This window comes from Rhodopirellula halodulae (genome assembly GCF_020966775.1).
GTDB classification, from domain to species: Bacteria; Planctomycetota; Planctomycetia; order Pirellulales; family Pirellulaceae; genus Rhodopirellula; species Rhodopirellula halodulae.
Window position 1 is genome coordinate 1,208,427 of the sequence record NZ_JAJKFV010000029.1, and the last position, 57,671, is coordinate 1,266,097.

Annotated in this window: 49 protein-coding genes (2 of these 49 cut by a window edge); 29 read left to right on the forward strand and 20 right to left on the reverse strand. The window is 56.4% G+C overall.

The features are described 5' to 3' along the window. Window positions 1-508: the 3' portion of a hypothetical protein gene (locus tag LOC70_RS17310; RefSeq protein WP_230255245.1), read on the forward strand. Its footprint begins 410 nt before the window's first position; 508 of the gene's 918 nt are visible here — the last part of the coding sequence; the start codon falls outside the window, past its left edge; it ends in the stop codon at window positions 506-508. A gap of 65 nt (window positions 509-573) precedes the next feature. Here LOC70_RS17310 and LOC70_RS17315 read toward each other — a convergent pair whose 3' ends face one another. Together LOC70_RS17315 and LOC70_RS17320 are read right to left on the reverse strand one after the other, a co-directional pair. Beyond that, entirely contained in the window at window positions 574-1,704 is a 1,131-nt protein-coding gene (locus tag LOC70_RS17315; protein ID WP_230255246.1) for a Gfo/Idh/MocA family protein, read from the reverse strand. A gap of 74 nt (window positions 1,705-1,778) precedes the next feature. Next, on the reverse strand, window positions 1,779-3,626 hold the full coding sequence (locus LOC70_RS17320) for a SpoIIE family protein phosphatase (protein WP_230255247.1): 1,848 nt from the start codon (window positions 3,624-3,626) through the stop codon (window positions 1,779-1,781). 344 nt (window positions 3,627-3,970) lie between these two features. Here LOC70_RS17320 and LOC70_RS17325 point away from each other — a divergent pair, with 344 nt between their 5' ends. Continuing rightward, on the forward strand, window positions 3,971-4,984 hold the full coding sequence (locus LOC70_RS17325) for a 6-bladed beta-propeller (protein ID WP_230255248.1): 1,014 nt from the start codon (window positions 3,971-3,973) through the stop codon (window positions 4,982-4,984). Window positions 4,985-5,139: 155 nt separating this feature from the next. On the opposite strand, the gene LOC70_RS17330 is transcribed toward LOC70_RS17325, so the two are convergent. Continuing rightward, window positions 5,140-5,712, reverse strand: coding sequence for a helix-turn-helix domain-containing protein (locus LOC70_RS17330; protein ID WP_007329551.1), 573 nt, complete (start codon window positions 5,710-5,712; stop codon window positions 5,140-5,142). Between the two features lie 1,004 nt (window positions 5,713-6,716). Here LOC70_RS17330 and moaC point away from each other — a divergent pair. Then, a complete protein-coding gene (gene moaC / locus LOC70_RS17335) occupies window positions 6,717-7,250 on the forward strand; it encodes a cyclic pyranopterin monophosphate synthase MoaC (RefSeq protein WP_230255249.1) in 534 nt (177 codons plus the stop codon). Between the two features lie 133 nt (window positions 7,251-7,383). Further along, window positions 7,384-8,520, forward strand: coding sequence for a polyprenyl synthetase family protein (locus tag LOC70_RS17340; protein WP_230255250.1), 1,137 nt, complete (start codon window positions 7,384-7,386; stop codon window positions 8,518-8,520). Between the two features lie 140 nt (window positions 8,521-8,660). On the opposite strand, the gene LOC70_RS17345 is transcribed toward LOC70_RS17340, so the two are convergent. From LOC70_RS17345 to LOC70_RS17375, 7 genes are all read right to left on the reverse strand, one after another. Next, window positions 8,661-9,950: a beta-ketoacyl-[acyl-carrier-protein] synthase family protein gene (locus LOC70_RS17345; protein WP_230255251.1), complete on the reverse strand. Its 1,290-nt coding sequence runs from the start codon at window positions 9,948-9,950 to the stop codon at window positions 8,661-8,663. Between the two features lie 6 nt (window positions 9,951-9,956). After that, entirely contained in the window at window positions 9,957-10,463 is a 507-nt protein-coding gene (locus LOC70_RS17350; protein ID WP_230255252.1) for a 3-hydroxyacyl-ACP dehydratase FabZ family protein, read from the reverse strand. 30 nt (window positions 10,464-10,493) lie between these two features. Beyond that, window positions 10,494-10,883: an acyl carrier protein gene (locus tag LOC70_RS17355; RefSeq protein ID WP_230255253.1), complete on the reverse strand. Its 390-nt coding sequence runs from the start codon at window positions 10,881-10,883 to the stop codon at window positions 10,494-10,496. 37 nt (window positions 10,884-10,920) lie between these two features. Further along, complete coding sequence (locus LOC70_RS17360; RefSeq protein ID WP_230255254.1) at window positions 10,921-11,445, reverse strand: 3-hydroxyacyl-ACP dehydratase FabZ family protein; 525 nt, start codon at window positions 11,443-11,445, stop codon at window positions 10,921-10,923. Window positions 11,446-11,558: 113 nt separating this feature from the next. Continuing rightward, on the reverse strand, window positions 11,559-12,497 hold the full coding sequence (locus tag LOC70_RS17365) for an ABC transporter ATP-binding protein (RefSeq protein ID WP_230255255.1): 939 nt from the start codon (window positions 12,495-12,497) through the stop codon (window positions 11,559-11,561). 46 nt (window positions 12,498-12,543) lie between these two features. Beyond that, window positions 12,544-14,874, reverse strand: a complete 2,331-nt coding sequence (locus LOC70_RS17370) for a hypothetical protein (RefSeq protein WP_230255256.1) — start codon at window positions 14,872-14,874, stop codon at window positions 12,544-12,546. A gap of 20 nt (window positions 14,875-14,894) precedes the next feature. Further along, window positions 14,895-15,215, reverse strand: coding sequence for a MazG nucleotide pyrophosphohydrolase domain-containing protein (locus tag LOC70_RS17375; RefSeq protein ID WP_230255257.1), 321 nt, complete (start codon window positions 15,213-15,215; stop codon window positions 14,895-14,897). 337 nt (window positions 15,216-15,552) lie between these two features. On the opposite strand from LOC70_RS17375, the gene LOC70_RS17380 reads away from it, so the two are divergent. The 3 genes from LOC70_RS17380 to LOC70_RS17390 all read left to right on the forward strand — a co-directional run bounded on the left by LOC70_RS17380 (window position 15,553) and on the right by LOC70_RS17390 (window position 19,495). Continuing rightward, window positions 15,553-16,725: a sulfotransferase family protein gene (locus LOC70_RS17380; RefSeq protein ID WP_230255258.1), complete on the forward strand. Its 1,173-nt coding sequence runs from the start codon at window positions 15,553-15,555 to the stop codon at window positions 16,723-16,725. Window positions 16,726-16,808: 83 nt separating this feature from the next. Continuing rightward, complete coding sequence (locus tag LOC70_RS17385) at window positions 16,809-18,152, forward strand: 3-keto-disaccharide hydrolase (RefSeq protein WP_230255259.1); 1,344 nt, start codon at window positions 16,809-16,811, stop codon at window positions 18,150-18,152. Window positions 18,153-18,157: 5 nt separating this feature from the next. After that, entirely contained in the window at window positions 18,158-19,495 is a 1,338-nt protein-coding gene (locus tag LOC70_RS17390; RefSeq protein WP_230255260.1) for a MauE/DoxX family redox-associated membrane protein, read from the forward strand. A gap of 15 nt (window positions 19,496-19,510) precedes the next feature. Here the strand turns inward: LOC70_RS17390 and LOC70_RS17395 are convergent, their stop codons facing one another. The 4 genes from LOC70_RS17395 to LOC70_RS17410 are packed head-to-tail and all read right to left on the reverse strand — an operon-like array spanning window position 19,511 to window position 23,025. Continuing rightward, a complete protein-coding gene (locus LOC70_RS17395) occupies window positions 19,511-20,371 on the reverse strand; it encodes a hypothetical protein (RefSeq protein ID WP_230255261.1) in 861 nt (286 codons plus the stop codon). Between the two features lie 2 nt (window positions 20,372-20,373). Then, the gene (locus tag LOC70_RS17400; protein WP_230255262.1) at window positions 20,374-20,979 is read right to left on the reverse strand and encodes a lysophospholipid acyltransferase family protein; all 606 of its coding nucleotides are present in this window, start codon (window positions 20,977-20,979) and stop codon (window positions 20,374-20,376) included. A gap of 13 nt (window positions 20,980-20,992) precedes the next feature. Further along, the gene (locus LOC70_RS17405) at window positions 20,993-22,195 is read right to left on the reverse strand and encodes a glycosyltransferase family 4 protein (RefSeq protein WP_230256184.1); all 1,203 of its coding nucleotides are present in this window, start codon (window positions 22,193-22,195) and stop codon (window positions 20,993-20,995) included. Between the two features lie 38 nt (window positions 22,196-22,233). Beyond that, window positions 22,234-23,025: a polysaccharide deacetylase family protein gene (locus LOC70_RS17410; protein ID WP_230255263.1), complete on the reverse strand. Its 792-nt coding sequence runs from the start codon at window positions 23,023-23,025 to the stop codon at window positions 22,234-22,236. Window positions 23,026-23,520: 495 nt separating this feature from the next. On the opposite strand from LOC70_RS17410, the gene LOC70_RS17415 reads away from it, so the two are divergent. The 4 genes from LOC70_RS17415 to LOC70_RS17430 all read left to right on the forward strand — a co-directional run bounded on the left by LOC70_RS17415 (window position 23,521) and on the right by LOC70_RS17430 (window position 28,833). Next, complete coding sequence (locus LOC70_RS17415) at window positions 23,521-25,296, forward strand: hypothetical protein (protein ID WP_230255264.1); 1,776 nt, start codon at window positions 23,521-23,523, stop codon at window positions 25,294-25,296. A 178-nt stretch (window positions 25,297-25,474) separates the two neighbouring features. Further along, on the forward strand, window positions 25,475-26,365 hold the full coding sequence (locus LOC70_RS17420) for an MlaE family ABC transporter permease (protein ID WP_306796780.1): 891 nt from the start codon (window positions 25,475-25,477) through the stop codon (window positions 26,363-26,365). Continuing rightward, on the forward strand, window positions 26,365-27,327 hold the full coding sequence (locus tag LOC70_RS17425) for an ABC transporter ATP-binding protein (RefSeq protein WP_390889052.1): 963 nt from the start codon (window positions 26,365-26,367) through the stop codon (window positions 27,325-27,327). Before LOC70_RS17420 ends, LOC70_RS17425 begins: the two co-directional genes overlap by 1 nt. Before the next feature lie 3 nt (window positions 27,328-27,330). After that, window positions 27,331-28,833: an MlaD family protein gene (locus LOC70_RS17430; RefSeq protein ID WP_230255266.1), complete on the forward strand. Its 1,503-nt coding sequence runs from the start codon at window positions 27,331-27,333 to the stop codon at window positions 28,831-28,833. Here the strand turns inward: LOC70_RS17430 and feoB are convergent. Together feoB and LOC70_RS17440 are read right to left on the reverse strand one after the other, a co-directional pair. Beyond that, on the reverse strand, window positions 28,826-30,841 hold the full coding sequence (gene feoB / locus LOC70_RS17435; RefSeq protein WP_230255267.1) for a ferrous iron transporter B: 2,016 nt from the start codon (window positions 30,839-30,841) through the stop codon (window positions 28,826-28,828). The two genes, LOC70_RS17430 and feoB, sit on opposite strands and share 8 nt — an antisense overlap. After that, a complete protein-coding gene (locus LOC70_RS17440; RefSeq protein WP_315857275.1) occupies window positions 30,838-31,320 on the reverse strand; it encodes a FeoA family protein in 483 nt (160 codons plus the stop codon). The genes feoB and LOC70_RS17440 overlap by 4 nt, the downstream gene beginning before the upstream one ends. A gap of 179 nt (window positions 31,321-31,499) precedes the next feature. On the opposite strand from LOC70_RS17440, the gene LOC70_RS17445 reads away from it, so the two are divergent. After that, a complete protein-coding gene (locus LOC70_RS17445) occupies window positions 31,500-31,943 on the forward strand; it encodes a response regulator (protein ID WP_230255268.1) in 444 nt (147 codons plus the stop codon). Window positions 31,944-31,970: 27 nt separating this feature from the next. On the opposite strand, the gene LOC70_RS17450 is transcribed toward LOC70_RS17445, so the two are convergent. Continuing rightward, window positions 31,971-33,008 (reverse strand): outer membrane protein assembly factor BamB family protein, encoded by a 1,038-nt coding sequence (locus LOC70_RS17450; protein WP_230255269.1) that lies wholly within the window; start codon window positions 33,006-33,008, stop codon window positions 31,971-31,973. A 481-nt stretch (window positions 33,009-33,489) separates the two neighbouring features. Here LOC70_RS17450 and rpmI point away from each other — a divergent pair, with 481 nt between their 5' ends. The 7 genes from rpmI (at window position 33,490) to LOC70_RS17485 (ending at window position 40,466) form a co-directional block, all read left to right on the forward strand. Next, on the forward strand, window positions 33,490-33,696 hold the full coding sequence (gene rpmI / locus LOC70_RS17455; protein WP_230255270.1) for a 50S ribosomal protein L35: 207 nt from the start codon (window positions 33,490-33,492) through the stop codon (window positions 33,694-33,696). A 158-nt stretch (window positions 33,697-33,854) separates the two neighbouring features. Beyond that, the gene (gene rplT, locus LOC70_RS17460; protein WP_007332030.1) at window positions 33,855-34,211 is read left to right on the forward strand and encodes a 50S ribosomal protein L20; all 357 of its coding nucleotides are present in this window, start codon (window positions 33,855-33,857) and stop codon (window positions 34,209-34,211) included. A 9-nt stretch (window positions 34,212-34,220) separates the two neighbouring features. After that, on the forward strand, window positions 34,221-35,264 hold the full coding sequence (pheS, locus tag LOC70_RS17465) for a phenylalanine--tRNA ligase subunit alpha (RefSeq protein ID WP_230255271.1): 1,044 nt from the start codon (window positions 34,221-34,223) through the stop codon (window positions 35,262-35,264). Between the two features lie 122 nt (window positions 35,265-35,386). Next, window positions 35,387-37,432 carry a phenylalanine--tRNA ligase subunit beta gene (gene pheT, locus LOC70_RS17470; RefSeq protein WP_230255272.1) on the forward strand — a complete coding sequence of 682 codons (2,046 nt, stop codon included), beginning with the start codon at window positions 35,387-35,389 and terminating at the stop codon, window positions 37,430-37,432. A gap of 284 nt (window positions 37,433-37,716) precedes the next feature. Beyond that, complete coding sequence (locus LOC70_RS17475; RefSeq protein WP_230255273.1) at window positions 37,717-38,760, forward strand: SPFH domain-containing protein; 1,044 nt, start codon at window positions 37,717-37,719, stop codon at window positions 38,758-38,760. Between the two features lies 1 nt (window position 38,761). Then, on the forward strand, window positions 38,762-39,634 hold the full coding sequence (locus LOC70_RS17480) for an SPFH domain-containing protein (protein ID WP_230255274.1): 873 nt from the start codon (window positions 38,762-38,764) through the stop codon (window positions 39,632-39,634). A 28-nt stretch (window positions 39,635-39,662) separates the two neighbouring features. Next, a complete protein-coding gene (locus LOC70_RS17485; protein WP_230255275.1) occupies window positions 39,663-40,466 on the forward strand; it encodes a DUF4184 family protein in 804 nt (267 codons plus the stop codon). A gap of 156 nt (window positions 40,467-40,622) precedes the next feature. Here the strand turns inward: LOC70_RS17485 and LOC70_RS17490 are convergent, their stop codons facing one another. Both LOC70_RS17490 and LOC70_RS17495 read right to left on the reverse strand, forming a co-directional pair. After that, window positions 40,623-43,250 (reverse strand): VWA domain-containing protein, encoded by a 2,628-nt coding sequence (locus LOC70_RS17490; protein WP_230255276.1) that lies wholly within the window; start codon window positions 43,248-43,250, stop codon window positions 40,623-40,625. 48 nt (window positions 43,251-43,298) lie between these two features. Then, a complete protein-coding gene (locus LOC70_RS17495; protein ID WP_230255277.1) occupies window positions 43,299-43,865 on the reverse strand; it encodes an RNA polymerase sigma factor in 567 nt (188 codons plus the stop codon). 405 nt (window positions 43,866-44,270) lie between these two features. Here LOC70_RS17495 and aroF point away from each other — a divergent pair, with 405 nt between their 5' ends. The 9 genes from aroF to LOC70_RS17540 all read left to right on the forward strand — a co-directional run bounded on the left by aroF (window position 44,271) and on the right by LOC70_RS17540 (window position 52,037). Then, complete coding sequence (aroF, locus tag LOC70_RS17500; protein WP_230255278.1) at window positions 44,271-45,335, forward strand: 3-deoxy-7-phosphoheptulonate synthase; 1,065 nt, start codon at window positions 44,271-44,273, stop codon at window positions 45,333-45,335. Beyond that, a complete protein-coding gene (tpiA, locus tag LOC70_RS17505; RefSeq protein ID WP_230255279.1) occupies window positions 45,332-46,096 on the forward strand; it encodes a triose-phosphate isomerase in 765 nt (254 codons plus the stop codon). Before aroF ends, tpiA begins: the two co-directional genes overlap by 4 nt. 48 nt (window positions 46,097-46,144) lie before the next feature. Next, window positions 46,145-46,741: a preprotein translocase subunit SecG gene (gene secG, locus LOC70_RS17510; protein ID WP_230255280.1), complete on the forward strand. Its 597-nt coding sequence runs from the start codon at window positions 46,145-46,147 to the stop codon at window positions 46,739-46,741. Further along, a complete protein-coding gene (locus LOC70_RS17515; protein ID WP_230255281.1) occupies window positions 46,738-47,763 on the forward strand; it encodes a YicC/YloC family endoribonuclease in 1,026 nt (341 codons plus the stop codon). Before secG ends, LOC70_RS17515 begins: the two co-directional genes overlap by 4 nt. Before the next feature lie 8 nt (window positions 47,764-47,771). After that, window positions 47,772-48,401: a guanylate kinase gene (gene gmk, locus LOC70_RS17520; RefSeq protein ID WP_230255282.1), complete on the forward strand. Its 630-nt coding sequence runs from the start codon at window positions 47,772-47,774 to the stop codon at window positions 48,399-48,401. After that, window positions 48,386-48,658 carry a DNA-directed RNA polymerase subunit omega gene (locus LOC70_RS17525; protein WP_230255283.1) on the forward strand — a complete coding sequence of 91 codons (273 nt, stop codon included), beginning with the start codon at window positions 48,386-48,388 and terminating at the stop codon, window positions 48,656-48,658. The genes gmk and LOC70_RS17525 overlap by 16 nt, the downstream gene beginning before the upstream one ends. Next, window positions 48,658-49,221 carry a flavoprotein gene (locus LOC70_RS17530; RefSeq protein ID WP_230255284.1) on the forward strand — a complete coding sequence of 188 codons (564 nt, stop codon included), beginning with the start codon at window positions 48,658-48,660 and terminating at the stop codon, window positions 49,219-49,221. Before LOC70_RS17525 ends, LOC70_RS17530 begins: the two co-directional genes overlap by 1 nt. A 296-nt stretch (window positions 49,222-49,517) precedes the next feature. Further along, the gene (locus tag LOC70_RS17535) at window positions 49,518-51,176 is read left to right on the forward strand and encodes a putative manganese-dependent inorganic diphosphatase (RefSeq protein WP_230255285.1); all 1,659 of its coding nucleotides are present in this window, start codon (window positions 49,518-49,520) and stop codon (window positions 51,174-51,176) included. A gap of 75 nt (window positions 51,177-51,251) precedes the next feature. Beyond that, entirely contained in the window at window positions 51,252-52,037 is a 786-nt protein-coding gene (locus LOC70_RS17540; RefSeq protein WP_230255286.1) for an SDR family NAD(P)-dependent oxidoreductase, read from the forward strand. 14 nt (window positions 52,038-52,051) lie between these two features. On the opposite strand, the gene LOC70_RS17545 is transcribed toward LOC70_RS17540, so the two are convergent. Beyond that, the gene (locus tag LOC70_RS17545) at window positions 52,052-54,115 is read right to left on the reverse strand and encodes a TolC family protein (RefSeq protein ID WP_230255287.1); all 2,064 of its coding nucleotides are present in this window, start codon (window positions 54,113-54,115) and stop codon (window positions 52,052-52,054) included. A gap of 11 nt (window positions 54,116-54,126) precedes the next feature. Between LOC70_RS17545 and LOC70_RS17550 the strand changes: the two genes are divergently transcribed. Beyond that, a protein-coding gene (locus LOC70_RS17550; RefSeq protein WP_230255288.1) for an FtsX-like permease family protein crosses the window boundary here: on the forward strand, window positions 54,127-57,671 show its 5' portion. 103 nt of this gene lie beyond the right edge of the window; 3,545 of the gene's 3,648 nt are visible here — the first part of the coding sequence; its start codon is at window positions 54,127-54,129; its stop codon lies off the right edge, out of view.

Consider the following 57,671-nt stretch of genomic DNA (forward strand, 5'->3'; position numbering starts at 1 on the left):
GAGTATGATCCAACACAGTCGTTGCGGCTTCTTCTTCTTTCAGTTCGAAACGCTCTCACGGAACCGCCTGGGATACGACGGCGGGTTGGCTGTGATGAGCCAGGATCCGGTCTTCGATGCGGAGTGGTCCAAATGGTTGTTGCGTTTGAGGGCACAAGTGGGATTGGTCGACTTGGCGGATTTGCTATTCCTGGCCAGCGAAGAATATGAGCGTCGTTTGAAAGAGGCGGATCAACCGCTGGACGGGAAAGGGCCGTTTCTATTCGGCGAAAAAGAAGGCCGCATCGCGATGGCGAACCGCAAAAAGGACCCAATCTATCTGTTTGGTGCGATGCAGCGACATCTGGGGTATCCGCCAGTTCCGCGACCCGTTCGCGTTGAAGAAGACCGTGACACCATTCCACAACTGCTGCGACGCATCGAGCGTTTGGAATCGCGTTTGAAGTTGATGGAGCAAGAGCAGAAACAAGAACTGGATATCACCAAGTTCTACGAGAAGCCCAACTGATTCGGTTGGGATTCTCGGCTGAGCAAATTCGATGGCCGGTTCCTTCGCGGGTTGAAAAAACTCGCTCAGACGGTTTCCAGCTCGACCCAGCGGCTTTCGTCCGCATCACTGCGGCGGAGTGCATCCAGAACGAGTTGTGTTTTCAGGGCGATGTCGCTGGCTCGCGAATCCGTTTGGTGATGAAGAACCTGATTCGCGAAATGCCGGATCATGCGCACTTCCTGTGAATCGGCTTCGCCACTGGCGTGTTCGGTGACACCATGTTGACGTGAATGTTTACCAAAGTTCCAGCGGCAATTGTCGACAAAGAGTTCATGCTGGTGAGATTGCCAGCTCGACTCCGAGCCATTGAATGGCAGCACGAAGTCGTCCAGCGTCACGTAGCCGCGGTTGCCTGATAGCGTCGCAGTTTGTTGGTTGACCGAGAAGAACGAACAATAAAATCCGGCGGTCAATCCGTCATCGAAACGCATCTCGCCTTGGAATTCGCCGGGAACACGTCCGTCGTCCAATCGAACGGTGGATTGCCCACTGACCATCTTGGGCAAACGGTCGCCGGCGGCCCAAAGGGTGAACCGAATGCAGTACCAGCCCAAGTCGCCAAGGGCACCGTGAGGTTCCAAGTCTGCTGCGGCGCGGATGTTGGCTTCTTCGAACGAGTCGTCACCGCAAAACGAAAAGTGAGTTTGGATTCGCTTTAAGTCGCCAAACACATTGGGGTCGGTCAGTGTGTGCTTCAGCTCAGGCAATCGCGCGGAGTGGTCGAACATGACACCGTCCATCAGGTTCACGCCCGCATCGCGGCAGGCGTCCACCATTTCCTTCGCGTCGTCTGCATGCACCGCGAATGGTTTTTCCGCCAGCACATGTTTGCCAGCGGCGGCGGCGGCGAGCACCCATTTTTTGCGATGGGATGTGGGGACCGCGATGTAGACCGCGTCGATGTCGTCGCGTTGCAGCAACGCTTCGTAGTCGCCAACTGCTTCTGGTCGAGTCAGTTCTGCGTTTCCATTTTCGTCGGTGATGACCGGCGGGCATTCGAGCGAGCAATCGTGGATGAAGGCTTCGGCACGTTCCACATCACGACTGGCGACGGCCGCGACCACACCGTTGCCGCTCATCCGAACGGCTTTCCAATTTTTTCGTGCAATGTTGGCGGCGCCCAAGAATCCCCAGCGGCAAATCGACTTCGTCATGTGGTCGTTTATTCAGAGTGAAAGGTAGGATGAATTGGTGGATACAGCGAAATGCGAGACGACTGAAACGCAGGTCAGGTCACATCCGCTGGCAGAGTGTCGTTGATGTCCAGTTCGTTGATCGTCTCGGATTGCTCACGTTCTCCTTGGGAAGAAGACTGCAACGATTCGCAAATGGAACCGGAGACATCGCCGTCCGCGTTTTCCGTGCGTTCGATGATGACCAAGCACATGTCGTCGAACTGCACCGCAGTGCCCATGTGTTCGAAGGCCTGCCGCACGATTTCGTCTTTGACCAATTTGGCCAGCGAAGCATCGGAATCCTGTTCGTTCGGTTTGAGTTGCGTTTTCAAGACAATGTTGCGAATGGGATCCGTGCCCCATTCCTCTTCTTTCAAGTTCAGTGCTTCGCTGAACCCATCGGTGTACATGACGGCCAAGTCGCCGGCATGCATGGGAACGGTTGTGACCGCGTATTCCATGCCTTCATCGATTGCGATCGGCAACCCGGAGTCTTCTTCGCCTGGTTCGCAGATTTCCTGCGTCGCGTGGTCTCGCAAAATCGGCGGCATGTGTCCCGCGTTGACGATCTTCAGCTCGTTGCTGTTCGGATCAATGACGACCAGCAGGTAGGTCACAAATCTTTGGACTTCCAGGGCACTCATGCGATCGTTCAGGCGTTCGACAGCACGGGCCAAATCAGGTTCGCTGGCCAAACAGAATCGTGTTTCGGCGGAAAGTTTCGCCATGTACATCGCTGCCGCCACGCCGTGCCCCACCACGTCTGCGACCACCACCGCGACTCGTCCGTCGGGCAAATCAACGTAGTCAAAGTAATCTCCGCCGATGTGATTGGCGGCTTGGTAGAAACTTTCAAGGTGATAGGTCGGGACCGTGGGGGCGTGAGCGGGCAGAAAAGCATGTTGCACCTCCGTTGCCAACTTAAGGTCTTGTTCGACTTCTTGCTGGCGAAGCGCTTGCTCGTGCATGCGGGCGTTGTTGATCACAACGCTGGCTTGCGCCGCGATGCCGGTCAGCAGGTCGATGTCTTCATCGCGAAATTGTCCGCGGCCTTGGGTGGAGTCGATTTGCAGTGCGCCGATCGCTTTGCCGTCTTCGTCGTGAAGCGGTGCGCACATCATGGAACGAATGGAAAAGTCCGCGATCGATTCGCTGCTGTCGAAACGACTGTCATCCATCGCGTCCAACGAAAGGATCGTGTGACCGGTTTCCATCGTTTGACGGATGATTGTCCGGCTGATGCGAACCGTCTCGGTATCGTCGGATTTGTTGCGCATCTGCACCCAGCGAGGAACCAGCGCCCCTTCGGCTGTTTCCATCACCACGAATCCGCGATCGGCTGATGGAAAAATTTGGAACAAGCTGGACAGCACTTTTGGCAATACTTCGTCGACTGAGATGGCGCCGGTGAGGTTGCTGTTGATCGCGATCAAAGCCGCCAGCTTCGCTTCGGCCGTCGCGGTCATCTTTAGACCGTCGTCCCCGGAGCGGAACTCCACTTTGGGACCGGTGATTTGCTTGGTGCTGGTCTCGTCCACCATCAGGATCCCAAAACTGGATCCATCAAAGCTCATTTCGCCGCTGCCACTTGCACTGGCGAACCCAGGAGTTTCGTCCCCATGAAAGACCAGAACAACATCGCTGATTCGAATGCGGTCTCCTTCGGTGAGGACATGCGGTCGGGCCAACAACTTGCCGTTGACGAATGTGCCGTTGCGACTGCCCGCGTCCTCCACAGCGAATTCGGTTCCTTGACGACGGATCTTCGCATGGAAGCGACTGACCGCACCGGCGTCGACAACGATGTCGCAATCCGGGTGCCGTCCGATCTGCATGTCATCGCGATTCAACTGGAATGTGCCCGAAGGATTGCCGTCAATTGAAGAGGTCAGATGGGCCATGGGATCACGAGAAAATGGCGTTCACGGCGAGGCAATCTGCGACGTCCGTCATCGCAGCTGAACCTGGAAAATGCTGTGGGAACTCGGGACCGAAGGACAGCGGTTTCGGTGGCTGAATTAGCCGCTGATATCCCAAGCGGGCTCTAGTGTAGCTGGTTCAGAAGAAACCCAAAACGAGGCAGGATCTTACTCCGTTCGAAGATGTTTGTTCCCACGCCATGCTGCCGCACCGGATACATTGGACGGCGTTCATTTTACCTTTGTGTCCACGCACTGCAGCACGGAGTTACCCTAAGATGTTTTCAAACGACCATCATCGGCGGTTTCGCAACTCATCGAGCCCGATGTCAAAATCATCCGTGAGGCTGTTATGGCAGGGACTCGCTGCCGTTCTGTTGTTCGCTGGTGCCGCCCCGGACATCTCCGCGACCGAACCGGTCCGAATGGGCAATGGTTCCATGGCGTTTGAGACCGTTCCCGGATGGGGATTGCGGCCCGATGGAAACTCGTCGACTGGTCCCACCCATGGCGGTGTTGCGGTGGATGAGCAAGGAAACATTTATACCAGTGCGGACCAAGGTGTTTTTGTGTTCACACCCGAAGGCGAGGTGGTGCACTCGTTCTTAGGAGACGACTACACCAATCTGCATGACATCGAGATTCGCAAAGAAGGCGATCAAGAATTTATTTATGGGGCTCGCAACAAAAACGCCGAAGGCATCAAGTTCAATGCCAAGAGCGGTGAAGTCGTGTTGCGACTGCCGTTCCCGAAAGAATCGGGGTTGGACCTAAAGCGGTTCAGCCCCACCGCGATCACGGTCGCTCCGAACGGTGACATTTACCTCTCGGATGGATATGCCAGCAACCATATCTTTCGGTTTGATTCCGATGGAAAGTACCTCAGTCACTTCGGCGAAAAAGGCAACGGTCTGAAGCAGTTCAACACCGCACACGGAATGACGTTGGACACCCGGTACGAGCCAAATCGTTTATTGATCTGCGACCGCAATCACAAACCCAAGGGACGTTTGTTGCACTATTCGCTGGAGGGCGAGTTCATCGGCGAAGTGGTGACGGGGCTGGGCGAACCCACCTCGGTTGCGATCCAAGGCGACTACGTTTCGGTTCCCGACTTGAAGGGGCGTTGTGTGGTGTTGGATCGATCCAACACCGTCATCGCGGTGCTGGGATTCAATCCCGATCCAAAACGGGGACGCAGCTACAACATCCCGCAAGCGGAATGGATCGAGGGTGTGTTCAGCGGCACGCATGGATCCAACTGGGATGCCGACGGCAATCTGTACGTCCAGGATTGGAATGTTTCCGGTCGGCTGATGAAGCTGCGGCGATTGCAGTGAGTTTCTCAATGCGTTTCGGATACAAACGCGAACCGTGAGAGGTTCGAGTCGTCTCTGTGCGGTACTTGCGCATGAAAACACCCTTCACGTGGGCGGGTCCACGTGAAGGGTGCGAGGCGAGGTGGCTGAAGGGCCATTGGCAAAAGCCTTTGGGCTCAGACCAATTCCTTCTTGGCTCCGACGAGAGTTCGCAAACGTTCAGCCAACAAGTGGGCGTCGAACGGTTTTTTGAACGTTTCGTTGATGCTGCTGCGATCGAAGCTCATTGGCTGGCCATCGTCTGGCAACAACGCGATCAACACGATGTCGGTGAAGTCGATGTTCTTACGCAGGTTTTGGCAAATCTGAACTGCTTCGATCTTGCCGATCGAGAAGTCCACGATGATGCAGTCTGGGTTGAAGCTTTCGGCTTGAATGCCTGCTTCAAATCCGCTGGCTGCAACAGCGACTTTGAAGGATTTCTCTGGTGGCAATTCACGCTTCAGGTTCTCGATCAGAACTTGGTCCTGGGCGACGATCAGGCACTTGGCCATGGCTTCGTCTTCCAGGTCGCCCAAGGGCATACCATGCTCTTTCAAGAATTTGATCAAATACTCCCGCGGGATCCGGCGATCTTGCGATCCGGGAATGCGGTAGCCTTTCAAACGCCCCGAATCGAACCATTTACTAACAGTTCGTGGGGCAACTTTACAGATCTTGGCGACCTGTCCAGTTGTGAAGACCTTCATACTAGGTGCTCCAAAACGCCTCGTTGATTCTTCCCTTGGAACAATGGTGCGTCGGTAACCATTGCCCCTGTGGCCCTTCGTTCGTCATCTTTCCCCAAAACCTATCCACGACGAAAAAGTTGTCGTTTTGGACCAATCGATTGCACGGTGGGTCGTGCGACCATTGATGGTTTCAGTGATCTCAAACGCTGGGTCTGGGCCTGCCGGCTCGCGTCCTGCTGAACGCTTTCCGATTCGGGATTCTCGCGATGAAAATGTAATGAGTCGGTTCAAAACGACTGCATGGGCATGCAATCGACGGGAAGAACATAGAAAGCCCCCAAGTGACACTCGGCCCAGCGTTCCGCCACATCACACTCGTTTCATTTACCACGCGTCATCCTGACGTTTGGTTCATGCAATACGATCTGCTGAAGCGGAACGATCGGCTGAGATCGCCCGTTGGCAGTGTTCAGGTGATTCTCGCCATCCACGTTCGAGAACGTCATCCTGACGTTCCTTTCCGCATTGGTGAGATACCGAACACCTTTCCCAGAATTCCCCCCTGGGTGTCAGAAAGCGTTCGAGCCGAAACTAAAATGCTCCCTTCCGAGACATAGTGTCGAGCAAATCCGGGTCAACTCTTTAATGTGATTCATCGGGAACAATCAGTATCAGCGAATCGACTGCCCGATTCGTGTGTTTTGCGTGTCAACATCAATCAACATCGCGAAAAAAACTTTTCCAAATCTTCTGAGTTGAGTGCCGGAGATACGGTTTCGAACGCATGACGCAGTCAAAACGTGTGGGCCAGAGAAGTGCGATGGTGAGGGGCCCTGCGACGCGAGCCAGCAGTCGAACCAGCGCAGTCGCTCGCTGGCTGTCTTTGCATCGCTGACTGGCCGGACATCGCTTGAGATCGGTGGAAGGCCAGGTAAAGTGCCCGCTGATTCGAGGTGCGTTCTGGTTGGGGCTTGCCGTCGTTTGCTGCCAATCCGATTTCCTTTCCCTTTCGTTTGTCTGCCATGAAATCCAAGCCGAGTTCCACGCACTTCAATGACGCGGGGGAAGTGCACATGGTCGATGTGACTGAGAAAGCCGTTACGGTCCGCTCGGCGACGGCTTCTGCGGTCATCTGCATGTCCCGTGAGGCCGCTGACGCGATCGAGGCCGGGGATGCGAAAAAGGGCGATGTGCTGGCCGTGGCTCGTTTGGCAGGGATCTCGGCATCGAAATGGACCCAGCATCTGATCCCGCTGTGTCACGCCATTCCGATCGAAGCGGTCTCCATCGACTTTGAGTGGGTTCAGCGCGAGGCAGACGAGATGGACCCGTCCAATCGTTTCCTGCGATGTCTGGCGACGGCTCGGACCACCTCAAAAACTGGAATCGAGATGGAAGCGATGACAGCCGCCAGCATCACCGCATTGACCGTCTATGACATGTTGAAATCGGTGGATCGAGCAATGGTGGTCCGACAAGTTCAGCTGGAATCGAAGTCTGGCGGCAAGAGCGGCGATTTTCGACGCCCGCAGGATGGCGGTAAATTCGGCGATTGAGGCAATCAAGGGCCGATTCGAGGTTGTCTCGGCCGGACGCATTCGGTTTAAACCAGACAGGGGTATCCACGAAGGCCCTGTCGCCGGATGATTGGCGTTTCTCGTTCAGTAATTTGAAAACCTGGTTCGCGTCATGGATCGGTCTGTGGTTCCCCCGTCATCGAGTCCCGCCCATTCCCAGGAATCGGTGCGTCCCGAGGAATCCCGTTCGGCGTCGGAAGTGACCGCCGCAACGGAAAAGGCGAATTCCGCGAATCCTTTGAAGACCATTTACGGACCCATCGCGAAATCGCTGGCCGCGGTCGACGCACGATTGCACCGTGAATTGCAGTCTCGCTACGAAGCTTTGATGCCCGTTCTGCGTCATGGCACGCAATTGGGCGGAAAACGGCTGCGTCCGGCGTTGCTGTTGCTCTCGGGCAAGGCCATGCAGGCTGACCAGGCAGCTCGCTCCAATGTCCAGGCAAACGGCGACGATGGGGAAAGCTCTGATGACCATGTGGTGATGGCAACGGTCGTCGAAATGGTCCACACCGCAACGCTGGTCCACGACGACGTTCTGGACAAAGCTAGTACTCGGCGACACGTACCCACCATCAATGCCCGATGGAACGATGACACCAGCATTCTTCTGGGGGACTATCTGTTCGCACAGAGCTTCTATCTGGCGGCCACGTTGCCATCGACCCTGGCCTGCCGATTGGTCGGTGAAGCGGCCCAGAAAGTCTGCGAAGGTGAACTGCGTCAGGTTCTCGGCCGAGATTGGTTGGACATCGACGAAGAAACGTACCTGGACATCATTCGCGGGAAGACTGCCGAGCTCACCCGAGTTGCTTGCCAACTGGGGGCGGAGCTCAGCGGTGGTTCTGAGGAAGACGTGGCGGCGTTTGCAACGTTCGGAAACGATTTGGGCATCGCGTTTCAGATTGCGGATGACTTCTTGGATCTCTGGGGCGACGATGACAACGTTGGAAAGACGCTTGGCACGGATTTGCAGCAGGGAAAAATCACGCTGCCGTTGATCCGTTTGCTAAGGCACGAAGACACTTCCGTCGCGACGGCGGCATTGGATGCGTTGCGTTTGCCACCCGAGGATCGATTGGGACGGGTGATGCCGTTGCTGCGAAAGAGTGATGCGGCGGACTACACCCGCCAAGTCGCCGAGAAGTATCGCCGCAGTGCCATCGAAGCCATCGGCCGCTTCAAGCCATCGTTGGCTCTCGAGTCGCTCAAAACCATCGCCGACTTCGCAGTCGATCGCCGTTTCTAAGAGCGTTCAAACCCAAACGCTACCATCAACAAATAGGTCCGGTTCCACCGGACAAGACGCCTAGCCAAGTAGGTCCGGTTCCACCGGACGAGATGCTAGCAGTCCTAGCCGAGTAGGTCCGGTTCCACCGGACAAGACGCCTAGCCGTCGAAGCGGCTGAGGCACAGTGTCACGTTCTGTCCACCGAAGCCAAAGCTGTTGTTCAGAGCGTGCGTGATCTCGGCGGGGCGAGCTTCGTTGGGCACGTAGTCCAGATCGCAATCTGGATCGGGAGTCTCGTAATTGATCGTCGGTGGCAACACGGAATCTCGGATTGCCATCAAGCAAACGATCATCTCGGTGACACCCGCAGCCGCAATCAGGTGTCCCATCATGCTCTTGGTGCTGCTGACAGGAGTGCTTTCAGCGTCATCCCCGAACACGTCGCGGCAGGCTTTGGTTTCCACGCGGTCATTGACTTTGGTGCTGGTGCCGTGAGCGTTCACGTAACCAATATCGGAAGGATTCAGACCCGCGTCCGCGATTGCCATCCGCATCGAGGCAATCCCGCCGTGCCCGTCAGGTGGGATGTCGGTGATTCGGTAGGCGTCGGCGGTGGTTCCGTAGCCGGCGACTTCGCCGTAGATCGTCGCACCACGTTTCTTGGCCGATTCGAGTTCTTCCAAAACCACCATGGCCGAGCCTTCACCCAGGACAAACCCGTTTCGACCGGCGTCGAATGGGCGGCTGGCTTTGGTCGGTTCGTCATTGCTCTCGCTGAGTGCAGTAAGCAGGTTGAATCCCGTGACGCCGAACGGGTGAATCATGCTGTGCGTGCCGCCGGCCAACATCGCATCGGCTTCACCACGACGGATGATTTCCGTTGCTTCACCCACCGCTTGGCTGCTGGCAGCACAGGCCGTCAGGCAGTTGAAGTTGGGGCCTTGAGCGTTGAAACGAGCCGCCAAGTGGGCGGCTGGCATGTTGGGTTCTTGTTCAAGTTCTTTCGCTGGGTCCAGCAATCCCAATCCAGCCGCGATGAACTTGGTTGGGTCGTAGCTGCCATCGGCGAGAGCCGCGACCATCATTTTGCTGAACGTGTTGAAGTCTTGGTTGCCTTCGCCACTGCCCAGGTAAACACCCAATCGGGTCGGGTCTTTGATGACCGACAGGATGCCGCTGTCCTTCATTGCTTGTGTGGCGGCGGCAATTGCAAATTGGGTGTGCCTGCCGCGTTGGACATGCTTTTCGCCGTCATCAACCGCCTGGGTGATGTCCCAGTTCTTGATCTCAGCGGCAATTCGCGTGGGAAAGCCGCTGGCGTCAAACAGCGTCGTGGGCGCAACACCGCTGCCGCCTTCTTTTAGGCCAGACCAAACGGTGGCGACATCCCAACCCATGGGGTTGATCATACCGATTCCGGTGACGACGACTCGGCGGCGCGACGACATGAATGCTTACAGGTTTTCGTGAGGGAGAATCGGTTGTCCGTCGGCGGTGACGGCGACATGGAAGAAATTCATCATGCGCATCATCGCCAGCAGATCGCCGGGATTGAAAAGCGGTCCGTCGACCAAGTGGCCTTCTTCGAGGAAGGCAAACATCAGGTCCACTTCGGCTTGGATTTCGCCATTGCAGTGGCTGGTTCCAGTCACCGTCGCACCGCTTTCTTGGGTGCGTTCCAGTTTGACATGGTACTTCAAAGAGTCACCGGGCCGGGCGGGGGCGTGGTATTTCGCACTGCCGACCTTTGCCAAGACCACTCGTTTGGTGAAGCCAAATTTCTCATGCACGAGAATCCCGCCCAGTTGAGCGAGACCCTCGATGATCAGAGTTGGCGGAAGCATCGTGTAACCGAGGCAGTAACCATCCACAACCTCTTCGTCCAGAGCGACGTTCTTCACTCCGGACGCGTGAGAACCGCTCACAAATTCTGTGAAGCGGTCCACCCAAAACCAACGCATGGCTAACTGCTTTCGGTGATACTCGGATGCTTACTGGTTGACTTTGCTGTCGACGTAGTTGCACAAATCGCCAACGGTCAGCAAGTTGCCAAAGTCTTGAACGCGTGGGTTCTCTTGGAACTTGGTCAAGTCAGCCCAAGGCATTCGCTTTTTCAATTCAGCCATGCCATCGGCGGTGACCACGCCATCTTGGACGTACTGGCTGTTGGTGAGGATGTCTTCAGGCGAAAGTTCTTCCCGTGGGATTTGGATGTCGAAAGCTTTCTCGAGCTTGAAGACGATATCGAGAAAATCGATGGACTCGGCGCCCAAGTCGCCAACCAAAGTTGCTTCGCGAGTGGTTTCGTCTTCATCAACGCCGAGAGCGTCAACGAGGGCTTCTTGAACCTTGGTGAAAATTTCGTCTTCTGAGAGCGCCATCGTGCGTTCCTAATTGAATTAAGTGTGTCAAACAGAGTTAGGGGGTCATGGTCGGCGAAACGTTCTCGCCAGGACGACGCAAAGCCATCGCGGCGGGTGAGTCGCTAAACAAAGAGAAAAATTGCTCGCGAGAGAGTCGTTGAACGTCCGCGTCCGTACCAAGATGTTCCGGGTCGCCACTAGAGCAGCTCTCAAGAACCAATCGGGCCGAAACAGTGGTCCGATCGCCTTTCAGAGCTTTGGCTTTGACGGTCGTCAACGCGCCGTCGCGTTTGAAAATCTCCGCTTCCACCGTCAGGGTTTCACCGGGTGATAGGAAGTCGCCGAATTTGACGCTTTTGGCTTCGCGTAGCAAAACCAAAGCGGAATCAAACTCGGGAGACATTCGAATCAACCACACCGCGGCTTGATGCAGGGCTTCCAGCATCATCACGCCAGGCATGACCGGAAATCGCGGGAAATGGTCGGCTAGATACTCTTCATCGGCCGCCAAAGTTCGTTCGCCGACCAAGCGTTGGCCGGGCGTTAGTTCGGTAATTCGGTCGATTTGGCGGTATTTCATGCCGCGTAACTTAGTACCCCGCCCAAAACGCCTCAACCACAGAATCGACACAGAATCTCAACGTTTGAGACGATTCGGCAAAATTTGTTCGCCGATCGACGGTCCTCGCAACCCTACATCCGGGTGCTGGTGCCCTTGGTCAACGCCATGAAGGCAGATTCGAGGTCCAGTTCCTCTTCGGCAAACCGCTTGAGCCCGATGTCATTTTCGATCAGCAGTTTGGGCAATTCGCTGTAGTCGTCCGTGTCGCTATTCAGGATCACTCGCACAGCATCGTCGCCGGGCTGAGTCGATTGCACCAAGGGATGTCCTTCGAACAACTCGCCGATCCGAGCCATCTGGTCACGTTGGCTGGGCTGAATGATCAGCACCGTGTGTTCGCGAACCATCCGGATGACTTCGGTCACGCGGGCGTTCTGTTTCAATTCGCCGCGGTCGATGATGCCGACCTTGTTACAGACGTCTGCCAACTCGGGCAAAATGTGACTGCTGACGATCACGGTTTTGCCCATCTCGCCCAAGCGTCGCAGCAAATTCCGCATCTCAATTCGTGCACGCGGATCCAAGCCGGACAGCGGTTCGTCCAGCAGCAAGACTTGAGGATCGTGCAGCAGTGTCCGGGCCAGTCCGAGACGCTGGGTCTGGCCACGCGAAAGCGTGTTGGCGTAAGCGTCTCGTTTGAAATCGAGGTCGACGACCTCCAGCATTTCGTTGACTCGTTTGCGACGGTCCGTTCCGCCGATTCGATACGCCGCAGCGAAAAACTCGAGGTATTCCACCACGGTCATGTCGTCATAGACACCGAAGAAGTCGGGCATGTAGCCGACCAAGCGGCGGATTTCTTTGGGTTGCGTGTGGACACTATGCCCGCAAACGTAGGCTTCGCCCCAACTGGGTTCCAACAACGTCGCGATGATTCGCATCGTCGTCGTTTTGCCAGCTCCGTTGGGACCGATGAAACCGAACAGATCGCCGGCTTCCAAATCCAAATCGATGGCACGGATCGCGAATGCGTCGCCGTATTTCTTCGTCAGGTCAACAGTTTTGATCACGAGCCGGCACGATTACAAAGCAAGGAAAACAAATAGAAAAAAGGAATCACCGACGAACTTCGACCACGGGCAAGATCAATCGGACGAACGAGTTGGATTGCTCCAAACTCGCTTGCGGAGCGGTCGATTTGGATGTGCTTTGGTCGCCGTCCTTCGCGGAAGTGATGGTCAGCTCGGACCATGGTTGAGCACAGCGTCCAACCAGAATGCAGCGGTCCTCGGTCAGCAGTGAACTGAAATCCAAATCACGCAGCACTTCGTTGCGAAGCACCGTGTAGCGAGGACCGCCGACCGCATCGTGGAACATCAGCATCTCCGCCAATCGTCGTGGTTGATCGACGACGGTCACGTCCCATGATTCGCCTTCGGAAGCGCTTTCGAGTGCTCGTTGACGCGACAATTGCCAGCGGAAGTTTTTCTGTCGAAGTGAATCCACTTCATCGATTTGGGCACCCGCGGGCAATCGTGTCGGCAGCAGGTAAACCCAGTTTTGATAGATCAGCATGCCGTCGAGCAAGTCGACCGGAAGCGTGTTGATCAGTTGACCATTGAGCAGTTCGCTTCCGCGGCGGCGCTTCAAACTTTGAGTTGGAAGGTCAGCCGTGAATTGGGTCTCCAAAGCGACTGATTTGCTGCTTCGTGGTGCCAAACGCATGTTCTGAATCTGGCTGGACAAGGTTTCCGAATCACCGCTGAGCGAGACGCCACAGGAACGCCCAGAGGATTCAATTTGGATTCCGCCCATTGCCAAACTTGGGGTGCCGAACGGAGCAACAACTTGATGATGCACGTCCTGAGCGACGGAGCTGGTTTCGGTTGATGCCGCGGACGCGATGTCGAGATGATTGGACGGATGCGAGTATATAAATGACCACTGGAAGCAGCGACCAAAACCTGACTCGCCATCGATATCAACGAACTCGATTGAGTTGGCACGCAGTAAGTTGTCGGCGGTGGATTCCTCTTCCGTCGAATCGCTCGAATTCGCGGTCACGTTGGGCTGGGCTGCCATCCAAAGTCCGATGGAAAGGGCGATCGAAACGGCTGGAAAAGTCAGCCATCCGATCCAAGCCTTCTGGTTGAATCTTCGCATCAGCAAGTAGTCCAGCGGCCCGACCAAGGCGATTAGGATCCCAATGATCACGGCCAAAACGGCGAAGCTGAACGTTCGTTTCAGCTCGAACCGATCCAGGGTGGCTCGCGTTTGGCCGGCCAGATCGGCGAATCCGCTCAGCCGGATGCTTTCACTGACGTCGTCCTCGTCCGCGTGTTTCAGCAGATCGCCTACCAGCAGCGTGACCAAGTCCATCCGCTGCGGCCAGTCCGTGAATTCCGGGGCATCCAAGTCGGCGGCGAGCACGGTGATTTTGCCAAACCCAGAAACATACCGAACGGCAAAAGGCTGGCTGACACGACGGCTGGTTCGGCCAGTGATTAAAAGTTGACCGGAACCGTTTCGCCCAAAGGTCTTTGGCAACTGGATGCCTTCGAAGGCGGGCAACCGAGTTTGACTGCTCGTGAAGGTTTCCAGGCCTGACGGATCCAGTTTGGTTGTCTTCGCCTCTGCGACGGCTTGGGGAAGCAGGCCAGCCAGCCAGTCCGCCGACTCCAATAGCAACCGCGCATTTTCGCCCAGCGTCAGCAACACCTGACCACCACTCTGCACCCATCGCGCCAACGCCGTGCGTTGGGATTCGTTGAGGTCGTTCAGTACCGGAATTCCCGACGCGTTGATCACCATCAATTCCACGCCATCCAGTGCCAACGAATGATTCGGAACGGCGGCGGCTTCGGTGATCCGAGTGACCGCGACGGAAGCTTCCCGTTGTAGCAACTCGTTCACGCCGATCGTGTCGATGTCGAGCGCGTCGCCGAAGACCATCACCCAGGGCATTCCCAATGGGATCAAGGACGCTCCGTTGCCGGGGACACCGGCTTCTGGCAAACGGGTTCTCGCCAAGACTTCGTCGCCGGATCGGATGACGATGGGGGCGGCTTCGCTGCCGGGGATGGCCAGTGCAAAGGGCGATTCCGCGGACAATCCCGGTTGAGCGTAGGTCACGATGGCTCCGTCGCCGTCGACCGTTTCGATCGTCACGTCTTCCCAACGATCGATCGTGATCGCGTCGGTGTAAGTGGCGGAATTGGCGTTCGATTCGCCGTGATTCAGTCGAATCGCGGTCCATTGTCCCGGGCGATAGTGACCTTGGATTCCCGCCCAATTGCCGGTCGATTCCAGTTCGCTGTTTGCCGCTTCAGTGGTTTTCGTGTCCGCTTCCGATCCGGCTGCGAAGACTGCAGAGGAAGATGAGACGACAAACCATCCCGCCAGACACATCGCCAGACAGACGAGGTTCGTTCCGAGTTGCCGAGGCATGAATGTCACTGACCCGCGATTCATGGCTTCTCGCTCAAGCTGCAATCACATTCAAAACGACCACAGCCGGGGCATCCGTTGCCGTACTTGTTCGACAACGCCTGAGCCAAGTCGATGTCGGCCACATTGGCGATTGTGAACAACCAAGCGATCACGTCAGCGAATTCCTCCGCCAAATTTTCGCGGTCGTCCCCCCGAAGTGCGGAGGCCAATTCCCCGACCTCCTCCATCAGCCACATGAATGTGCCATCGACACCCCGAGCGACATCCTTCTCGTAATACATGCGGTGGATGTGCTTTTGCAGATCCGCGATCGAAAGATCTTTGCTGGGCGACGACATGTAGAAAGCGGGTCAGAAGGCGGATGCGGAGGAGCCCATCGCGACGTTGAGTTGACGGAGGCGATGAAGGACTGACGAGATGAATTCGAGGCGGTGAGATTGCCGGTCAGGCTAATTGAAACCGTTTCGCGGACGAAATTTTTCAGTTCGATCGATTCGGATGATAGGCCAATTCACGCTGGAGGCGTATTCTAACGGCCCGATTCGGAACCGCGAGACGCCCTCTCCGTTCCGCAGAAGCCGCCACAGGCCAATGCTTTCGTCCGTTGCATCTTCGGCGAGCGAAAATTCCACCCCGCCCGACTCCGATCCAACGGCAACCTTCACAGCCATTCGCATGGATTCCACTTCGAAACCCGAAGGAACATCAACGTCTTCCGCCAAGTCAGCTGACTCCAAGCCAGCCACGCTGAATTCGTACCCGTTCTACAGCCCGCGTTTTTGGCACGGGATGCGGCCAACCGCATGGTGGCGGTTGCTGCGAAGCGGGAATTTCGAGATCAGCCCCTCGCGAATTCCGATGGTGATCAGTGTTTCGCTGACGACCCTCATCAATACGCTGTTGACGTGGCTTCAAAACGTTTTGTTCGCGCGGCGACTGCGAGAAGCCGAACTTCACGGCCCACCGGTCTTCATCGTCGGTCATTGGCGCAGTGGAACGACGCTGTTGCACGAATTGATGGTCCGGGATGAACGCTTCAGCAGTCCCTCCACGTTTCAGTGTTTCGCACCCTCGCACTTCTTGCTCACCCAGTGGTTCTTTCGCAAATTCGCCGGATGGTTGCTGCCGGGGAAACGTCCCATGGACAACATGGACGCCGGGTGGGACCGGCCTCAGGAAGATGAATTTGCGTTGATGAATTTGGGTCTGCCCTCGCCCTACCGACGCATCGCGTTTCCTCGTCAAAACCAAGTTGACATGGAGTACTTGGAATTGAACGAGATCAGTGCCACGGAACGCGAAACGTGGTTGTCGACGCTGAAATCATTCCTGCTTCGTGTCAGTGTTTCCACCAATCGTCCGCTGGTGATCAAAAGTCCGACTCACACCGGGCGAGTCGGGCATCTGGCCAAAGCGTTCCCGCAGGCCAAGTTTGTCCACATCACCCGTGATCCGCGTTCGCTCTTTCCCAGCACGTGTCGACTGTGGCGCAGTTTGGATGATGTCCAAGCGTTGCAGACCAGCGACGAATCGGGGTTGGATGAATACGTGCTGACATGCCTGACGCGAATGTACGATTCCTTCCATGCGGACCGCAGTCAGATCGATGATCACCACATCATCGACATCCGCTACGAAGACTTGATCGCGGATCCGGTGGGGACGCTCCGCACCATCTACGAGTCGTTGCGTTTGAGCGATTTCGAAACGGTCAGTGAAGACATCCAAGCCTGGACCGAAAAAGAACATCGCGAGTACCGGACCAATCGACACCAACTGGATCCGGAACAAGAAAAATTGCTGCTCGACCGGTGGAGCGATTATTTTGACCGCTACGGATATCGCTAGCTTTGGCGGCGCCGTTGGGGACGTCTGGAACGAGTCGGCCCAAGTCTTTTGTTGCTTTCATTCATAACCGCAAAACAATTCTCATGAACTGGCATCCATTGAAATCTTTCGCGTTTGGTTCCCTGGTTGGCGTGACGGCGTTGGCCTTGGCAGCAGGATGTTCTTCGTCGACGACGACGGAAACGAAGGATGAGGCCAGTCCAGCCGTCGAGACCGACACCGTGGTCGTGGAAGCTGACAAGCCAGTCGATGCGCCGGAATCTTCGTTTGAGCCGCCCGTTTTTGAGGCCAGCGCTGAAAAGTTGTTGGCCAGTCGATTGCCGATCGAACGTACCACCGAAGGTTGGGTGCGTTTGTTTGATGGCCACACATTGTTCGGGTGGGTGATTGGCGGCAAAGCGAACTGGCACGTGGAAGACCAAGCGATCGTGGCCGACGACGGAGAGAATTGTTTGTTGGCGACGTCAACGGTCTGGAGTGACTACGAGTTGGAGCTTCAGTTTCAGTGCGAAGACGAGACGAACTCCGGTGTCTTTGTACGAACCACGCTGGACCCGCAAAGCGTCCAAACGGATTGTTATGAGGTCAACATCGCTCCCGCGTCCAATCCGTTTCCCACGGGAGGAATTGTCCAACGCGACAAGGGGAAGCTGTTTGAGACGGATGCGGGTACCTGGCACACGATGAACATTCTGTGCGATGGCCCGATGCTAACGGTCACCATCGACGGTGAAGTGACGTGCGAACTCGACGATGCGGACACACCGCTGAGCGGATTCATCGGGTTGCAACACAGAAAAGGTCGAGTGGCATTCAAAGACATTCAGATTCGTCCGCTCGGGCTGCAGAATCTGCTTGCAGATGGACTGGATCGATGGACGATTCGCGAAGGAATGGATGGCGAATACCGCATCGACGACGAAGGCCAATTGGTGGTGGATGGTGGAAAGCAACAATTGGAGTCCAAGGATCAATTTGGCAATTTTGTGATGCTGGCTGATTACAAAATGGATGATCCAAAATCGAATTCGGGGTTGTTCTTTCGAGCCATCCCCGGCGACGAAATGATGGGGTACGAGTGTCAGGTCAGCAACGAAACGATCGACGGCAACCCGCTGCAGCCGGCGGATTGTGGTGCGGGCGGAATCTTTCGTCGTCAGGATGCTCGCGTCGTCGCGGGCGAGCCCAAGCGTTGGAATTCCATTCTGTTGGTTGCCGAGGGCAATCACTTTGCGACCTGGGTCAACGGTGTGCAGGTGACCGATGTGGTGGACACTCGCGACGCAGACGAAAATCCTCGTCGTGGTCTGCGTCTGGAGCCTGGAACGATCATCGTCCAAGGGCACGACAAGACCACTCAAGCGACCTATCGTCAGATCTCGATTGCGAGTTTTGACGACGGTGTGAATGCATCGGACGACCAGTAGTCGTGATGGCAACCGTCGTGAAGGACGAACGCGAATTGTCCGATTCAGCGTCGTCGCCCGATTCGGTGGCTCGATCGGAGGCTCCCACGCGAGGGGCGACGCGAAAAGCGTTTGAGTCGTTCTGGGCGCTGGCGTTGCTGGCTTTGATGGCGGCCACTTTTCGATTGTGGATGCCGTCGTCTTGGGTGGCGGGTGAAGATTTGCCCGCTGTGCCGCTGTTCGATCCAGCCTTGTTGGGACTGACAACAACCCTCATGGGTTGGCTCTCGTCGGTATTGGTTGCTGTCAGCGTTGTCGTTTGTGCGCTCACAATCGCCGGTCGAAATTCGCGGACGGGATGGGCAGTTTTGGCGATCTCGCTGTGTTTGTTAATTGCGATGGATCAGCATCGTTTGCAACCGTGGGTCTATCAAACGATTTTGTACGCGGCGTTGTTCAGTTTCGCGTCCGCCGGTTCGACAGCTCCGGTGCGTGATGCGACGCTCGGGTGCATTCGATGGTTGACGATCACCGTCTATGTCTTCAGCGCGATCGGCAAGTTTGATTTTCAGTTCCTGCACACCGTCGGCCAAGACTTTTTGAGGGTGCCAACGAATTGGTTGGGGCTGGACGTTTCGGATTGGTCCAATCGAACTCGTCTGGTCGTCGCAGCGTGCTTTCCAGCGTTTGAGTTGCTGGTTGCCGCCTCTTTGGCGGTGCCGCCCGTGCGACGAGTGGGCGTTTGGATGGCGATCATCATGCATCTGGGATTGATCGCTGTTTTGTCACCCATGGGATTGGGGCACAGTGCCGGAGTGATCGTTTGGAACTTGGTGATGGCGATTCAGGCTTGGATGCTGTTCCGTCCCCGTCCCGCAGTCCGACCCGAGCATGACTCTGAAATAGTGTCTCGGGCGAGTGCAGGTGGATTGAGCTGGGGCGTTGTGATTCTTGCGAGTGTGATGCCGTTGACGGAACGTCGCGGGTATTGGGATCACTGGATGTCATGGGCGTTGTATTCGCCTCACAACAGTCGCATGAGTTTGCAGATTCACGAATCGGCAATCGAATCATTGCCGGAACCTTGGCGTGCCGCCGCGGTGGCGAACGATGCCGATGACCATTGGCACGACCTGGAGTTGGGACGGCTATCGCTGATGGTTCGCGGAGTTCCGGCGTTGCCTCAATCGCGTTATCAGTGGGCGCTGACCGATGCGATTCGTCAGAAATATCCCATCGCGAACGCGATGCGTGGGAAGGTGCAATCCGCGTCGGATCGCTGGACGGGACAGCGAGAGGAGCAGTGGTGGACGCGGCCGGACGAGTTTCAACGATCCGGCGAAACGTTCTGGCTCGTGCCTTGAAATTGAGCCGAGAGCTTACGGTGCTTCCTCAACCGAGGTCGCTTCTGTCTCGGTCGGCTGAGGTTCCGTCGGTTCCGTGCCGCTTTCTTCAACCGGGTTCCTGAGACGGAGCACAATCGCGTCGTCGACGACTTCGATGGAGTCAAATTTGCGTAGCATCTCTGCGGTCTCGGGATCGTCGTAAACGTCTTTCGCGAGGTTCTGCTGCGAGAAACCTTCCATGAAGGCTTCGGGCAGTGGCTCGCCTTTGACATTGGCATCCGTGATACGAACCTCCAGAACACCATCGCTCATGGACACATCGAATTCGGCATCGGCGTTGAGGTAGCGGCCTTTTCCGCCGGGGATTTGGTCCATCGGCAACGTGACTTTTCCGCGAAGTTTGCCGTTTTCGATCTCGACGTAAACTTTCCCTTGCAAGTCTCCTTGAGCGGAGATCAGGGCATTGATTTCCTCGCTGGTCAAACGCAACTCGCGTGGTGCGACCGTTTCACCGGCATCGGGACTCGTTTCCTCGGTGGCATTCTCGTCGGTCGTTGCGGCGACACCCTCCGCGTTCTCGTCTTCAGGGCGGACTTGTTCGCTGAACGCGTCGATTCGGCTTTGAAGCTCTTCCAACCGTTCTTCATCCCACTGCACGACTGGGATCTCGGCGGGTTGGGTGTCGGTGTATTTTTCGACCTGTCCGGTCAGGAAGTAGTAAACAGCAAACATGCTGCCGACCATGACCACCACAGCGAGCAGCAGCGTGCCCAGGCATCCCCAAACAAAGCATCCGATCCCTGATTTCTTGGGAGCCGGATTGGGTGCGTTGGGGTCCAGATTGGGGTCAGTTGGCGAACCCGATTGAAACGGATCGTTGACGACGGTCGACATGATCAGACTTCCTTGAGTTGCAGCACCGCTTGGCGAGCGCGGCGCAAAAAGTCAGCTTTGGGTTCACCGGTCTCGAGAAAGATCGGGGCACCAATCGTGATGCAGGATAGCAATGGCACCGGCAATACCTCGCCTCGCGGCAGGATACGGTTGACGTTTTCGATATAGACGGGAACAAGTTCCAAATCGGGGCGCTTTTTTCCCAAGTAATACAGCCCGCTTTTGAAATCGCTCATTTCTTCGCCCGCAGATCGGCTGCCTTCGGGAAAGACGATCAGCGAGTAAAGGTCGCCCATTTGCCGGATCATGATGTCGATCGGGCTCTTGTGGACTTTGATTTCTTTGCGGTCAATCAGCAGTGCATTGAAACTGCGGGCAATGTGTTCTTTGAACCAGCTTCCCGTCCAGTAATCCTTGGCGGCCACGGGACGAGTCAGCATCCTGATTTCATGGGGAAGTGCTGACCACAGAACCACCGCGTCGAGGTGGCTGGTGTGATTGGCGAAATAGATCCGTTGGCAAGTGTCCGGTTGGCAATCCACCCATCGCACGGTGAAGCCACTGAACATTTTCGCGAGCAAAACGATGATATGGCTGGTCAATGTCATGTGACCAGTCTACTCAGGTCGCGGTTGCCCTCGAAGCACCCTTCAGCCCGGATGCTGGTTTTCGATCAGCGAACGAACGGTCGGTGGTTCGAGCGAAATGTCGTGACTGACGTTGTGATTTCTGGGTGAATATTCCTTGGACCAGTTCTTGGTAACCCGTGACCATCGAACCCAACGAGCCTGTGGACTGTACCAATTCGCGACCTTGGGATCCCATCGAGGAACGTTTCTGAGGATCCCGCAACAACGCATCAATGGCGGCCACGAATGAATCGAGGTCTTGGCTGGGAACCAGTTCGCCGGTTCGCCCAGGGATCACGGTTTCCGAGATCGAGCCGACGTCGGTCGAAACCACCGGTGTCTCGCAGGCGAGGGCTTCTAGAATCGAAACCGGAGAAGCCTCGTTTAACGAGCAAAGCGTGAAGACGTCCATGGCTGCCAGCAGGCGAGGTGTGTCGCTGCGATTGCCGAGCAAGTGGACTCGGTCCGAAAGTCCCAATTCCGCGATGAGTGGTTCGATGGTTTCTCGCTCCGGGCCCTCACCGACGATCAGCGTGTGAAGATCCGGATGTTGATCGCGAAGACGCCGGGCGGCTTGAACGAGCATCGTGTGATTTTTCTCGCTACGCAACGCCGCCACCAAACCGATCAGCGGGACGTCGTTTGGCAACCCGAGTTCTTCTCTTACCGAAGGCGAGATTCGACATTCTGCAGCGGGGTGAAACCGATCGCAGTCCACGCCATTGCGAATCACGTAAACTTTCTCGGCTGGGAATTTCTCGAACGTTCGCAGAAATTCACCGTGTGATTCCGCGACGCCGATGAACGCGTCGGTGATCCGGGTCAGCAAACGATTCAACCGTCCAACACCATCTGGCCAACCGGTCGAGTGCAGTGCGGATGCGATGACCGGAACGCCAGCTATCTTCGCGGCCAATCTGCCCCAAAACATTTTGTCGCCGGCGCCCACCGTGATGACCGCGTCGGCTTCTCGTTGGCGGAACAGCCAGGCCAGTCGCGGTAGAACTGCGATGTCGTATTTGCCGCCAATCAGGTGACTGTGCACCGGGAACTCTTCTGAGATCTCTTCGCCGAGCGGTCCGGGTTCTTTCAAGCAAACGACCTCCGGAACCACTTGCTCCGGATCGAATCGACGCATCAAGTTGACGAGCAGAGTTTCCGCGCCGCCAACAGGCATGCTGGTGATCACGAACAAACACTTGAGCGGACGACGGTGTTTCGATTGAGCGGCGTTCATGTGGACAGGCATTCTTCGTAAGTGACTTCAGGTGTTTCATCGTCCGAATCGTCCAGAATGTCACTGGTAGGCAAATCGGGCCGACGGATGTTTTTGCGGTTGTCGAACGTCAACCAATTGCGGAAACGATTGAATTCGGGGTCGCCGTGAAAACGCCGGATATGAAAGCTGTCATCGCCGATCAAGTTGTAGGCTCCGTAGGCACTGCAGATTCCAATCAGTCCGCAGTCGCGAGCGGTCTGCAGCACGGCAGGACGCATTTGTTCGGGCATGCCAAACGGAACCGCCAAGTAGCGAACGGGACGATCCAGCATGGACTCGAGATCGGCTTTGGCGTCCACGATTTCGCGTTGCAGATGATCGATCGATCGAACTTGGTTGAAGTCGACGTGATTGGCGGTGTGCAAACCCATTTCGATCCCCGCGTCCGCAGCAGCGCGCAGTTGCTCGACCGTATTGATGGGCAGTGGCGCGTTGCGTCGTACGTCGTGTTCAAATGGTTCGCCGGTTCGGACGTTCGCCGTGGTGACGAAGTACGTGCAAGGGATTCGGTGGCGAATCAACAGTGGCAACGCGAATGCGCAGTTCTCGGCGTAGCCGTCGTCGAACGTGAAAGTCGCCGTTGGTCGAGGTGAGTGGCCTGACTCCAAACGATGTTGAACTTCTTCCAGTGAGATCAACTCAAAGTGTTCGCGGCAGTAGTCGACTTGGCGCTCGAATTCTCGGTTGCTGATCGTCCATGGGTTTGGAATGGAGTCCGCCACGCGATGATAGAACAGCACCGACATGGGCGCTTTGCCGTCCCGACACATTTGCTTCACTTGTCTCCGACGCCACGGCATCTGGAACGCCAAGCGGGTTGAAATCGCAGCGGAGCGGATCAGTGTCATGGTGGTCAAGGATGGGTGAAGGGGGTGTGGGCGATGGCAAACGCTACGCCGTGGAGGGGGATGGCGTGAAACCGGTGGGAAACTTAAACGCGGTTCCGGTTTGTGGCGGATCCGTTTTTGACGGTTGTGCCGAATGCCGAGTGACCCAGGGGGACTCCCCTGTTCGGGTGTGCACGCTTTTCGGCGACATCCGAAACATGGATGGTCCAAACGACCGGGAAACGGAAGCGTGAAACGAGGCGAAACGTTTCTGGTCGCCCAATGCACGACGAAGCGGCGTTTCCTGCTGGGCCGACTGACTGGATGTCTGCCAGTGTTTCGCGATAGCCCGCAACAGTCCCAGCGTGAGAACGTGGGTTGTTCTGCGAAGCTGGGATTTGATACGCCCCAGTCATGAATCATTCTCGACGTCCAATTGAACGTCGGCGGCGTGTCATCCTGACCACCGTTGGCGGCGACTCAGGGAACGTGACAGCCAAGCAGCGGGCGGTTCAACAGCAATGGCGAGAAGCTCGTCGGCCCGCGGTCGCCTATGGTTCGCGCGTTCGAAGATGCTTGCGCGGACGATGGTTCTCACTGGTGCCGGTGCAACGCTCGGCGCTCACGGCGCTTTTCGCGATCGTCTTTGGCGTGTCCGCGATCCTGATTGGTTTGCAATACGCGTCAATCGCTTGGCCAGCCTTGGCGGAACGCACGGCGATCACGGCTGTGACTCGGATTGACGCCAGTGGCAGTTTGGGACGCTACTGCACCAGCGTTTTGATGATGGGTGTCGCGGGAGCGTCTTGGTTGGTCTATCAGCTTCGGCGTTATCGCAACGATGATTTTCAGGGGCACTATCGATTGTGGCGTTTGGTGACCGCGATGGCGATGCTCGGTAGCGTCGCCACCATGGTGCCTTTGATTGAGTTATTGGGCGGGATCACCGAATGGCTGTTGGGCAAGCGAGTGGCATTGTCCGGCAGTGATTGGGTCAAGCTTCTGTTGACTGTCGGTGGTGCGGTGATGTTTCTGCGAACGACCGCTGAACTTTGGAAGCAACGCATCGCAGCCGGTTGGATGATGGCCGGTTGGGCGGCGGCTCTATTGCCGGTCGCAGAGAATTGGAATTTGATTGCCATCGATTCACCCTGGAAGTGGACCGCGTTCACGTCCGCGATGCTGGTCGCATCAGCGTGTTGGTTTTGCGCCACGGTGATGTACCTGCGAACGTTGTTCATGGATGTACGCGGGATCCAGCGACCGCCTTCGATGGCGACCCGAATTCGGATGGCTTCCAATGAACAGTGGGAAGGCATGGTCGAATGGACGAAGCGGGCGAAACCGGTCAAACGGACCAAGCCGGAGAAGGCCAATCCTTCGGAAACGGAAGACAAATCAGAAGAGTCAGCTCCGGCCCGCAGGGTCGCCACGAAGAATGTTGCCGCGGAAAAGGTAGCTCGGGAGGAAGTGGAAGAAGCACCTGCCGAGAATGAGACCGACGATGTTCAACCACCGGCTCGCAAACGACGTTTCTGGCAACGCTCCGCGAAGTCCGCCGAAAAAACAGAAGCCACGGACGAATCTTCGCAGGAGGTCGATTCGCGAGAAGACCAAGTTGGGGCTGTCGCTGAAGATGGCAACGCAGATCCGGGCGATTCGAAGCCGTCGAAATGGAAGTTCTGGGCTCGTCGGGGTAAATCAATGACGGACTCTTCTGAGAACGAAGCGGAAGAGCAGGTCGAAACAAACGAAGAACTCGCGTCGGCTGATCTTGACGAACCGAAGGCAGAAGCAAAACCAAAACGCCGCTGGTTGCCAACTTGGAAGAAACGCAAGGAGTCGGCTGATGCTAGCGAGTCCGCGTCAGATGATGTGTCAGTCGCCGAGGAGTCCTCTGACAGCGAAGCTGAGGAAACGAAGCCGAAGAAACGACGTTTCGGGCTAAAGTTCCCGTCGCTCCGTCGTCAAGCAAAGTCGGATGACGGCACCGATGATGATGAAGACGAGTCGCAGGCGGAAGCCTCGCATGAACCGCGAAATTCTGATCGCAGTGCGCAGCCCTCGGCCAACGACGATTCCTTTGAGGAAGAGGAATTGAATGAAGACGACATCGATTGGTCCAGCATGAGCAAAGCGGAACGCCGTCGCGTGCGGAAACAGCTCAAGCGAAGTGGCCGCGCCGCCTGAGCGGGACTGGCCGTCGAACTTTCGCTCATCCGCAAAGTTTGACTGATCCCTCCGGTTTGGCTGACCGATAAACAAGACTGTTCGGGGAACCGGTGCGCCGACATGGCACGTCGCATGACTTCGGTTGGCTTCCCGAGATGTTTTGTTTTGTCCTTGCCCCGAGTTTGAATTCGTCGAGATGTCGGAGCAGCAGTCCACGACCGAGTCCGTGTTGCGTGTGAGGACGTCCAAGCCGGACGTGCCAATCGACACGCCTATGCGGCGTTGGATTATGCAGTGGGGAACGGCCGTTGTCGGCGGAGTGACCTCCGTCGGTGATTTGGCGGTGTTCACCTGGCAGATGCTGGTGTGGATGTTCACTCGCATGCCTCGTCGTGACACCGTGCTCATTAACTTTTACCAAGTCGGTGTGTTGAGTTTGCCGGTGGTTGCGTTGACCGGATCCTTCATCGGAATGGTGTTGGCCGTGCAGAGCTACTACCAATTTCATGCGATTGGTTTGGAAACGCATCTCGGGGTGGTCATCAACACGTCGTTGGTCCGTGAACTCGGACCGGTGCTGGCGGCAACCATGTTGGCGGGACGAGTCGGCGGAGCGATGGCGGCCGTCTTGGGCACCATGCGCGTCACGGAACAAATCGACGCACTGACCACGATGGGAGCGGACCCGATCCATTATTTGGTCGTGCCGCGATTCATGGCGTGTTTGTTCTTGATCCCCGCTTTGACGATCGTGGCGGACTTCATGGGCATCGTCGGCGGCTACTTTTACAGCGTGATCATTCTAGGAATCGACCGAGCCGCTTACTTGCACCATTCGCGAGAAGGTGTGGTGGCATTCGATTTGTTCAATGGGATTTTTAAAAGTGTTTTCTTCGGTGGTGTGATTGCCATCATCAGTTGCTACCGCGGATTCAATTGTCAGCCCGGAGCGGAGGGCGTTGGAAAAGCTGCGACGGAAGCGTTCGTGTATTCGTTCGTGATGATCCTTGCGATCGACCTGTTCCTGAACATCGTTTTGGACTGGGTGTATTTCAGTTTCTACCCTGAAGGCACGAGTCTGTTTTAGTGAACGAGTCACAACAACCAACCGATCCGTTCGAACAGGATTCGTTCGAGCCCGATCGTTTCGAAAGTGATCACCTCGAAGATGATGCCACGCAGTCGGTTTCGTCCGAGGCTGCATCGCAGGTTGACGAGCATGACGATGCGTCGACCGTCGCGACGGAACAGCAGCCTTTGGTCGAGGTCCGAAACTTAACGGTGTCGTTTGAAGGGCAGACCATCCTGAAGGACATTGACTGCGAGATTCAACGCGGGCAAACCGTCGCAGTGATCGGCGAGAGCGGTTGCGGCAAGACGGTTTTCATGAAGTCCATTGTGGCGCTTGTGCAGCCGACCGTGGGCCGAGTGCTTTTCGACGGTGTGGATCTGGCATCGCTGACTCCGGCCGAGCTGGCCGTGACTCGAAGACGATTCGGGTTTGTGTTTCAGCATGCGGCTCTCTTTGACAGCATGAACATCTTTGACAACGTCGCGTTTCCCATTCGGCAAAACGAAGAGGACACGGACGAAGAGGAAGTCAACGACCGAGTGCGACAACACTTGGCCGAAGTCGGTTTGCCTGAAGAAGTGATCTACAAGCGTCCGGCGGAATTATCCGGCGGGATGCAGAAACGTGTGGGATTGGCACGAGCATTGGTTTTACGGCCGGAGTTGATCGTTTACGACGAACCAACAACCGGGTTGGATCCCATCATGAGTGATGTGATCAACGAGTTGATTTTGCACACGCGTCGGCTGTATCCCGTGACCAGCATTGTGGTCACTCACGACATGCATACCGCGCGGAAGGTGGCGGACCGAGTGATGATGTTCTATCCGCGACGCCGACTGAATTCGGATCAGTCACAAATTCTTTTTGATGCACCTCCGAGCCAACTGGAGCACGCGGAGGATCGACGCGTCCGTCAATTTGTCCGCGGCGAAGCTGGTGATCGCATTCGCGAAATGAATCAGGGGATGGCTTGAACCATGGATGACAGCAGACTTCGTTTTGGTGTGGGCGTGTTGGTCATTGCGGCCATTGGGATCGCCGTGATTCTGACATTTTTGTTCGGCGCCTTTCCCGCGATTTTGAACAGCGAGTACACGCTACTGGTCTATTTTCAATCGGCGGACGGGATCAACGTCAACGCACCCGTCTTTCGCGACGGCGTGAAAGTTGGGCGGGTCGATGCAATTCAGCTGAAGGAAGAAGGTGGCGTCATCTTGGCGTTGTCGATGGACGAGAGCATCAAGATGACCCACGAATACATCCCTCAAATTGGGATCGGTTCATTGATCACCGGAGATTCAAAATTAGAGTTTCGAAAAGCTGATCAGCGTGAACTGGCAAAGCTGTACGACAACAACAAAGATCTGATTGATCAGCCTTACACCGACGAAGAGTTGTTCCAGCACGGAAAGAAGCTCGAAGATCCGTTCACGCTGATCTTTGGGATGGAAGATGAATTGGTTTCCACCTTCCAAAGCGTTCGCGGAGCGGGCGATGCCATCCAAGACATCGGCAGCGACATCAAGGGCTTGGTCCGAGACGTTCGGGGCGTGATTGGGATTGCCCCGAGCAGCGGCCGTGGAACTCCAAGTGTTCCCATGGGTGGCTTTCCACAATCGATGGCACCCGCACCGAAGTGGGCTCGCCCCGTCGCATTTGCTCAGCACGTGTCCTCGCAACATGGCAGCCCCGAAGGTGTGATTCAAACGGTCGCGATGCAGCAAGCCGTTCCACAACAGGGATTCACACAGCCGCCTGGTTTTACACCTCAACTTGGGACGCCGGTGCCAGGGCAACCTGGCTTCCAAACACCACCCACTATCACTCAGTTGGCAGCCGATGCGTCGCAAGCGGTCAAGGAATTTGGTTTCCTGGTGCGTGACGTGCGATCCATCATTGGTGACCCACAGATTCAAAGAAACGTTGGCGAGACGGTCGATCGGTTGCCGGGCGTTTTGGATGAGGTGAAAGTCACGTTGGAGGATGCTCGCCAGACGTTTGAGACTTTTCGAGACGTTGGTGGGCAGTTCGAGCAAGTCGGCGTCGTTGCGGAAGACGCGTTGGCTCAAACCGCAAGCGAACTTCAGTCAACTCTCAAGAGTGTGCGTAGTACGGCCAAGAGCTTCGAAGGGACCGCACAGAACATCGAGGCGTTCACCGAGCCATTGGGTGAACGGGGAGATGAGTTGATCGAAGCTGTGTTGGTGAGCTTGGCCAATGTGGACAACGCGTTGATCCAGCTCGACACGTTTGGAAGGACGCTCAACGGCAGCGAGGGAACCGTGCGACGGTTGCTGGAAGACGAAGAGTTGTACTACCAGGTTCAACGCACGGTTCAAAACATCGAGGCCGCGTCGGCGCGATTGCGACCGATCCTGGACGACGTTCGTGTGTTCTCGGACAAGATTGCTCGGGACCCACGTCAGCTCGGCGTTCGCGGTGCGATCACCAGCCGACCCAACGGAATGGGATTCAAGTGATCCGCGAAACGGCTTGGTAGGCAATCAACGCGGCGACGTAGGCGAGCACCGTCATGTAGCCGAACTGGAAAATCGCCCAGCCCCACGATCCGGTTTCTTTCTTGGTCACCGCTTGAGTGGGCAAGCACTGCATCGCCAGAACAAAGAACACCAGCAAGCTCACACACGTTGCTGTCGTGAACACCGGGTTGCCGCTGGCGTCCGTGGCCGACAACAAACGATCGTGCAGCGACGATTCGTCCTCTGGTTCGGGGCCGAGTCCGTACAGAATGCTCAATGTCGAAACAACGACTTCACGAGCCGCGAAGCTGGTCATTACGCCCACGCTGATCTTCCAATCGAACCCGAGAGGCTCGAAAACGGGCTGGACGAATTTTCCCATTCGTCCGATCACGGCGTACTCTTGTGCCGCCAGCGAACGCCGGTTTTCTAATTCCGCTTCATCAAGAGTTTCAGCGGACAGGCCAGCGGTTTGGATCTGTTCGGTAAAGGTCTCGTCGGAAAGTTTTGGGTAAGTCGACAAGACCCAAATCACAATGCTGATCACCAAAATGACCGTGCCAGCGTCTCTCAAAAACATCCAGCCGCGTTCGTAAGCGTGCCGAATCGCATTGCTCAAGGACGGCGTGCGGTAAGGAGGCAAGTCCAAGATCAATGGGGCCGCTTCACCGGGCAGAATCGATCGTTTCAACATCCAAGCGACGACAAAAGCCGCGAGCATGCCGAGCGCATAGGCGGAAGCAAACAGCAACGCGGCCAGCCAGGGGCTGGAGGGGAACAGCAATGCCGCGACCATGGTGTAGACCGGCAGACGAGCTGAACAGGTCATCAACGGAATGACCATGATTGCCGCCAATCGGTCCCGTCGGTTCGAGATCACTTTGGTCGACATGATCGCGGGGATGGCACAAGCGTGAGCCGCGAGCAAAGGCACGAAAGCCTGGCCGGGCAATCCCACTCGGCGCATCCATTGGTCAATCACCACCACGGCGCGTGAGAGATAGCCCGAATCTTCCAGGATGGCCAGCATGAAGAACAGAATGCAGATTTGTGGCAAGAAGATCACCACGCCGCCAATGCCCGCGAGGATCCCATCCGTGACCAAACTGTTGAAGTCGCCTGCTGGTAACAGCCCGCCAACGGTTTCGATCAGCCACCCAAAGCTCGCGTCCAGCCAATCCATGGGATAGGCCGCCAAGTAAAAGACCGACGCAAATGCGGCGATCATGACGGCGGCAAAAACGATTGGTCCGAGGAAGCGATGCGTGGTGAGTTTGTCCACGCGGTCGGTCCATTCCTCGGACGCCACAAACCGAGAACCGGTGCTCTCGCTGGCCAAGGTCGAGGCCCAGCGGTGCCCGTCGGCAAACGGACAGGTTCCACAAGCATCGCAGTCGACGGATCCAGCGGCGGCTTCAGCACCGAGCACCACCAGCTTCCGAGGTTGCAACAGGTCGCGCAGTTGAGCTTTCAGTTCGGTGACGCCTTCGCCGGTGCGTGCGGACACACCCACCACGGGGCAACCCAATTTGTTTTGCAGCACTTCCAAGTCGACCGTCGTGCCGCTTTTGCGCGCCAGTTCCACCATGTTGACCGCGACCAAGGTTGGCCGCCCGCACTGAATGGCTTCGCGAGCAACCGCCAAGCTTCGTTGGAGATTCGTGGCATCGACCACCACCAACACAGCTTCGGGTGGGGATTCCGATTCGCCGGTGATGAACGATCGTGCGACCTGTTCCTCAGGCGACGACGCGGTCAGCGAGTACATCCCCGGTAAATCCACCAGGGTACAGGTTTGACCTTCATCCAGATCGGCGGACCCTGTGCGGCGGTCCACCGTCGTTCCTGCGAAGTTGGATGTCTTTGCGAGAAGGTTGGTCAGGCGATTGAAGAGAGACGTTTTGCCAACGTTTGGGTTGCCAACCATCGCGACGACGCGAGCTTGGCAGGCGGGAAGGTCTTTGGCGTCGTTTGTTTCGTCAGTATCCGCAGTGGACGAGATGCTCATCCGTCGGTCGCCCGGACAATGATTTGCTGTGCAATCTCACCAGCCACAGCAATTCGACTTCCGGCCGCTTTTAGGATCAACGGATTGCCACGACGCGATAGCTGCACGCATTGCCCTTCGAACAAGCCGAGAGCTTTCAGTCGTGCAGCGCAGTTCTCCGGCAAATCCAAGCGGATGATTTCCGCACATGCAGATTCACAACGATCCAGAGCGAGTTCGGCTATCAACTTGTCACCTGTAGATGAGAACGATTCTCGTTTGCGTTTACTGTAGTTTTTCGGTTTCGAGTTGTGTAGTAGGACAACTTGCCAATTTGCAACAATTTGCGGCGTTAAACGGATCGGTTGCCCACATGCTTGGTCAGCAGACGCATCAGTCCGGTGGCAGTGCGCTAGCGTGTTGAAATCGGACTGGCAGCGTGTTTGGACTTGGTCGGGCTGGCCCATTTTTGGGGGTAAAACGGGCCCGTTTGAAATCATGAGAACGATCGGTTTGAGCGTTTCGGTGCAATCCGCGAATCCGATAAGCTACCCATCGAATTGCGGGGTTCTGCGTTCTCTTTTCTACCATTCGTTATTTAGATCGTTTGTCTTCCTGTCGTGAAGCTTGGCACGCTGAGTGTCGCGAAAGGTTGGCGATCGGTTGAGGTTCAATGCTCATGTCAAATGCCACGGTTTCGAGCCTGGATGAGGTCCACATCCTGTTGGTGGAGGACAACGAAATCGATGTGATGGCATTTGAACGCGGATTGAAGAAAAACAGCATCGCCAACCCGATGACCGTGGCGGAAAACGGAATGGAAGCTCTTCAGGTCCTGCGTGGCGAGCATCCCACCAAGTCGGTGGGCAGCCATCGAATGGTTTTCTTGGACCTCAACATGCCCATCATGAACGGGGTGGAGTTCCTGGAAGAGGTGCGCCGGGATCCGGAGTTGAGCTCCACCTTGGTATTCGTGCTCACCACTTCGGACCACGAAATGGATCTCGTCGCGGCGTACAAAAAGAACGTCGCTGGATACATTCTTAAGTCTCGCGTCGGCGAGGCGTGCAAGAACCTGCACGACCTGATGCGAACTTATTGGCAGATCGTCGTGATTCCGTGAGCGACGAATCTACTGCGAAGGCTTGATTCATTGCAGCCAATCGAACTTCGCCTCGTCGATGACCAGTGAGTTGGAGACGTTGTTTCCAAAGTCGTCGAAACGATCGAGTTGCCAAACCACTTTTTTGCTGGCGGGCTCGATCTCAATCAAGATTGGTTGTCCCGGGCCGGCGTGGCAATTTCCAATGACGTAGTTCCCGTTGCTTAGCACTTGTAGTGTGGTCACCCAAGCAAGCTGGATGCCCGGCAAGTCATGTTGGTGAATTTGCCAAACGATTTGCTTCTCTGGGGTGACTTCCAAAACACTGTGACCGTTGCCCGACGCGATCAGGGTGTTTCCGTTCTTCAATCGAATGGCTGCGAACAGGCGATTTCCAAAGGCTTCCGGGCCGTGACCACCAGCGGCTTCTTTGCCGAACATCGGTACCGTGTACTCCCACACGACTTTTCCCGAGCGATCGTATTCCCTTGCCTTGCCGTCTCTTTCGTGTGCGACCAAGTAGTTGCCAGATTCTAAGCGACGCACCAATCGAGTGTCCGAGTGCGGATCTGGGTGATCGATCCTGAGTTGGATCTCATGTTGAATGGTTCCTGATCGGTCGACCTCGATGATTCGGCCGGCACCGGATTCCGCAATCATCACGTTACCGTTGGGCAGCAAATCAAACGCGTGGATCTCAACTCGCTTCCCTGTGTTGCCGCCTTGTTTTGCGCTGTTGTAGCTCCAGACCACCTGTTTGGTATCTGGATCGATTTCCACCACCGCGGTTCGTCCTTTCCGCGTGAGAATGTTGCCGTTGGGCAACAGGTGCAGATCATGGATTCCACCCCAGTCCATTTGCCAACTGATGGAACCGTCCGGCTGGACCACGACCAATCCCGTTTTGCCGTGCAGCAGGACTTTGTGTCCGTCATTCTGGGGTGAAGAAGCCGGTGGCGCTTGGTCCGCGAAGACAGGTGAACCGCTGATCAGGATGACGGCGGCGAGCCCAGCGACCTTCTTGAAGAACGAGTTCGCGAAGTTCACGCCGGTGGGGGTGGTTGGGCAGGTGTGTGGCTGTTTCATGGACAAATTCTCTGGATCAGAAAAATTGGGGGATGATCAAAGGCGAGCTGGGCCGATGCATAGGGAAGCGTGGGCAATCGATCCGCTCGTTCGGGCTCGCAACGCTGATGCGGTCCGAGGCCGGTGACACGGAAAAGCAAGACGCAGATGTCTCGCGGCTCCTTGTTAGGCGTTTGCCAAAGACGAGATGCTTTGCAGAAAATGGACCCATTGTGAACGCCAGGAACTGTGCTTTCGAACGGTTTTAGCTTCTCGGCCGTTCGTGCGTGAGAATCTTAGTCGGTTTCGTCGCCGAGTGTTGCCCGGGTGTTGCTTCGGGACCGAGGTTTCATGCTGAGGACTCGGATTGGCTCGTTTGGTACACGTGTCGGTAGGAAGCTGGGCAGAAACCCCGCGGTCGCCCTAGCAGATTGCCGGTCGATTGGATAAGCTTCCTCGCTTCGTTTTTGAAAACCACCATCCAACCAGTGTTGATGCCCTCATGGGAACCAAAATCAAAACGCACAAGGGAACCAAGAAACGGTTCCGCCTGACCGCCACCGGCAAGGCTATGCACCGTCAAAGCGGTACCAGCCACCTGGCCAAAGGTTTGTCCAAGAAGCGTCGTCGTAATCTGCGTGGAACCACCGCAGTGGCTGAGTGCATGGAACCTACCATTCACGCAGCTCTCAACGGCAACAGCTACTGATCCGCAGACACCTTCTTTTTTCTTCCACCACGGAATCCCACGGCCACCTGGTTGGGCGGAACTTCGGAGTTGGTCTCGATCGCGTTGATCGAGCTTTCTGCCGGGGCCTGAATCAGGACGACCCGAAAGATCACCACAGCATTTAGGAATTTCATTCGATGCGTACGACCAAAGGTGCCGCACGTCGGCAATCCAAAAAACGTCTTTTCAAACGAGCCAAAGGTTTTCGCGGTGGCCGCGGGAATCTGACGCGTACCGTCAAAGAAACCCTGCTCCGTTCGGGCGCGTTCGCATTTCGTGACCGTCGCGTCCGCAAACGTGAATTCCGCAAGCTGTGGATTATTCGGATCAACGCCGCCGTGAAGCAACATGGTTTGCGTTACAGCGAGTTCATCCACGGATTGAACAAAGCTGGAATCCAGCTCGATCGCAAATCGTTGTCGGAAATGGCGATCCATGACGCCGCCGGCTTCAAGCAAGTTTGCGACAAGGTCAAAGAGACTCTGGCAGCCTAGGTCGCCATCATGTCACTCGATCAATTCCTCTCCCGACTGGACCAGCTCCAGTCGGACGCTGAATCCGCGTTCACATCCGCCTCTGATGCGGGCACGCTCGAGGATGCTCGGGTGACGTTTTTGGGTGCCAAGAAAGGGCAGCTCAAAGACATCCAAAAAATGCTGGGCGGAATCGACAAGGCGGACAAGCCAACCGCCGGTCAAAAACTGAACGCGGTCAAGAACTCGATCAACGCCGCGTTTGAGGCTGCTCAGGAAAAGCTTTCCGGTGGGGATGAGGCGGGCGTTGACCCGACGTTTGATCCAACGCTGCCCGGTGTTCGACCAGCGATCGGGCACATCCACCCGATCACGCAAACGATTTCGCACCTGACGGAAATCATGGGGCGAATGGGTTTCGAAGTCGCCGAGGGCCCTGAGGTCGAAGACCCCTGGCACAACTTCGTGGCACTGAACATTCCCGAAGATCACCCCGCGCGAGATCCGCTGGACAATTTCTATTTGGCCACTGCCAAAGATCCTTCGGGAAAGGCTTCCGCCGACGCGGGTGACGAAGGATCGCAGTTGCTCCGCAGCCAAACCAGCACGGTGCAAATTCGCGTGATGAAACGCACGGCACCACCGATTCGCATCATCTCGTTGGGACGTGTTTATCGTCCGGATGCTCCGGATGCGACACACTTCCCGATGTTCCATCAAATGGAAGGCCTGCTCGTCGACAAGAACGTCACCATGGCCAACCTGAAAACGGTGCTTCGCGTTTTCGCTAACAATTACCTTGGCGAAGATGTCGAGATTCGTTTCCGCCCATCGTTCTTCCCGTTCACGGAACCCAGCGTCGAAGTTGACTTCCTCTGGAATGGCACTTGGATCGAATTTGGCGGTGCCGGAATGGTTGATCCGAACGTTTTCGCGGCGGTCGGTTACGATCCCGAGGAAGTCAGCGGATTCGCGTTTGGTTTGGGCGTCGAGCGGTTGTGCATGCGGCGTCACGGCATCACCGACATTCGCGATTTGTACAGCGGCGATCTGCGGTTCCTGCAGCAGTTCTGAGAACCGGATCACAAAGTGGTGAATTCGGCGGCTTGCTGCATGTCGGCGATTCACTGCTCAGGTGCCTGCGAATCAGACGTTCGGTCTTTCTATTCAATCCAACCTTTGCCTCCTTCACTCCCATGCTTGTTTCTTGGAAATGGTTGTCGCGTTACGTCGATCTGACGCTTTCGCATGATGAATTGGTGGATCGTTTGAGCCTTTCTGGTTTGAACCACGAAGGAAGCGAAACCATCGACGGTGACGTCGTCATCGATTTGGAAGTGACCAGCAATCGTGGTGACTGTTTAGGACACATCGGAGTCGCTCGCGAGATCGCGGCATTGACGGATCAGAAGCTCAAGATTCCGACCGTTGAATTTCAAGAGGCGGGTGATTCGGTCGACAAGGCACTGTCCGTCGACAATCAAATGACGGACGCTTGCCCCCGTTACACCGCGCGAGTCATTCGCGGGGTGAAGGTGGGTGAGAGCCCGCAGTGGTTGCAAGAATCGCTGAAAGCCGTCGGCATTGGTGTCGTCAACAACGTGGTCGACATCACCAACTATGTGATGATGGAATGCGGCCAGCCACTGCACGCGTTTGATTTCGCCAAGGTCGGCGGCAAGCAGATTGTCGTTCGTTCGGGCAAGGACAAAGAGCAGCTCGAAGCGATTGATCACCGGAACTACGACGTCAATGAATCGACGTGCGTCATCGCGGATCAGTCCGAGGCATTGGCTATCGGCGGCGTGATGGGTGGAGCCTCGTCAGAGGTGACCGAAGGCACCACCGACATCGTTCTCGAGGCAGCCGATTTTGTTCCGTTGTCAGTGCGACGCACGGCCCGGCGTTTGAAATTACACAGCCCATCTTCGTTCCGATTCGAACGTCGCGTTGATCCCAAAGGTATCGATTGGGCGAGCCGTCGTGCGTGCCAGTTGATCACCGAAATCGCGGGAGGCACGGTTGCGTCTGGTGTGATCGATACGGCCAGTGACATTCCCGAACGAGAGTCGATCTTGCTTCGTCCCAAACGTGTCACGGCACTGCTCGGGATGGAAATCGAAACCGCTGAGCTCGACCGAATTCTGAAGTTGTTGGGTTGCGAAGTGTCTGCCTTCGCCGATGGTTTGCAGTGTGTCCCGCCGACGTGGCGTCATGACTTGACGCGCGAGGTTGATCTCATCGAAGAGGTCGCACGGATCCATGGCTACGACAAGATTCCCGAAGACGCACCCATTCCGGTGGCCCCCAGTAGTAAGCGGCGATTCGACACCGCCATGGAACGCATTCGCGGCGTGTTGACCGCGGCGGGAATCAGCGAGGCCATGACTCCCAGCGTCGTGACCGAGAAGCTGGATCAGATGTTATCGCCTTGGACGGATCGTCCGGCGTTGCAGACTCGAACGTCCATGTTGGAAGGTGCTCGTACGCTACGTCGTTCATTGATTCCGAGTTTGCTGCAAAGTCGTGCGGCCAACTGGGCTTCGGCCAGCTTGCTTGCTGACTTGTTCGAGATCGCTCACGTTTACTTGCCGGCACCATCGGACAGTGACGATGCGTTGCTTCCCGACGAAACCTATCACGTCGGATTGATCGGTGGCGAAGACTTTTTTGCCATGAAAGGCATCATCGAAACGCTGTGCGATCGATTGGGAATTGTGCTGGAGCTGGGGGTGAACCCCGTTTCGCGTGACGGTTTTGCCAAGGGCGGTGCGGTGGAGTTATTGCTCCGCGATCCCGCTGGCAAAGAATCAATTGTCCTTGGTTTCCTGGGGTTCGTCGACGACAAGCTGGTCAAGCAATTCAAGCTGACCGGTCGCGTCGTGGCGGCTGAGCTTTCGGCGGGTGTTTTGGCGGATCAGTCGCGGTTGGTTCCGCAGCAGCAAGCCGTCAGTGCTTTCCCGTCGATCCAGCGAGACTTGAATCTGGTCTTGCCTGAGTCGGTTCGCTGGAATGATTTGGCGGCTTTGGTGCAGAAGGCGGCCCAAGAACGTTTGGCTGATTTGACGTACCGCGAAACGTATCGCAACGAGAAGGTCGACGGTCCCGACAAGAAACGGGTGCTATTCTCGATGGAGCTGCAAAGCCAAACGGAGACGCTCAGCGGTAGCGACGCCGACGCGATCATCAACGAGTTGGTTGCGTCGTGTGAAAAGCAGCTCGACGCAGTTTTGTTGCGGTAGGACGCGGGTTTCTGAGTCGCTGAGTTCCCGATGTGGCAGCGTCGGCGGCGAAAACTCGCGCGCCCGATCCGCGATGGATTCCCGCCCTTCAACCAGCGTCACCCTCTTTCAGACGCTAAATTTGGCGCAATCCGCATCGGAATTGGACGAAATGTCGAAGAACAGCTCCTTCGCTTCCTTCGCGGGCTAGGTTTCTGAACAGCAGGATCCGTCCGTGGTTCGCTGTCGAGTTCGGGTGACCGGTTGGTCAGGTTGAACAGAACATTTCCCTGGGAGGTAGCAGCGTGTTTTTCTTGGTTGGATTGCTCATGGGAGTCGGCTTCTACGCCGCTCTCAAAATATTGATGGGGTGCCTCTACACCGTGCGCCCCGATCAGCGAGCGGTGGTCACGACGTTTGGTGCGGTGAACCGGCTCGGTGCTGGTTCAGACGCCGCCACAATGTCGGATGATGAGCGCGAACGCTACGAATATCCTCAGGTGCAGGTGATCGGACCCGGCGGTCCCTATTTCAAGTTGCCGTGGCAACGCGTTCACAAGGTCAGTGTCGCAACCCAAACGGTCGATCTGACTTGGGATCCGTCCAAGGCTCAGGACACCATCGAAGCGGTCACCAAAGACAACCTCACGACCGGGGTTAACGGCCAGATCCGCTACCGAGTCAGCGAAAACAACCTGTACCCGTATCTGTTCGGCGTGGAGAGTCCGCTGGAGCACGTGATGGGGTACTTCGTTTCCGTCCTGCGGGAACGCATTGCCAACTTCGTTGATCCAAAAGGCCAAAGCTTGCTGGCGGACGCGGTGGCCGAAACCGAAGCGATCGCCGGTGCGGGTGAAGGCGACTCGGAATCGACCGTCGAAACAAAAGCCAGTGCGGTGGAATTGTCCGAGGGCGTTTCAATCAACGACCTTCGCAAGAACCTGCCTTTGCTAAATCAGTACATGGAAGAACAGTGTCGATCGACGACCGGTCGCTACGGCATTGAGTTGGACGCCGCGTTGATCACCGAAATCGACCCGCCCGCGGAAGTCGACCGGGCGCTGTCCGCCATCAATAGCACTCGCAACCAAGTCGCTGCCGACATCAGCACCGCTCGTGCCGATGCGGAACAGCAGATCACGATGAGTGCTCGTGCCGTTGAGATCGCGACCAACAACGCTCAAGCGGAGGTGGCTCCACTTCACGAATTGGCGAACACGTTGGTCTCGATCAAGTCAGAAGGCGGATCCGATTGCTTGAAAGCGTATTTGCGAAACTTGCGAGTTCCGCTGTACAAGAACACCGAACGTATTTTGCAAACCGACTCCAAATCAGAAGGGAAGGCGTAACATGGACGCGATTGGTTTTGTTCCCGGATTTGTGTTCGGGCTGATGTTGATTCCGATCATGCTCGGCATGGCTCGGTTCTTTGGATTGTTTAGCTGCGTCGATGAGTGTGAATCGCAAGTGTTCACGCTGTTCGGCAAGGTGCTTGGAGAAATTGACCAACCGGGTTTGCAGTTTCCGTTGGTTCACTTTGGAGCCAAAGCGATGCTGATCCCGTTCTTTGGCAAGAAGTACAAGGTCAACACGGCGCTGCGTCAGCACTACCTCCGCAGCCAAATGGTGAACTCAGAAGAAGGCACGCCGATGGGCGTTGGGATTTGGTACGAGATGCAGGTCCAGGACCCCATCGCGTTTCTCTTCACCAACGCGAATCCAGATGGTTCGTTGCAGGCCAACGTGACCAGTTCGACCATCTCGACCCTGAGTAATCTCGAGATGGAAAAGATGCTGGAGGATCGCCACAGCCTTTCACGAACGGTTCGCCAAACGGTGTCGCCGCTTTCGGAAAAGTGGGGCTACCGATTGGGGTCGGTCTACATTCGAAAAGTGGCGTTCACGGACCGGCACATGGTCGAGAACATCACCGAGAAAGTCGTCAAGCGTTTGGTGCAGGTCACCAGTGCGATGAAACAAGACGGCGAGAACCGCGTTGGGTTGATCAAGAGTGAAACCGCGTTGAAGGTTTCGACCAAAATGGCCGAAGCCGCGGCGGCGCGACCCAGCGTCGTTGGCGAGAAGCTCAACGACATCGCCAAGCGTGATCCAGAGATTCTGGACGCGGTGTTGCAGGTGATGGAAGCGGAGAACCTGTTGCAGTCAGGTGCTTCGGTCAGCTTGTTGCCGTCGTCCGCCAACGTGTTGGTTCAAACCAATTGATCCAACGGTTGAGATGACCTGAGTTTCGATGCCGTTCACTCCGACGCATGTTGCAGCCGCGATTCCGATCGCTTGGTTGGCCCGGTGGCGACTGCCGTTTTCGGCGCTCGCCATAGGGTGCATGATTCCGGATGCCGGCGTCTTCTTCCCCATGTTGTTCAGCTATGAATCGCTGCACAGCGTTCGTGGATTGTTTGTCGACTGCGTGCCGATGGGAGTGGCGGCGTACTTCGTCTTTCATCTGTTGATCAAGCAGCCCGCCGTCGAGTTGTTGCCCGAGCCGTTGAGGTCTCGCGTGCGTGCCATCGCGGACCGTCCGGTTTCTCTCGAGTGGCAATCCATCTTGTTGGTGGCGGTTTGCGTCCTGGTCGGTGCGTCGACGCATGTGCTTTGGGATTCTTTCACGCACCAGCACCGATGGGGATCGCGGATTGCGATGCCGATTCTGTCGAGTGTCGCGTTTGAGGTTTCAGGTCGACCGGTTCGATGGTTCGCTGTGGCTCAGCACCTGTCGTCTTTGTTCTTGTTGCCGCCGATGGGACTGGTGGTCGTGCGGTGGTTGTGGAAGCAACCCGCAAGCCAAGAAGAATCCAAGCGGACTCGAATCCCAGATTGGGTCACGATGTCGGTACTTGGTGTCGGCTCGGTTCTGATGATGGCGTATGCCGCCTGGGTTTATGCGGCCTACACGCGGTTCGGGATCACCTTCGCATTGCGGCAAAGCGTCATGGTGTTTGGAGCCATCGCGATGGTGAGTTTGATTGCCTACAGCATCGTGATGCATACGGTCTGGTCGCGAGTCGAAGCCTCGTCCAAACAAGACACCTCCTAGCAAGATCGCCCGGACCTGCATCAACCCACAACCTGTAGCACGATGGTCCCCATCGTGATTAGCACTCTGTTCACCGTAGCACGATGGTCCTTCATCGTGATCTCTCAAACCAGGCAACTCGGTGGGGGACCACCGAGCTACGGTTGAGGTGATGGATCAATCGTTGATGATCAATCGTTTTGCCGTTTCGGCGAGTTCGAGAAACTCGGCTCGCAATCCATGTTCGTCTGAGCCTTTGGCCTGGGCTGCGGTCGAGATGACATCGTCCATCGTCCAAGTGCCCGCATGTGAACTGTTGCGAAGCTGCATTCCAAACCCGGCCACGGCGGCAGCGAACTGGAAGTCACGGTCCGCTTCAGCAAACGGCTGACTTTCGTTGACCAGTGGGAAGGTGAGCTTTTCACTGACGTCACCTTGCGGTGGCTTGTGGCGAATCTTCAGCGTCAAAATTTCCTTGGTCGCCGCGTCATCGGTTGCTTCTTCGGTTGAGCCCTCTTCACGGGCGTCGTCATCGGTCGCGGGTTCCTCTTCGCCTGCTGCGTCTTCAGCAGGTTGATACTTCAGCGGATCCACATCCGGAGCAATGGAGCTGGGGAGTTTGCCGGTCGGTGCAATCTCGTAAAGAGCTGTCACTCGGTGGCCCGCTCCGATCTCGCCCGCGTCTTTGGTGTCATCGTTGAAGTCTTCCTTGGCCAAGATCCGATTTTCATAGCCAATCAAACGGTAGGCCGAGACCACCGCCGGATTGAATTCGATTTGGATCTTCACATCTTTGGCAACGGTGAACAAAGTGCCGGCGACTTGGTCGGCCAAGACTTTGTTGGCTTCGGCGATCGTATCAACGAATGCGTAGTTGCCCGCACCGGAGTTTGAGATGCGTTCCATCATGGCATCGTTGTGGTTGCCCATCCCAAATCCAAGCACCGTCAATTCCGTGCCCGATTTCGATTGGCGAGTCGCTTCGGCGACCAGTTGATCCGTGCCAGTCATGCCGACATTGAAGTCACCGTCGCTGCACAGGATCACTCGGTTCACTCCATCCTCGATGAAGTTTTCACGGGCGGTTTGGTAGGCAAGTTGTAAACCCGCTCCGCCATTGGTGCTGCCGCCAGCCGAAAGGGCCGAGAGGGCTCGCACGATCTTTTTCTTTTGTTTGACCGGAGTTGAGTCGAGGACCAAACCGGACGATCCGGCGTAGACAACGATCGCAACACGGTCGTTCTTCTTCAATTGATCCAGCAGCAACTTCATGCCTTCGATTACCAACGGCAATTTGTTGGGGCGTTTCATGGATCCGCTGGTGTCGATCAAAAACACCAAGTTGCAGCGAGGGCGTTCTTTGCGATCAATGTCTTTGGCTTGAATGCCGACACGCACCAAACGGTTGTCCTCATTCCACGGGCAGGAGGCGACGGCCATTGCGGAAGAGAACGGAGCCGAGTCTTCGGCGGTTGGCGGCGTGTACTGGTAGTCAAAGTAGTTGATCAGTTCTTCGATACGGACCGAGTCGGGACGCGGCAATTGGCCACGTTGCAGGTAGCTGCGGACCTTGGCATAGCTCGCGGTATCCACGTCGATCGAAAACGTGCTCAGTGGATGCTCGGTGACTCGGCGGAATTCGTTTTCGGTGATGGGATCGAATTTGTCTCCAGACGATCCTGGGCCGCTTCCTTCGCCGTCGGCGATGTCCGGTACCGTCGGTGCGGGCACGATGGCGGGTGCGGGAGCAAGTTCGTTGGTTGAACGCAACTCGCTCCTTGCCATGCGTCGACGGACGCTTTCAAGTTCCACCTGCCCACGGCCCATCTGCACTGGAACAGGGGCGACAGCAAAGTCGCCAATCACGTGCTTGCTCATGATTGGTTTGCCGGCGGACGGTTCTGCGGGGGCGGCTGGTGCTTCAGCGGTCGGCGTCGGTGGCAGACTTCCGCCCGCCGCAAAGGCACCATCCATCCCCATGTCCATTTCCATGTCCATCCCCATACTTCGCGGTGTTGGGCCAGCAACTTCCGCTGGCATGGTATCCGTTCCGGACATCATCCCTTTCGCTTCCGCGATGGGAGCGTTGGCGGCAGCGTCTTGCGTGGGAACGAACTCGACTTGTCCACCTTCAGCTTCTTCCACCATCGTGACGTTGGATGTGGAAGCGGAGAATTCGTTGGCGTCTGGGCCAGACGATAAATTGGAATTGCGAGCCGAGGATCTCAAGCCGAGCGAATCTGCTTTCTCTTTTTGTCGGCTTAGCTGCATCGCCGAAACGCCGGCTTCGCGTTGGTAAACCATTTCGGAATCGGCGAGTGGCATCTCTTCTTCGAACACGGCCATGTCGTCGGTTTCCATGCCGGAAAAATCGCCTGGCAACTGGCCGCTGACTGGTCGTTGATGGGATGCCGTTTCGCGGGCGGTGTGAACGGCCGGAATTGAAAGGCCCAGCAGGATACCAACGATGCTGGCAGCGACCGCGAATTGGATCCATCGGGATTGAAACCAAGACGTCCCGGACGCGGAGCCTGCGGAGACGGATGCCTCATCCGTGGCCGCCGTTTCGCTTTCGCGAACAATGCTTTCGACGCGATTGGTTTCGAGCGGCGGGACGGCGCTGGAGTGGAAGAATGATTCGACTTGCTGGGTGACCGCTCGAGCTTCTTCGACTGCGGTTGCCAGTTCTGGATTGGCGTTCATCTCTTCGGTGAACTGAGCCGCCTCTTGGTCAGACAGTTCACCAAGAACATACGCGGTGACGCGAGGATCGTCCCACGGAGGAGAGGTGGATGAATTGGACATGAGTGTGATCCGATGACGGAAGAATGATTGGTGGTGAGGAGGTCTGGCTCAGGAAACAGCCAAACCATCGCGAAGTGACTTGACGGCTTGATGAAGATGAAAGCCGACGTTGCTGACTGTCAGGCCGGTGACATCAGCGATCTCTCGATAGCTGAGTCCCGCCTGCATTCGCAGTTGGATGACTTCGCGTTGTCGCGGGGACAACGTTTCGATGGAGGCGGCGATCTGTTCGTGAGCCTCGTGGTCTTGTGCCACCGCATCGGGACGCGGGGCGGGATCGACGACGGCGACCGCGTCGGGATCCAATCGGTCGGGAGATCGTTTGCGTTGCATGTCAATCACTCGTGAGCGGCAGACGGTGAACAGCCACGGAGCCAATCGATCAGCCAACTCGTCCGGCCGCTTGCGACACAGTTGCAGAAACGTTTCTTGCACGGCGTCTTGGGCAGCGGTGCGATCCGCCAACATCCCGGTGGCATACGCCAACAAGGGACGCTGGAATTGGTCGACAACCTCGGCGATCCATTGTGCGGTCCCAGTCCCGGAGCGATCGGGGCCGGAGTCGTCTGGATCGCTGAGGTCGTCGGCCGCGGAAGTGGGGGCCGGTTGGCTCATGGCGGTTCAATGCGAAGGAAGAAAAGGGAGACGAATCGTGTCGCCTCCAAGTACTCAACGAGTGGGGGGCGGATTTCTTAGAGTCGCCACCAAAAAATCGCAGCCAAAAATGTCGGGAGGAGTCTGTTGGAGACTCCTTGGCATCCCAAAACGCTGTTTTAGCGGAATTCGGAGCAAGACCACGGCGGGGAAGGCAGTCTTGTTTCGGGCAATCGGCCCCGAAGGCTGCTTGGAACGTTTCCGCAAACGATCTGACACCCTTCAGCACAGATCCAGGGCCACCGAGATTCACCGCGATGGCAGCGAAAACAGATCCTCTCGACGATTTAGCGGGTGGACTGCTATGGTGTGCGGGCTGATTTGACCGCCCAACTCCCATCATTTTGACACCGCTCGGATCCTGTCGTGATTTTGATTCTGAAAAACGGTGTGACCGACGACCAGATCGACCATGTGGTCCGGAAAGTCGAGTCGATGGGGTTCCAAACGCACCTCAGTCGCGGGACGTTTCGTACGATCATCGGCATGATCGGCGACGAGAGCCTGACCACCGAACAACAGCTTCAATCGATCCCCGGCGTGCAGCAAGTCGTCCCCGTTTTACCACCGTACAAATTGGCCTCTCGTGAGGCTCACCCCGAATCGAGCGTGATCGACGTGTCGGGCGTGAAGATCGGCGGCGGCAATCTCGCGATGATCGCGGGTCCGTGCAGTGTGGAAGATCGTGACCGAATGATGCGGATCGGGGAGAGCGTGGTTCGCTCCGGTGCCAACTTGTTTCGCGGCGGAGCTTACAAGCCACGAACCAGCCCCTACGCCTTTCAAGGTTTGGGTGAAGACGGACTGAAGATCCTGCGTGAAGTTGGCGATGCGTTTGGCGTTCCGGTGGTGACCGAAATCACTGACCCGCGAAATGTGGAGCTGGTCGCCGAATACTCCGACATGTTGCAGATCGGTGCTCGTAACATGCAGAACTTTGTGCTGCTGACGGAAGTCGGCAAGTCCGAGCGTCCAGTGCTTTTGAAACGTGGCATGAGTGCGACGATTCAGGACTTGTTGATGAGTGCCGAGTACGTGCTTTCGCAGGGCAACCCGAACGTGGTGCTGTGCGAACGTGGTATCAAAAGTTTCGACCCCTCCACCCGCAACCTGTTCGACGTGGCTGCGGTTCCCGCCGTGCAAGGATTGACACACCTTCCGATCATTGTTGATCCGTCACATGCCACTGGCCGTCCAGATTTGATCCCGCCGTGTGCGTTGGCTGGATTGGCCGCGGGAGCGGATGGTGTGCACATCGAAGTCCACGATTGCCCCGAAGAAGCCAAAAGCGACGGGGCTCAAGCCTTGTTGCCTGAACAATACACCGAGATCGTCGAGAAGATGGCCGCGATGGCCAAGTTGCTCGGCAAAGCGATCTCACCCCTTCCGAATTCAAACACCAACACCCCGCCAACTGAGGCCCTCGCGTGAGTCGTCGCATCCTGATTGCTGGTAACTGGAAAATGAACATGCGTGCCGAGTCGGCCGCGTCGCTTGCCAAAGGCATTGTCGACGTGGTTGGCAAGTCGCCCGCCGTCGAAGTCGTGCTTTGCCCGCCATCCGTGTATCTCGGGCAAGTTGCCGAAGCCGTCGCCGGAACGCCCGTGGAAATGGGAGCCCAGAACCTGTACGCCGCCGAAGACGGTGCCTTCACCGGTGAAGTCAACGCATCGATGTTGACCGATGTTGGTTGCCGGTTTGTCATCTTGGGCCACAGCGAACGTCGCCAACTGATGGGCGAAACGGACGCTTGCGTCGCAAAGAAACTGCATGCGGCTCTGGCTGGCAACTTGGTGCCGATCGTCTGCGTCGGCGAGACCTTGGAAGAGCGTGAAGCCGGCGACACCGAAAAGGTCGTCGAAACCCAAATTCGCGGATCATTGGAAGGTCTGGATGAAGCCCGCGCGGCCAACATCGTGATCGCGTACGAGCCCGTTTGGGCCATCGGGACCGGCAAGACGGCCACCAAAGAGCAAGCCGAAGCCGTTCACGCATTCATTCGCGAACTTTTGGGGAAAATGTTCTCGACCGAAGTCGCCGAACAGATCCGAATTCAGTACGGTGGCAGCGTGAAGCCGGGCAACGCAGAAGAATTGTTGTCCCAACCCAACATTGACGGGGCTCTCGTCGGTGGTGCGAGCCTGAAAGTTGACGATTTCGCTGGAATCATCAACGCGGCTCCCTCGGCCTGATCCCAGTTTCCATAACCCAAATCATCCCATTTCAACGGATTGTTTGCCGTGAGTCTCGCGATCGATTCTTTGTTCCAACCCGTCGTTTCCATCCATCAATTGGTTCCCGCCATGCCCTTGGCTTCGTTCATGGGGATCGTTTTGGGCTGGTTGATGGCGTTTTTGTCTGTGTTTTTGATCCTGTTGATCTTGATCCAACGAGGCAAAGGCGGCGGTTTGACGGGTGCTCTCGGCGGACCCGGTGGTCAGTCGGCATTCGGTAGCAAAGCGGGTGACACGTTCACCGCGATCACCGTCGGCACCGCGGCTGTTTGGGCGTTGGTTTGTGCGTTTGCAATGTACCAGTTGGGGGCTCACGCTCCCAAGGTCGCCAACACCAACGATTCGTCGCTGAGTGCGGGCCCCGGTGGCGAGGCCGACGACGACATCACCAGCGGTTTGGTGGTTCCAACCAACGCCGACGAAGCCGATTCCGACGACGATTCAGCTGCGAGCGGTGTCGGATCGATCGGCGGTTTGTCCTCTGGTGATTCTGATTCGGCCGAAGGTGAAGCTTCTGAGGAAGCCGAAACCACATCGGAAGCGGAAGCCACGACGGAAGAAGTCTCAGCGGAAGAAGCCACGTCGGACGAGGAAACTCCGTGACGCAGGCGTCTGTTCGCACGCAGTCCACATCGAATTCACCGCTCGGCGGTTCGCCCTACCCGTCGCTGCGCAGCATGACCGGCCAAGGCCGCGGGGAAGCTTCGGGAAACGCCGGGGCAGTCGTCACCGAAATTCGATCGGTGAACAACCGCGGTCTGAAAGTCATTTTACGCACGAGCGATTCGGTTTCAGAATTGGAACCGAAGATTGAAACGCTGATTCGCCAGCATCTGCATCGCGGCAGTGTGACCGTTCAGGTCCGCCTGACGTCTCCGCCCGGTGCTGACTTGCCGCGAGTCAATTGCGACGCCGTTCGGTCGTATGCGGAGCAGTTGGCTGAGGTCGCGGATTCCTTGGCGATGGGCGATGCGGTCACATCCACCAACATTGATCTGGCTCATTTGATGCAGTTGCCTGGCGTGCTGGAATCTCCCAGCCCCGATGGGCAAGACACGGAAGAGCGTCAGGCCAGAGCGCAAGCTAAATGGGAATTGGTCGAGTCAAGCGTTGAGCTGGCGCTGGAACGATTCAAAAAAATGCGATCTGACGAAGCCATCGCGATGGCGGAATCGATCGAGCAGGATCTGCAGTTGATCGAAACTCGATGCGAGCAGGTGGCACAGCTGAGTCCCTTTGTCGTCCAGCGATATCGGGAACGATTGCGAGACCGAATCGAGAAAGCATTTGCAGAAAATAATTTGCAACCCGCACAGCCGGTCGATTTGATTCGCGAAGTCCAGCTCTTTGCGGATCGAGCGGACATCAGCGAGGAACTGACGCGTCTGAAGAGTCACCTCGCGATGATGCGAGGCGTCTTGGTGGGGGATTCGAGTGAGGAATCGGCAAGCTCGCAAGAACGCGGCGAAGCGGTGGGCCGGAAACTCGATTTCATCATTCAAGAACTCAATCGCGAAACCAACACGATCGGGAGCAAAGCCGGGGACGCCGAGATCGCGGAACACGTGGTCGAGATGAAGTGTGCGATTGAGCGTATGCGTGAACTCGTTCAAAACCTGGAGTGACCCATCGAATGAACGATTCTGCACCCTTTTCGAGTGACGAAACGGCTCACCCGGGCCGGTTGGTCATCATTTCCGGTCCCAGCGGCGCTGGAAAATCCACGGTCGTCAAACAATTGTTGCAGCGATGCGAAGTGCCGCTACAACTGAGTGTTTCCGCGACCACCCGGGAACCGCGACCCGGAGAAACTCATGGAAAAGAGTACTTTTTCCTGAGTCACGACGAATTCGCAACGCGGCGCGAGGCCGGCGACTTCTTGGAATGCAAAGAGGTCTTCAGCATGGGGCATTGGTATGGGACGCTCGCCGACCAAGTTGCCACTGGCCTGAATGCCGGGAAATGGGTAATTTTAGAGATTGATGTGCAGGGAGCCTTGGCGGTCCTGGATGACCCACGCTATCGCCCGCTGACGATCTTTGTGCATCCCGGCAGCATGGATGAGTTGGAGCGACGGTTGCGGAATCGTGGCACCGAATCAGAATCGTCCCTGACTGCTCGACTAGAAACCGCGGCGGCCGAGATGCAGTGCCTCAGTCGCTATCAATACGAAATCATCAACGAATCGGTCGACAACGCTGTCACCGAGATCTGCCAGATCTTGAAAGATCAAAGGAAAAAATCGCCGTGCTCGAAGAACTGAAAGAAGAAGAAATCGTCAACAAGGTCGGTGGTCGGTTCAAGCTCAGCACGTTGATTCAGAAACGTCTGGTGCAGTTGAACCAAGGCAGCCGCGCGTTGGTCAACGTCGATACCCACGACAAAATGTCGATCGTGTTGCAGGAAATTGTTCAGGACAAAATTTTTCTGAACATGGACAACGAAGTCGAGGCCGTTGAGGATCTCGATGCCATCGTCGCCGCCAGCGAAGCTCCTGAACTGGATCCTTCTGACCTGTAATGGCAGTCACCACGCGGCGAATTCTATTGGCGATCGGCGGTGGAATCGCTGCGTACAAAGCGGCCGACCTGTGCAGCAAAATGGCACAGGCCGGCTATCAAGTCCAAGTGGTCACGACGCACGCGGCCACCAAATTCATTGGCGATGCGACCCTAGCGGCGTTGTCCGGACGCCCCGTCGTCCACGATGGTTTTGATTCTCGGTTTCCTTTGGGAAGTCATATTGAGCTGACCCGAGGGATCGACGCCATGGTCGTTGCCCCCGCGACCGCGAACTTGCTTTCTGAATTTGCAAACGGTGCTGCTTCGGATTTGATTGGCACCCTCTATCTGCAAAACACACGACCGGTCTTGCTCGCACCTGCGATGAGCGACCCCATGTGGAATCATCCTGCAGTGCAACGAAACATTGCCACCCTTCGCGAGGACGGATGCCACTTTATTGGGCCGGAAGATGGATGGTTGAGTTGCCGGGTCAAAGGCACCGGTCGAATGAGCGAGCCGGCGGATATTCTTTGTGCGTTGGAATCGATCTTGCCATCCTCCGCTTCGGAATCCGATTGAGTCCAGTGAGGGCTTGCTCAAGGTGAGCTCGCTGACCGAGGTGCGACGATGCGTCTGTCCTGAAAACGGTTGCATCGGGCTCGGCGGATGACATGGAGCTTGCGATCTCTGGCACAATTCTAGTTTAGTACCAGATTGCACGATGTTGGCTTGCTCGGTGTCGACGATCCATCCGCGCGGGAAGCGACTTCGGGTTGCCTCAGCGGATGGCGGACGCGAAGGATGGATTTGACATCGCATGCGGCCACGGCTCTTCTCATCCCATTGCTATTTCTTCGAGTTCTCAAGCAGCTTCCATGACCGTACACGTCTTTGGTCACCGCAATCCGGATACGGATGCCATTTGCAGTGCTTTGGCCTACGCCGATTTTCTACGCCGAACCACGCGACCCGATGCGGTGGCGGCATGTTGTGGGCCGCCCAATGAACGAACCGAGTTCGCGCTTCGCAAAGCCAAGTTGGCGGCTCCTAAGATCATCATGGATGTTCGTCCGGAGCTCGAGGACATCTGCAATCGCGATGTGGTGGTGGCTCGAACCACGGACGTGTTCTACGAAGTCTACGAACGCATGGACGAGCACGAGCTGCGCAGCATTCCCGTGCTCGATGAAAACGAGCAGCTGATTGGACTGGTCACGCTGTTGGATTTGCTGGAACTGGTTTTCCAGGGTGGCGTTGACCCACATCGTTCGCGCGAGGTGCGGACCAATCTCGATAAAGTCGTGTCGGTGCTGGGTGGTTCTTTCCAGCACGCGGTGGACTCTGATTTGAACGAGGACATGATCCTCACCGTCGGTGCGATGAGCGCGGGTGGTTTCTGTGAACGAATGAAACAGTTTCCTGCGGATCGCTTGTTGGTTGTCAGCGGCGACCGTCCAACGATTCAATTGCCCGCGTTGGAAATGGGGGTGCGTGGTTTGGTGGTGACCGGCGGCTACCAACTTTCCAGCGGTTTGATGGAGCTGGCTCGTGGCCGCGGTGTCACGGTGATCAACAGCCCATACGACACCGCGACAACGACCATGCGGATCAAAGCCGCGCAGTTGATCGAGGAAGTCATCAATCGCGAATTCATGGCGTTGTCAGGGAAGTTGCCCGTGGCCGCCGCGAAGCAACAAATTTATCGATCCGCACAGGCGATCTTCCCCGTTGTGGACAACCAAAAGCTGATTGGTGTGTTGAGCAAATCGGACATGGTTCACCCACCGCGGCCCCAACTCGTGTTGGTCGACCACAACGAATTAGGACAAGCGGTCGAAGGTGCGGAGGAAGCCGACATTGTCGAGGTGTTGGACCACCACCGGCTCGGTGGATCGCTGAAATCAACGGGGCCCATTCGTTTCATCATGGATCCTGTTGGTTCGACCTGCACGTTGGTCGCACGGATGTTTCGGCAGAACGATTTGGAGCCCACGCCGGGCATCGCTCTGTGCATGGCGTCGGGCATCATCAGCGATACCTTGTATCTGCGATCACCAACGACCACGGATGTCGACAAAGACCAGTTGGAGTGGTTGCAGAATTTCTGCGAAGTTGATTTGGCGGACTACGCCAATGAGTTCTTTGAAATCGGATCCGCGCTTCGATCGTGCACGCCAGACAAAGTGGTTCGCGAAGACTGCAAGCAGTTCGAAGAGAACGGACGCAAGTTCTCGATTTCGCAGATTGAAGAGATTGGCTTGGACCTGTTTTGGGAACGGCAAACAGAACTCAGTCAAGCGTTGGTGCGACTGTCGGAGGAAGAAGGTTTGGAGTTTTCCGCGTTGCTTGTTACGGACATCTCTAGCAATGGAAGTTTGCTTTTGATGAGTAGCGAACCCGAGGGCTGGGAAGAGATCAACTATCCCCAATTGGAAGACCGGCTCTACAAGTTGGAAAATGTCGTGAGCCGCAAGAAACAGTTGCTGCCGTTGATCAGCAGCCTATTGGAAAACTCACCCGCCCCTACCAGCTAGTCGTTGTGGAGCATGAGTTTCGCTTGGCGGATGATCGTGGATGGCTCGTGACCGATGAACGAATGAGGTTTTTGGATGCCCCGTTGGCCTGGATGGAAGCAGTTTGATTTGTCGGGCCGAAGGGCTTTGGTCACCGGCGGATCCAAAGGGTTGGGCGAAGCGATGGCGGCGGGTCTAGCGTCCGCCGGCGCCGACGTGTGTTTGGTGAGTCGCCATGCCGACGAAGCTCAACAAGCTGCAGCAACGATTCGTGATGAATATTCGGTGCAGGCCATGGGCATCGCCGCAGATGTCACCGTCGAAAGCGAAGTCGTTCGTATGTTCAACGAATGCCGACAGCGGTTCTCGGGGTTGGACATTCTGATCAACAGTGCGGGCATCAACCTGCGAGGTTCGATCGACGAATTGACGTTGGAAGAGTTCCGACGAGTGCAAGCCACCAACGTCGATGGCATGTGGTTGTGCTGCAAGCATGCGTCCGCCTTGATGAAGGAAACCGCCAACGGTCATGGCCGCATCATCAATTTGGCGAGCACGCTGGGGTTGGTGGGACTGGCCAACCGAACGCCGTATGCGTCCAGCAAAGGTGCGGTCGTGCAATTGACTCGTGCGTTGGCATTGGAACTTGCGTCCCATCAAATCACCGTCAATGCGATTTGTCCGGGACCATTTTTGACGCCCATGAATGTTCCGATCGCCGACAGCGAAGAGGCCAAACGCTTCATCGTTGGTGCCACCGCTTTGGAACGTTGGGGAGAGTTGCCCGAGATCCAAGGGCCTGCGATTTTCCTGGCCAGTGATGCTTCCAGTTACATGACCGGAAGCATGCTGACCGTGGATGGTGGTTGGACGGCACGCTAGCTGTTGTGGGAACGTCACTCGCAATGGGAGTGAACACCGATGTCTCGCAGCAACGTGCCCATCGCCCGGCTAACTTGGACGAGCGACACGCTGTAGTTGGATTGGTCCAAATGAAGTTGTCGCTGAGCCTGCAAACGTTGTTCGGCCGCGTCCACCAAGAATTCAAGCTGGATCTTTCCCGCATCGTACAGAGCTCGCGAAGATGCAAGACGTTCATCGTTTGCCTTCGCGCGAGCAATGGAGTGCTGCAGAGCGTTGTAGCTCGATGCAACGTTTGAGATGGCGTCGTGAACTTCGTAGACGACCGCGTGTTGCTGTTCTTCCAGGATGGTGCGTTCGCGTTGCAGTTGCAGCATTGCATTTCGTACGCCCGCTTTGGCTTGGCGACGTAGCGGTGAGACACCCATCTCGACACCAAATTCCCATTCGGTGTGGTCCAGTGAGAAGAAGTCGTCAGCGGCACTAGCGAAACGAGGGCCTTCACCGGTGAGGTGATCGCCGAAACCACGGATTCTCGCCCGGCCGATCATGTCCAGTTGTGGCAGCAAGAAGTTCTTGGCTGCGATGACTTCCAAGTTGCGTTGTTGAACCTCCAGCCGTTGACGTTTCAGTTCGGTTCGATGTTGCATCGCGCGAGACGTGCTCTCGTCCAATGGAAATGCGAATGGAGCATTGGTGGCCAGATCTGCGGGACGTAGACGACGGCCGTCCGACATCGGCAAACCCATCAAACGACGCAGGGCTCGTTCGGCTTGCAGGATTCCCGGTTCGTTGACACTGCCGTGCAAAGCCAAGTCCAGTTCACGCTGATAGCGAAGGTACTGAGATCGCGTTTGCGCTTCCTTGTATGCCTCGCCACCCAACAAGCCAGTTTGCTTTTTTGATTGAACGGTTTGCCAGATTTGATAGGCAACGTCTCGTGCTTCACGAATGCTGTCGTGGGATTGATAGAGCCGGTGAAGTTGCCAGTACGCCGTGTAGAGTTCCAGAAAGTAATCACGCAACTGAATCTCAAAGTCGGATTGGCTGATCTGGTGATTGATCCTGGCGATCCAAATTCCATTGGAGAAATTCAGGCCGGGGCGAGCGTCCGGCCCAGCAATGAGATTGAAAGATCGACCCGCGCCTCGCATCAATGGTTGGCGGACTCCCATCTCAAGCTGCGTTTCCCAGTAGCTGGGAAAAGAGTTGCCAGCACGGTTGTTGCTGTCGTACAGATGCAGCGAACGAACGTCCCACTGGGTGCCGAGTGTTGTTCTTTTGCGCCATCCCGATTCGAATTGGGCGTAGTCTTGGACCAATTCTTGGACTTGCCCGCCGAGAGTCGCATTGTTGAAAACGCGGTCGTTGTTTTGAGTGGTCAACGATGCATTGAGTTGGCTATCGAAAGCAGCCAAAGCTGCTTGTGGACCGAACTGGGGATCGGTGGCTTGGATCGAAGGGTCCAAGTCAGTGCTCACGGATTGCGGCGATGACAGCACGCGAACGCCGAGCGAGCGAATGACGGAGCTGTTTTGAAGAGCCACCTCGACCATTACCGCTTCCGTGAGGTCCCATGCTTGGTCCGTCCCGTCCTTCAAAGCGTGTTGGACGCCAGATGTAGCGAGGGTCTGTGGCGCAGGTAGGTCGTCACTGAACGATTTGGTTTGAGCGGAAACCAATTCAAGCAATCGCTGTGTGTCTCGTTTTCCCGACGCAGGGTTGTGAAATGATTTTTGGGCGACGGGAGTGCCCAGCGAAGCGGCGGAAAGGTTTTCTGTTCCAATCACGCTCGACGCTGCTGTCGAACCCGCGGCCGAATCGAGGACGGGCTTGGATCTGCATCCCAGTGCCAAGAAAATCAACGTCACGATCAAGGCCGATAGCACGAATTCCCCAGCGTCGATGATTCGACGCGGTGCTCGGTCGTGACAGGCGGGCCTGGATTTGGGCATGCGTGGACAGACGGTGGCGAAGTCGACAAACTTGAGCGTGGACGGAAACGACGCACATCGATCTTTATCGTCGGGTGGTTCTCGGGAAGGCACATTGACGTCCTGGGCAGGTTCATCCGTCACGATCGTTGGTACCCCTTTCATCAAGGAAATTCATGGAATCCTCGGCTCGTTCCGTCTCGATGGGATCGTTGGTTGTTTCGACGCTTCGACACCGTCAAGCTGTGACGTTGGCGGTTGCTCTCGGTGTTGCAACAGCGACCGCGGTGATCACCGGAGCGTTGCTGGTGGGCGACTCCATGCGAGGAAGCCTGCGGTCATTGACGGTGGAACGGTTGGGGCGGATCGAATCGATTGTCTCACCGGGGGCGTTCTTTCCGATTGATCAAGTGACTTTGGATGGGCAGACCATCACCGTTTCAGCCAATGAAGATTCGGAAGCGAATCCAGGTGCGTTCACCTCCACGCCGGTGATCCTGTTTCCAGGTGGAAGCGTGGAAGCGGAGGTCGATTCAGACAACAGGCAGCGACGGATCGGTGGCGTTCAGATCCTTGGAATCGAGGATGCGTTTTGGGACTTGGATGTCACCGGAATCCGGCCGGAGGCTTCGCCAGGTGATCAAAGCGTGGTGTTGAACCAGGCCGCGGCGGATGAATTGCGAGTCGCGGTTGGTGACCAAGTCACGCTGCGATTGCCGGTCGAAGGAGCAGTGCCCGCGGACAGTCCCCTGGGACGTCGTGAAATTCAAAGCGAGGGTTTGCCTCGGATGAAAGTCGCGGCCATCGTGGCGGACGCCGGATTGGGACGGTTCTCACTGTCGCCCAATCAAGCCGCACCCAAGACCGTGTTTGCATCTCGAGAGGTGATTGCCGAGGTCCTGGACCGAGAAGGCCAGGCCAACGCAATTTTGGATTCGCGAAAACTTGATGCGGAATCGGTGGATTGGTCGCTGGAGGCTTTGGGATGGAACCTGCAAACCATTGAGCGAGGTGAGAATGCTGATGGCCAGCCGGTGATCCACTACCTGTCTTTGACAAGCGAGAACCTGTTGTTGCCGACGGATGCCGTGCGTTCCATCCAAAACGTGCTGCCAAGAGATACCGTCACGCCCATCATGACCTATCTGGCGAATGCCATCGAATTCATTGATCCGGAATCGGGCGAAGTCCTGGTGAATGACCAGCATCACTCGGTGCCCTACAGCACGTTGTCAGCATTGGATTCAGGACCGACGCTGGCACTGGACTACTCCATCAAAGATGTGGCATCAATGTCCAGTGAATCCAGCGGCGACGAGGATCGCGTGCCGATCGTCATCAACGATTGGACGGCGGATCGTTTGGGGGCCAAACCAGGCGATTCCGTTCGAGTGTTCTTCTATGAACCAGAAGTCGAAAACGGTCGTGAGGTGGAACGTTCGTTTGATGCAACGATCACCCAGGTGGTTCCTGTGACCATCCCGTCGAAGCCATACCGGCGAAATCGAGAAGCGGTGTTTGATGAATCAATCACTCCTTACAACGATCCAAACTTGACACCTGATGTTCCTGGTGTGACTGACCAGGCCTCCATTGGTGATTGGGATCTGCCCTTTCAATTGGAACGAGACATCGATCGAGAGGATGACCAGTATTGGAATGAACAACGGCTAACGCCCAAAGCGTTCGTTCCGTTGGCGGTGGGGCAAAAGCAATTCGGAAGTCGTTTCGGGGAGACGACAGGTTTGCGTCTGGATCCAAAGCTTGCGAGCGATATGCCCGGGCTGCGTGCCGACATCTTGGAAGCGACGCGAACGGTTCAAGCGGAACTGGGATGGACACCTCGGTTGATCCAAGCCGAGCAACTCGCTGCGTCGAAAGGAACGACACCGTTTGATGGATTGTTCCTGGCGTTGTCGTTCTTTGTGATTCTTGCGGCGGTGATGTTGATTGCGTTGTTGCTGCGTTTGGGCGTGCTGCAACGCTTGAGTGAATTCGGAACTTTGCTCGCGATCGGTTTCACTCCCGGACGTGTGATGCGATTGGCACTGAGCGAAACCGCGGTGACCGCTGCGATCGGAACTCTGTTGGGAATTTTGGGTGGCGTTGCCTACGCTTGGGGTGTGTTGTGGGCGCTCCGCTCATGGTGGGTGGGTGCGGTGACGGTTCCCTTTTTGCAATTCCATGCCACGCCGCTTTCCATTGGGCTGGGCGGCGTGTTGGGATGGTTGGTCTGCATGATGACCGCTGTTTGGACGTTGCGTTTCTTGCTCAAGCTCAACCCATCATCGTTGGTGGGAGGGCGAATCACCGATACCACATCGGCAATGGGTAAACGCGTCAAACCGTCGACAAATGGCACCGGAAGCCGAGTCCAGATGATTGCTTGGGCGTTGGTGATATTGGCTGTGGTCGCTGCCATTGCGGGAGCGATGGGAGGCGGTCAACAAGCGGCGGGTGGATTCGTTGCCGCGGGCATGTTGTTGTTGATTGCGATGTTGATCGGTGTGCACCAATTCATCCGTCGCAAGCGAACCGCATCGACGTCAGAGACAAACGCCGGCGAGGTCAATTTGGCCAGTCGCACGTTGAACGGGTTGGCTGCGGCGAATGCAAGACGCAGCCCTTTGCGAAGCACACTGGCGATTGGTTTGGTGGCGACGGCGGCTTTCTTGATTCTTTCCATCAGTGTGTTTCGATTGTCGCCCACACGAGAGGGAACCGGCGGATTCGATTTGATTGGCCAGACCGCACAGCCCTTGCACCAAGATTTGCGTGCCGAAGACATTCGGTCGGAGTTGCTTGGGCGTGATGCGGATCTGCTCGCGGAAGCAGCCGTTCGGGTCGTTCCGTTTCGAATGAAGAGTGGCGATGACGCGAGTTGCAACAACCTTTACCAAGCCATGCGTCCGACGGTGATTGGATTGTCGCCCGACGATTCGCTCGACGGTTTTGGTTGGGCCGGGATGGCTGGCGAAACGGCCGAGGCGACGTGGCAGATGTTGGACGTTCCCGCATCCGGAACGGCTGATGACCCGGTGCCCGTTGTGATCGACCAGAACACCGCTATGTGGAGTCTGCAGATGCGCAGCGGGATTGGTGAAGTGAAAGCGTTCACCTACGACGCCGATCCGATTCATTTCCGCGTGGTGGGCTTGCTAGCTGGGTCCGTGCTACAGGGCAAGTTGATCGTCGGCGAGCAGGCATTTGAAAACGTGTTCCCTCGTTCGACAGGCTATCAATATTTCTTGTTCGCAATTGGCGGCGATCAGCAGAATGCTGACACTGTTTCCACAATGAACGATGCTCAGGACATCGAGACGATCGATCAGGTCAGCGAAGTCTTGGAGTCTCGGTTGGTGGATGCTGGGATGGATGTGCAACGCGCTGATCGAGTGTTGGAAGGATTGCTGGCGGTTCAAAACACCTACCTTCGAACCTTTCAAAGTTTAGGGGCGTTGGGGTTGTTGCTGGGGACCATTGGGTTGGCCGTCGCCCAACTGCGGAGCGTGCTGGAACGTCGCGGAGAACTGGCCGTGATGCGAGCGGTTGGGTTCTCGCGCCAGCGGTTGGCCGCGTTGGTTTTGGGCGAGAACACTTTTTTGTTGGCACTTGGGATCGGTTGCGGAGCGGTCACGGCTCTGTTGGCCGTGTTGCCTTACGCTTGGCTGTCGGGAACCCAAATGCCGATTCTTGAGCCACTTGGCATCTTGATCGTGAT

What these genes read in the sequence shown, in the direction of transcription:
- LOC70_RS17390 (WP_230255260.1), top strand. Translation starts at nt 18,158, where the DNA reads ATGGCAACCGTCGTGAAGGACGAACGCGAATTGTCCGATTCAGCGTCG.
- LOC70_RS17415 (WP_230255264.1), top strand. Translation starts at nt 23,521, where the DNA reads ATGAATCATTCTCGACGTCCAATTGAACGTCGGCGGCGTGTCATCCTG.
- LOC70_RS17355 (WP_230255253.1), bottom strand. Translation starts at nt 10,883, where the DNA reads ATGGCGCTCTCAGAAGACGAAATTTTCACCAAGGTTCAAGAAGCCCTC.
- LOC70_RS17480 (WP_230255274.1), top strand. Translation starts at nt 38,762, where the DNA reads ATGGACGCGATTGGTTTTGTTCCCGGATTTGTGTTCGGGCTGATGTTG.
- LOC70_RS17375 (WP_230255257.1), bottom strand. Translation starts at nt 15,215, where the DNA reads ATGTCGTCGCCCAGCAAAGATCTTTCGATCGCGGATCTGCAAAAGCAC.
- pheS (WP_230255271.1), top strand. Translation starts at nt 34,221, where the DNA reads ATGTCACTCGATCAATTCCTCTCCCGACTGGACCAGCTCCAGTCGGAC.
- rpmI (WP_230255270.1), top strand. Translation starts at nt 33,490, where the DNA reads ATGGGAACCAAAATCAAAACGCACAAGGGAACCAAGAAACGGTTCCGC.
- LOC70_RS17430 (WP_230255266.1), top strand. Translation starts at nt 27,331, where the DNA reads ATGGATGACAGCAGACTTCGTTTTGGTGTGGGCGTGTTGGTCATTGCG.
- LOC70_RS17380 (WP_230255258.1), top strand. Translation starts at nt 15,553, where the DNA reads ATGGATTCCACTTCGAAACCCGAAGGAACATCAACGTCTTCCGCCAAG.
- LOC70_RS17535 (WP_230255285.1), top strand. Translation starts at nt 49,518, where the DNA reads ATGACCGTACACGTCTTTGGTCACCGCAATCCGGATACGGATGCCATT.
- LOC70_RS17450 (WP_230255269.1), bottom strand. Translation starts at nt 33,008, where the DNA reads ATGAAACAGCCACACACCTGCCCAACCACCCCCACCGGCGTGAACTTC.
- LOC70_RS17395 (WP_230255261.1), bottom strand. Translation starts at nt 20,371, where the DNA reads ATGTCGACCGTCGTCAACGATCCGTTTCAATCGGGTTCGCCAACTGAC.
- LOC70_RS17340 (WP_230255250.1), top strand. Translation starts at nt 7,384, where the DNA reads ATGGATCGGTCTGTGGTTCCCCCGTCATCGAGTCCCGCCCATTCCCAG.
- LOC70_RS17530 (WP_230255284.1), top strand. Translation starts at nt 48,658, where the DNA reads ATGGCAGTCACCACGCGGCGAATTCTATTGGCGATCGGCGGTGGAATC.
- rplT (WP_007332030.1), top strand. Translation starts at nt 33,855, where the DNA reads ATGCGTACGACCAAAGGTGCCGCACGTCGGCAATCCAAAAAACGTCTT.
- LOC70_RS17540 (WP_230255286.1), top strand. Translation starts at nt 51,252, where the DNA reads ATGCCCCGTTGGCCTGGATGGAAGCAGTTTGATTTGTCGGGCCGAAGG.
- gmk (WP_230255282.1), top strand. Translation starts at nt 47,772, where the DNA reads ATGAACGATTCTGCACCCTTTTCGAGTGACGAAACGGCTCACCCGGGC.
- LOC70_RS17490 (WP_230255276.1), bottom strand. Translation starts at nt 43,250, where the DNA reads ATGTCCAATTCATCCACCTCTCCTCCGTGGGACGATCCTCGCGTCACC.
- LOC70_RS17345 (WP_230255251.1), bottom strand. Translation starts at nt 9,950, where the DNA reads ATGTCGTCGCGCCGCCGAGTCGTCGTCACCGGAATCGGTATGATCAAC.
- LOC70_RS17485 (WP_230255275.1), top strand. Translation starts at nt 39,663, where the DNA reads ATGCCGTTCACTCCGACGCATGTTGCAGCCGCGATTCCGATCGCTTGG.
- LOC70_RS17445 (WP_230255268.1), top strand. Translation starts at nt 31,500, where the DNA reads ATGTCAAATGCCACGGTTTCGAGCCTGGATGAGGTCCACATCCTGTTG.
- LOC70_RS17350 (WP_230255252.1), bottom strand. Translation starts at nt 10,463, where the DNA reads ATGCGTTGGTTTTGGGTGGACCGCTTCACAGAATTTGTGAGCGGTTCT.
- LOC70_RS17420 (WP_306796780.1), top strand. Translation starts at nt 25,475, where the DNA reads ATGTCGGAGCAGCAGTCCACGACCGAGTCCGTGTTGCGTGTGAGGACG.
- LOC70_RS17320 (WP_230255247.1), bottom strand. Translation starts at nt 3,626, where the DNA reads ATGGCCCATCTGACCTCTTCAATTGACGGCAATCCTTCGGGCACATTC.
- LOC70_RS17325 (WP_230255248.1), top strand. Translation starts at nt 3,971, where the DNA reads ATGTCAAAATCATCCGTGAGGCTGTTATGGCAGGGACTCGCTGCCGTT.
- LOC70_RS17545 (WP_230255287.1), bottom strand. Translation starts at nt 54,115, where the DNA reads ATGAAAGGGGTACCAACGATCGTGACGGATGAACCTGCCCAGGACGTC.
- LOC70_RS17440 (WP_315857275.1), bottom strand. Translation starts at nt 31,320, where the DNA reads ATGATTTCAAACGGGCCCGTTTTACCCCCAAAAATGGGCCAGCCCGAC.
- LOC70_RS17410 (WP_230255263.1), bottom strand. Translation starts at nt 23,025, where the DNA reads ATGTCGGTGCTGTTCTATCATCGCGTGGCGGACTCCATTCCAAACCCA.
- LOC70_RS17370 (WP_230255256.1), bottom strand. Translation starts at nt 14,874, where the DNA reads ATGCCTCGGCAACTCGGAACGAACCTCGTCTGTCTGGCGATGTGTCTG.
- moaC (WP_230255249.1), top strand. Translation starts at nt 6,717, where the DNA reads ATGAAATCCAAGCCGAGTTCCACGCACTTCAATGACGCGGGGGAAGTG.
- LOC70_RS17400 (WP_230255262.1), bottom strand. Translation starts at nt 20,979, where the DNA reads ATGACATTGACCAGCCATATCATCGTTTTGCTCGCGAAAATGTTCAGT.
- LOC70_RS17495 (WP_230255277.1), bottom strand. Translation starts at nt 43,865, where the DNA reads ATGAGCCAACCGGCCCCCACTTCCGCGGCCGACGACCTCAGCGATCCA.
- pheT (WP_230255272.1), top strand. Translation starts at nt 35,387, where the DNA reads ATGCTTGTTTCTTGGAAATGGTTGTCGCGTTACGTCGATCTGACGCTT.
- LOC70_RS17330 (WP_007329551.1), bottom strand. Translation starts at nt 5,712, where the DNA reads ATGAAGGTCTTCACAACTGGACAGGTCGCCAAGATCTGTAAAGTTGCC.
- LOC70_RS17315 (WP_230255246.1), bottom strand. Translation starts at nt 1,704, where the DNA reads ATGACGAAGTCGATTTGCCGCTGGGGATTCTTGGGCGCCGCCAACATT.
- feoB (WP_230255267.1), bottom strand. Translation starts at nt 30,841, where the DNA reads ATGAGCATCTCGTCCACTGCGGATACTGACGAAACAAACGACGCCAAA.
- LOC70_RS17385 (WP_230255259.1), top strand. Translation starts at nt 16,809, where the DNA reads ATGAACTGGCATCCATTGAAATCTTTCGCGTTTGGTTCCCTGGTTGGC.
- LOC70_RS17360 (WP_230255254.1), bottom strand. Translation starts at nt 11,445, where the DNA reads ATGAAATACCGCCAAATCGACCGAATTACCGAACTAACGCCCGGCCAA.